Raw genomic sequence first — 57,671 nt, 5'->3', positions numbered from 1 at the left:
CTATTCCGAAGGCCTGCGACCGGCGAACGTCATCGATTTGTTGATCGCCCGGCCCGAACTCCCCCGCAGTCTCGCCGCGTCGGTCGAGGAAGCGGTCGAGATCCTCAATCTGCTTGCCAAGCGCACCGGGCTCCACGGCGAGGCCGACCGCATGGCACGGGCGCGGCAGCAGCGCCTGCAACGGCTGCGCTCGGGCGACGTGATCGCGCAGGGGCTGCACCAGTTTCTGCAAGGCTTCATTGCCGAAAACGACCAATTGCACATGGCGGTCGGCCGCCAGTTCAAGTTCACCTGATGCGGCTGTCGGTCGATCATCGCACGACCTATCGCTTTTCCAGCCCGCAGGCGCGCTTGACGCAGTTGCTCCGCCTGATTCCCGATGGCACGCATGACCAATCCGTCGCGAGCTGGAACCTGCATGTCGATTGCGATGCCCGCCTGCGGCACGGCCGCGACGGCTTCGGCAATCGCACGACGATGCTCTATGTCGAAGGGCCGATCGAAAGCATCGAAATTGCAGTGTCCGGCGAAGTGCTGACCAACCCCTCCAACGGGGTCGTCCATGGCGCGCATGAGCCGTTACCGCCCGCAGTGTTTCTCCGGACCACGCCCCTGACGACGCCTGATGCAGAGATTGTCGCCTTCGCGCGAGCAATTCGGGAGCCAGATCCGGTTGCCCGGCTTCATGCGTTGAACCTTGCCGTCCATCGCCGCTTCGCGCTCGATCGCGGGCGCGCGGTGGCCGGGCGGAGTGCGATTGCAGCCTTTTCGCAAGGGGAGGCCAGTGCTCGCGATATGGCGCAGGTCTTCATCACGGCGGCGCGCACGCTCGACGTCCCGGCCCGCTATGTCTCAGGGTATAGCCCGGCTTGTGTGGTTGGAGCCGGGCGTCCGGCTCCCCACGGCTGGGCGGAGGCGCATGTGGCGGGATTGGGCTGGGTCGCGTTTGACCCATGTACCGGCCTCAGCGCGGACGAAGCCTATGCCCGAGTGGCAGTAGCGCTCGATTCGGCCGGAGCCGCCCCGGTGGCCGGGTCTCGGCTTGGCGAAGGTGAGGAGATGCTGGACGTCGATCTCCACGTCGATCGCAGCGGCCAATAGGATAGCGTCAGCGACCGCCAGGATCAGCGGGCGCTGGCGAGGTGATCCGAGACTGCATGGCGTTCGGCCGGTGGCCGGTAAGTCGCCTCTTCGTCGACCAACAGGGACCAACCACTCGGGCCGAGCGCTTCGATCGGCTGATAGCGGACCTTGTACGCCATGCGCTGCGACCCCTTAACCCAATAGCCAAGGTAGACATAGGGCAAGCCCGCCGCGCGTGCGCGCAGGATGTGGTCCATGATGATGATGGTGCCGAGTCCCGGGCGCTCGGCATGCTCGGGATCGAAGAAGCTGTAGATCATCGAAAGCCCGTCGGCCTGCTGGTCGGTCAGGCACGCACCGATCAGCTTGCCGCGTTCACCATGTATCGATGGCTCGCGATATTCGACGATGAAACTGTTAACGGGCGAATGCTCGACCATGTCGGCATAATCGCCCTCGTCCATATCCGCCATGCCGCCGCCAGGATGCCGGGCGGCGAGATAACGTCGGAGCAACTGATACTGTTCGTCGGTTGCCCATGGGCGGCAGGCGGCGACTTCCAGATCGGCGTTCCGGCGCAGGTGCTTGCGCTGGGTGGCGTTGGGGGCAAAACCGGCGGCCACCACCCGAACCGATACGCAGGCGGAACAGCCCGCGCAGCTCGGTCGATAGGCAACCGATTGACTGCGGCGGAAACCGATGCGGCTCAGCGCATCGTTCAAGTCGCCAGCTTGTTCCCCACGAAGCTCCGTAAAGACCTTCCGTTCCTGCCGGTCGGGCAAATACGGGCACGGCGAAGGGCTGGTGACGAAAAACCTTGGAAAGCGAAATGGCGCTGTCACCGCGTATCGTTCCTTGAACCAGGGAGCGCGCCGTCGCTGTGGCGGCTCGTGGCCCCGTTATGAATCGGATGGAACGTGATGAAAAGCGGCTTTACCAACAATGGTGGTTAACGCGACGCCGAAAACGACGGACCGTGCGCGATCCACCTATAATGCAGTGTTGAGGTCCATTGCGGAAGGCCGGGGCGTGCGGTTGGTCGCACGCCCGATTCCACTCGTCACGCCAGTTCGACGGTGCTCACTTCATAGCCGCCGACGCGGAGCGCGGCGATCAACCGATCGAGATGCGCACGGTCGCGGGTTTCGCATTCCACATCGGTGATCAACCCCTTGGCCGGCAGGGTGGTGAACACGCGCTGGTGATAGATTTCGATGATATTGACGCGCTCGGCATCGAAAATCCGCGCGACGTTGAACAGTGCGCCGGGCTGGTCCTGCAAGCGGATGCGCAGTCGCGCCAGTCGCCCCGACCGCGCTAGGTCGCGGAGCAGGACGTTGGCCAGCAAACGCGTGTCGATATTGCCGCCGCACAGGACGACGCCGACAGTCTTGCCCGCGAAACGTTCGGGGTGCTGCAGCAAGGCGGCAAGGCCTGCGGCTCCGGCACCCTCGACCACGGTCTTTTCGATTTGCAGCAGCAGGCTGACCGCTTGCTCCAGGCTGCGTTCGCTGACCAATACGATGTCATCGACCAAAGCGCGGACCATGTTCGACGTGATCGCGCCCGGTTCCTTGACGGCAATGCCTTCGGCGAGCGTGTCGCCGGCGCACGGCATGTCGGTGCCGTTGATGCGATTATACATGGAGGGGAACAATTCCGCTTCGACCCCGATGACTTCGATGGGATGGTCGGCCGCAGCCGCGACCACCGCCATGCCCGAAATCAGCCCGCCACCGCCGATTGGCGTAAGGAAGGTATCGATGCTGGGCACGTCCTGCAGCATTTCGATCGCGACGGTGCCTTGGCCTGCGATAACGCGCGCATCGTCGAAGGGGTGGACGAAGGTCAGTCCGCGCTCCACCTCCAACTCACGGGCATGGGCATAAGCGGCATCGAAGGTGTCGCCAAATAGCACGACGGTCGCACCGTGGCCTTCGGTCTGCGTCACCTTCACCGTCGGCGTGTTGGTCGGCATCACGATCGTCGCGGGGATACCGAGCCGGTTGGCATGATAAGCCAGGCCCTGCGCGTGGTTGCCAGCCGACGCGGCGATGACGCCGCTGGTTCCCGCCGGCAGTTGCAACAGCGTGTTGAGTGCGCCGCGCTCCTTATAGGCGGCGGTAAACTGGAGGTTCTCGAACTTCAGATACACCGTTGCGCCGGTCAGCTCCGACAGCGTCTTGCTGATGAAGGTCGGGGTTCGCACGATCTGGTCGGCAATGCGCGCGTGAGCCGCCTGAACATCGGGCAGTGTGACGGGGAGGGTTTCGGGCGCGGGGCGGGTGTGCGTGGCCATTCTGTCTTCCGTTATCCCCGGACGTGTCCAAGGGCTGATCTGCTTTGCTCCGCGTCACGCGAATGACAGCGCCGCACTATGCGCGACACCAACGGAGCTGGCAGCGCGCCTAGACCATCTGGCGCGGCGAAGGAACATTGCTTATCGCCTTACCCATGCAAAGCCCATCCTTCGCTCGCCGTGCAGCGCTTCTTCTCGCGGCACTTTCGCTGCCGACCTCGGCGTTTGCCGATGCGTTGGTGGACAATGTCAACGGCATCACGCTCGACCAAAATGGCAAAGTGGTGCGCTTCACCGGCGTTTTGATTTCGCCCGATGGCAAGGTGGTGAAGCTGCTCGCCGATAATGAGAAGCGCCCGGTCAAGCTGGACTGGCGCGCCGACGAACATGGCAAAGTCCTGCTGCCCGGTTTCATCGACGCGCACGGCCATGTGATGGAGCTGGGTTTTCGCGCGCTCGAGCTGGATCTGTCGGCGGCCAAGTCGCTGGACGAGGCAAAGGCGCGGATTGCGGCCTATGCGGCGGCCAATCCCGACAAAAAGTGGATCATTGGCGGTGGCTGGAACCAGGAAGTGTGGGGTCTTGGTCGCTTCCCGACTGCGGCCGATCTGGATGCCGTGGTCAGCGATCGCCCGGTATGGTTGTCGCGCGCCGATGGTCATGCCAGTTGGGGCAATAGCGCGGCGCTGAAGACGGCCGGCATTTCCGCCAAATCGGTATCGCCCCCCGGCGGCCGCATCGAAAAGACCGGCCTGCAGCCCAATGGCGTGTTCGTCGATGCGGCGCAGGCGCTGGTCGAAAAGGTCGTGCCGCAGCCACTGCCCAAGGATCGCGATTTCGCTTTCCTGAAGGCGCAGGACATTTTGCTGAGCTATGGCATCACCGCGACCGCCGATATGGGGACCGGCATGGACGACTGGCTTGCCTATCGTCGTGTGGGCGATGCCGGCAATTTGCGCGTGCGCATCATGAGCTACGCCATGGGCGTGGACACCGCCATCCGTATCGGCGGGGCAGGGCCGACGCCGTGGCTCTATGGCGACAAGCTGCGCATGGGCGGCGTGAAGCTCTATGCCGATGGCGCGCTCGGGTCGCGTGGGGCATGGCTGAAAAAGCCGTATAGCGACGCCCCCGGGCAATCGGGCGCTGGCTTCCTCTCGGACGACGTGCTGCGCAATTACATGAGTCGCGCCGCGCTCGACCATTATCAGGTCGCGGTCCACGCCATTGGTGATCGCGCCAATGCCGAAGTGCTCGATGCGATCGACGACATGGTCGACACCTATAAGGGCGATCGGCGCTGGCGGATCGAACATGCGCAAATCGTCGACCCAGCCGATCTGCCGCGCTTCGGCAAGAACGGCATCGTCGCCTCGATGCAGCCGACGCACCAGACCAGTGATCGCACTATGGCGGAGGCGCGGCTTGGGCCGGATCGGTTGAGCGGTGCCTATGCCTGGGGCTCGATGCTCAAAAATGGCGCGACGCTGGCGTTCGGGTCGGATTATCCGGTCGAAAAGCCCGATCCGTTTGCGGGCTGGGCTGCAGCCTTCACCCGCCAGGACGCCGATGGTCAGCCTTTTGGTGGCTGGCGGCCCGAAGAGCGCGTGACGCGCGAGCAGGCGTGGTGGGCGTTTACGGGCGCGGCGGCCTATGCCGGTTTTGCCGAGGACAAATTCGGGCGGCTGGGCGTCGGGCAGCGCGCCGATTTCATCATCGTCGATCGGGACCCGCTGCTCGCCTCGCCGACCGAACTGCGCGCGACCAAGGTTGAGCAGACCTGGGTCGGCGGTGTGAAGATGTGGGTGCGCCCGTAGCGCAACGCGACCCGCCTGTCGCGCCGTCCCCGCCACCGTCACCGTCACCGCCACCGTCATGCCGGGCCTGTCCCCGCATCCACCGCGCCGCGCTCTCGCTGGCGATCGTAGCGGACACCGGTGGACCCCGGCACAAGGCCGGGGTGACGGGTGGGGCGTAGTGTACGAAGCCGACTGGCCAGGGCGAGCGTGCACACTGCTTCCCGCGTGCCAGCATCGCGCCGAACAGGATCGGCCGCAGGCGAGTCGGGTGCGGAAGTCCACAAAGTCCACGCTACGTCCCCGCTCTTTTGCGCCCCGCCCAAGGGGGCGACAGGTACGGCGGCGCTGTGGCGTGGGCAACGGACGGTGCCTGGCATGCAGCGAGCGTGGCACAATGCGGGGATGTAGGACAGGCTAGGGTTGGGTTGGTGGAAAGCGGTCACTCAAAATCGACGCGCGTTTTTTGGCCGCTAAACGACCGTAAGGGTCGCTGGGTCGGGCCAGAGTTGCTCGCCGGGGCTGTCGGAACCCGGAAATTTGTAGCCAACCATTGTCACGCTATCGAGAATGTCGCAGATGATTTCCCTTAGCGCGGCGCGGGTTTGTTTGAAGAAGGCGACGTCAACCGGCGTTTCGAAAATCTGGAGGCCGCGCCTCACGAACTTGGGCACCGTGCGCCCCTGATCGTCGGGTTTGCCCCACGAACCGTGGCACAGCGCATTTCTAATCTCTTTGGCCTCCTTGAGCTCGGCGATCAGTCTGCTGAAGTCGTGTTCCTTGGTTCGGGGATTTTCAGTCAGCGCTTTGTCGTAGGTCATGATGAGAGCGCCTAGCTGGTCCGTGAGGGCCTTTTCCAGTGTCTTGATCCACGCGTTAAAGGCTTCCGGATCGCCCTTGGGATCAAACTCTTTCACGCCGGTGAGCGCGTAAATGGCCTTCGCCAACTCTCCCTCGATGAATCCAAAGGCAGCGACCGTGCGGCCGAGTTCCTCCCAGAAAGCGGGCTCCTGAAATTGCGTCGGGAAGTCACCGTGAAGCTTGTCGCGATCAATTACGTGGCCGTTTGTTTTTTCCGCATCGTCCATGGCGAGTGCCTTTCAGCGCTTCAGCTAACTATCGATAGCAGCTTTCGTCCCCGCGTGACAGAAGTTGCCTGTCGGCCAAATCCTCGTCATCGTAATATCGGTCTGGGAATGACCGCAACTGGGCGACGCGGGACAAAGAAAGGCCGCGACATCCCCCCCAGATGGCGCGGCCCGGATCCGCCGGAGCGGAAAGCTGTTCGGTTTGACGGAGTGACGCGATCAGGCGACTTCGGCGGAGGCCATCATCTCGTCGGGTTCGCGCAGCACATAGCCGCGGCCCCACACCGTCTCGATATAATTCTCGCCTTCGCAGGCCATCGACAGCTTCTTGCGCAGCTTGCAGATGAACACGTCGATGATCTTGAGTTCGGGCTCGTCCATGCCGCCATACAGGTGGTTCAGGAACATTTCCTTGGTCAGCGTGGTGCCCTTGCGCAAGCTGAGCAGCTCGAGCATCGCATATTCCTTGCCGGTCAGATGCACGCGGGCACCATCGACTTCGACCGTCTTGGCATCCAGGTTGACCGCCAGCTTGCCGGTGCGGATGACCGACTGGCTGTGGCCCTTTGAGCGGCGGACCACGGCGTGGATGCGCGCGGTCAGTTCTTCGCGGTGGAAGGGCTTGGTGACGTAATCGTCGGCACCGAAGCCGAAGCTGCGAACCTTCGAGTCCATTTCGTTGATGCCCGACAGGATCAGCACCGGCGTCTGCACCCGGGCAACCCGCAACCGCTTGAGCACGTCATAGCCGTGCATGTCCGGCAAATTGAGGTCGAGCAGGATGATATCGTAATCATACAGCTTGCCGAGATCGAGGCCTTCTTCGCCCAGATCCGTCTTGTAGACATTGAAACCTTCGGTGGTCAGCATGAGCTCGATCGCCAAGGCGGTCGTCGGCTCGTCCTCGATCAGCAATACGCGCATCTGGGCGTTCCCCCGTTTCTCGTCAGGCGTTCCGGGCCCCCTGCGGTCCGACTTGCCTCACACTCCATTAACCTCATCAGTGATGAAGGCAAAAGGTTAATTTCACATTAAGCGGCCTGAATCCACGAGTCGCGGGCATTCACTTAGGGATTTTTACGGAACAAAGCGTTTTCAGGTGCTCGCTCAGATAGGCGATCAGCACCTCCACCCGCGCTGGCCGCAGCGTGCCGGGCGGGGTCATCAAGTGCAAGGCTCCCCCATAGGGAGTCCAATCCTCGAGGATGGTTTCGAGCCGACCGGTGGCCAAGTCGTCGCCGACAATAAAGTCCGGCAGCATCGCGATGCCCAGGCCTCGGCGGAGCGCCGGCAGCATCGCCTCGCCGCTATTGGTCGCGAGCGGGCCCTGCAGACGCACCGAGACCTCCGTCCCATCCGGCCCGACGAATCGCCACGGCGCGGTAATGTTGGTGTAGGCGAAACAGCGATGTTCGCCGAGTTGGCCCGGATGGGTCGGTCGGCCGTGCCGCGCGAGATATTCGGGTGCCGCCACAAGGTTGATGCGGATGTCGGCGAGCTTGCGCGCGCGCAGCGAACTGTCGGGCAGCGAGGCGATGCGCAATGCGATGTCGAACCCTTCTGCGACGATATCGACGCGCGCATCGGACAGGTGGAGGTCGATCGTGATGCCTGGATGCAGCGCGAGAAAATCTGCGATGACCGGCGCGATGGCGATCAGCCCGAGCGACATCGGCGCGGCGACGCGCACCAGGCCGGTTGGTGCAGTTGCCGCGGCATGGGCAGCCTCTTCGGCGGCATTGGCTTCGGCCAGAATGCGCGCCGCATGTTCTGCCAAGGCCTTGCCATTCTCCGTAAGCGAGAGGCGGCGCGAGGTACGGTGGAACAGCGACTGTCCCAGATGCGTTTCGAGCCGCGTCACCGCTTTCGAAACCGTCGCTTTTGAAACGCCGATCGCATCCGCCGCGCCGCTGAAGGAGCGATGCTCGACCACGCTGGCGAAGATCGCCCAAGCTTCAAGATCGGGCAAGCGCATGGAAAAATCCTCGATAGAAACGTCTCCTCATTTGTAGATGGGGAAACGATAGGTTTCCAGCGTTTCCATTTACCGTGTGATCCAAAGCTCTATCTTGGCGGCAACAGAATTCCTCCGCTGGAGAAACACCGTGATCGAGAAACGCTCGTTCGAGAGCCTGGGCCATGCCGACCATGGCTGGCTCAATGCCCGTCATCATTTTTCCTTTGCCGATTATTATGAGCCCGCCCGGATGGGATGGGGCGCGATCCGGGTATGGAATGATGACGAGATCGCCGCCAATAGCGGCTTTCCGCCGCATCCCCACCGCGACATGGAAATCATCACCTATGTCCGTAAGGGTGCGATCACCCATCAGGATTCGATGGGAAATCAGGGCCGCACCGGCGCAGGGGATGTGCAGGTGATGAGTGCCGGCACCGGCGTGCGCCACGCCGAATACAATCTGGAGCAGGAGCCGACGACGCTGTTCCAGATCTGGATCGAGCCGACGCGGACCGGTGGATCGCCCAGTTGGGGTGCCAAGCCGTTTCCCAAGGACGATCGTTCGGGCAAGTTCGTGACGCTCGCCAGCGGCTTCGCGGAAGATACCGAAGCTCTGCCGATCCGCGCCGATGCGCGGGTGCTCGCCGCGATGGTGCGGGCGGGCGAGAGCATCACGCATGACGTCCTGCCCGGACGCCACGCTTATCTGGTGCCCGCGACCGGATCGATCGAGATCAATGGCGAAACGTTCAAGGCGCGCGACGGTGCCGCGATGGATGGCGGCCAGACCGTGACGATCACCGCGCTGGAAGATGCCGAACTGGTGCTCGTCGATTCAGAATAACCCGTTTTCCTACCCCAACCCCCGCCCGCTCTCGGGAGGGGAGCAATGAAGAAGGACTGTACAATGACCAAGGTTCTCGTTCTCTATTATTCGTCCTATGGCCATATCGAGCAGATGGCGGATGCGGTTGCCGAAGGTGCCCGCTCGGCCGGGGCCGAGGTCGATATCCGCCGCGTGCCGGAAACCGCCCCGCAGGCGGTCATCGAAGCGGCCGGTTTCAAGACCGACACCGCCCATCCGGTGATCGAGGGCCCAGACGCCCTTGCCGATTATGACGCGATCATCGTTGGCGCGCGACTCGCTTCGGCCGTATGCCAAGCCAGATGGCGTCGTTCTGGGATACCACCGGCGGTGTATGGTTTCAGGGCAAGCTCGTCGGCAAGGTCGGCGGCGCGTTCACCTCGACCGCCAGCCAGCATGGCGGCCAGGAAACGACCCTGTTCTCGATCATCACCAACCTGCTGCATCACGGCATGACGATCGTCGGTCTCGATTACGGCTTCCAGGACCAGATGGGCGTCGACAAGCTGCGCGGCGGTTCGCCTTATGGCGCGACCACGATCGCAGGCGGCGACGGCAGCCGTCAGCCCGAAGCGGAGGAACTGGCCGGTGCGCGCTATCAGGGCAAGCGCATCGCCGAAACGGCGGCCAAGCTTAGCGCCTGAGCTCCTGACTCCAGGGCGCTGCCATCGCTCCCAACAGGGGCGGTGGCGGCGTCGTGGCTGCCTTGCTGATCAGCAAGAGCGGCGGTTGCGGTGCAGTGGCGATCAGCCAGGCGTCGCGGTCGCTGGCAACACCCGGCTTTCCGGGGTAGGTTGTGCGGGCGCGGGCGAAGGTCAGCCGCGCGCGTGCCGCGCCCGACACGTTGACGCTCGCGCCGACCCAGCGCCAGTGCCACGGTTCCCACGTCACCCCTTGCGGGTTGCCATTGGGAAAGGACAGTTCGAAGCCATAGTCCGGCGCATGGGCAAGAAGCCAGCGCCCGGCGTTGGTGGCGGCGATACAGGCATCCACGTCCCGGCAATCGGCGGCAGGGCGCACCGCAAAGTCGATCGCATAGCCCGTGGCATGTTCGCTATAGCCGGGTGGCCCGACGAAGCGGGCGCGATTGAAGGGATCGGGGCAAATTCCGGGCCGGGCGTTACGGCAAAAGACCGCACGCTGATGCGCGATCGCGCGAAAGCAGGATACCGCATGGAGGACCCGGCCGACCCCCGGGGTCAGCGCTGCTGCAGTCAGCAGCCGGGCCAGATCCGGTGCCGCGTCGCGGTGGATAAAGCACGGTTGCCCAACCCCGAAACCCGCTGGCGCTTCGACCAGGTCGCCGCGCAGGGCCTCGGCATAGGGCAGATGGCCGAGCATGCGGCCGTCCGGCATAGGGGCGGGAAGATCGCTTTGCGGGGCAGCCGCAGTCAGGGCGAGAACGATGCCCATCGCCCCAAAAACGACCTGCGTTATCGATCTTCCGCATCTGCTCACAGGCACAATCTCTGGCATGTCGGCGCTAGCGGTGGCAAGAGGCCGAAATGCTCGCAAACCATGTTCTTTTTCTCGATGGCGAGGCACTCGTCATCGACAAGCCCGCCGGCCTCCCGGTCGACCGCCCGCGCGATGGCTCGCTTAGCCTCGAAAACCACCTCGACGGGCTGACCTTCGGGTTCAAACGCTGGCCGGTGCCGGTGCATCGGCTCGATCGCGATACGTCTGGTTGTCTCCTGCTGTCGCGCAATCCCAAGGCGCATGCCAGGCTGCAGCAGGCGTTCGAGCAGGGGCTTGTGCGCAAGCGCTATCTCGCCGTGCTCGATGGCGTGGTCGAAGGCGAAAGCGGATTGATCGACCTGGCGTTGGCCAAGGTCAGCACGATCGAGACGGGGTGGCGCATGGTTGGCGATCCCCTTGGCACCAAAGGCAGCAAGCCCTCGCGCACGGCATGGCGCGTGCTCGAGATCAAGGACGGGCGCAGCTTTGTGGAATTCATTCCCGAAACTGGCCGTACGCATCAGATTCGTGTCCATGCTGCCGAAGCGTTGGGCGCGGCGGTGGTGGGCGACCCGATCTATGGCAAGGGCGAGGGTGCGACCCTGCTCCACGCCGCCGAATTGACCGTGCCGCGTGCGGGCAAGGAGCCGATTATCGCCAAAGCACCGTTGCCGGAGCGGTTTGTGGTGGCGGGGTTCAGCGAGGGCTGAGCGCTCGCCGATCGCACTCGGAAGAGTGGGCGAAGTTAAGAGATATTGTTCGCGCATCGGCCGGTCGTCGCGCGGGATATCAGGCTTCTGCCAACCGCCGCCCAAGGCTTTGTACAAGGCTACCGCCCCCAGGACCCGGTTGAGGCGCGCGTCGATATAGCTGCTATGCGCACTTGCGAGGCTTTGCTGGGCCAGCAGGAGCGGGAGAGTGTCGGTGAGGCCGCCTTCGAGACCCTTGCGCGCCATCTCCGCTGCATTGCGCGAAGCGGCCAGCGCTTGGGTGCGTCTGGCCATCTCGATGTCCTCGCCGGAGACTGTCGCCAAGGCATCCTCGGTGTCTCCAAGCGCCTGCTGTACGGCGCGCGCATAGCCGGCAGCGAGCTCGGCGTAACGGCCATTGGCATAGTCGAGCGAACCTCGCAGTCGCCCGCCCGAAAAAATCGGCTGCAGCGTCGACAAACCGAAATTGAAGATCGCGGCAGGTGCACCCACCGCACTTGCCAGCGCGACGCTTTGCGCTCCACCTGTTCCGGTCAAGGCAATGGAGGGAAGGAAGTTCTTGCGGGCCACCGAAATATTGGCATTCGCAGCGGCGAGCAGGCGTTCGGCTTCCTGAACGTCCGGGCGACGCAGGAGCAAGTCGGCAGGAAGACCGCTTTCCACATGCGGGATCTTCACGGTTTCGAGCGAACCTCCCGTGATCGCAATCTCTTCGGGTGTGTGGCCGCTCAGGATCGCCAGCGCGTCGGCAAGATGCGTCCTTTGGATCTCGAGCGGGGCAATCGCCGCTTCGAACTGGGCGACGAGGGCGGTCTGCTGGGCCAGTTGCATACCCGTGACGAGCCCATGCTGTTGCTGGATACGCAGACCCTCCAATATGCGGGTCGCGCTTAGGACGTCATTCTTGGCGTCCGCGATCTTGTCTTGCACCGCGCAGAGCTGGAAATAGGTCGCCGCCACGCTGCTCGTCACGCCGAGACGCACCACCGCAATCGAAAAGCGCGCCGCCTGGCCGTTGGCGATGGCACTGCGTCGCGCGTCGTGAAGCTTGCCCCATAAATCTATTTCGTAGGAAGCGCTCGCGACGCCGAGCAACGGACTGTAGCGCCGCAGCGTGCCGGTGGGGCTGAGGCTGCGGATGGTCGATGCGCCCGGCTGGAGCGCGACCGTCGGCAGCAAGGCCGCACCCGCGATCCGCGCCTGCGCATCGGCTTGAACCAACCGCGCTTGAGCCTGGGCTATGTCCGTATTGAGCGACTGCGCGTCTGTGATCAGGCGTTCCAGTTCGGGGGCGTCAAATGCGCTCCACCAGTCGTCGCTCGGCCACTCTCCCTGGTTGGCGACCGGGTTGTTCCATTGCGCGGGGACGGTCGGGGCGGGCGGGACCGGGCGGGGGCCGAGCGCGCATCCCGCCAGCGTTGCGCTCGCGAGCAGAATACCGATGATCCGGTGCGGGTATGAGCAAGGAGACGACATTGCGGGACCCATCATGGCTGCGGCACCGGCTGAAGCGGCCCTGGTGAGGCCTTGCGGCGGCGGGACAGGCGATTGATTGCGAGAAAGACGGCCGGCGTGGTGAACAGCGTCAGTACCTGCGACAACATCAGTCCGCCGACGATGGCATAGCCGAGCGGCTGGCGGATTTCCGCACCCGCGCCCGTCCCGATCATCAACGGGATGCCGCCAAGCATTGCGCACAGGGTCGTCATCAGGATTGGCCGAAAGCGAGTGAGGCAAGCTTCGCGGATGGCTGCCTCGGGTGCCAAGCCTGCGGCTTCCTGCTCGACCGCGAAATCGACGAGCATGATGCCGTTCTTCTGCACAAGCCCGATCAGCAACACGATGCCGATAATTCCGATAACGTCCAGCGGGCGCCCTACCAGCCATAGCGTGAGCAACGCCCCCAGGCTGGCCGAAGGCAAGGTCGACAGGATCGTCAGGGGCAGGATCCAGCTTTCGTAGAGCATCCCCAAAATGAGATACACGACCACAAGAGCCAGCAGGATCAGGATCCCCTGGCCCGCAAGCGCGGACTGGAACGCCTGTGCATTGCCCGCGAACGATGTCTGCAAGGTGGGCGGCAGATGAAGCTGCGCCTGGACCTTCTGAACTGCGCTTACCGCAGTGCCGATGGACACGCCTGGCGCGAGATTGAAGGAAATGGTCGTCGAGGGGAAGCCACTCTGATGGTTCACCACCAGCGGGGCTGAGTCGGGCTGGATCGTGGCGACCTGCGACAGTGGGATTCGGTCGCCGTTCGACGCGCTGAGATAGATTTGCTGTAGCGAATCCGGTGTCGCCCGTTGTGCCGCAGCGAATTCGAGCACGACGAAATATTGGTTCACCGGAGTGTAGATCTTCGTCGCCGGGCGTTCGCCATAGGCGTCGTACAGCGCGGTATCGATGGTTTCCGGTGTGATGCCGAGGCGTGCAGCGGCGTCGCGGTCGATGGTGATCGCAAGTTGTGGCCCGTTGCTGCCCGCGTCGCTGGTCACATCGGTGACACCGGCGATCTTCTTGAAGGCCGACGCCACGCGCTGCGACCACTCGCTGAGTTCGGCGCTGTCGGCGTCGACCAGCGTGAACTGATATTGGCTCTTGGAGACTCGCGCGCCGATCGTAATGTCCTGCGACGCCTGGAGGTAGAGCTTGATCCCGGCGAGCCCTGCGACGGCCTTGTTCAACCGAGCGATGACCTGCTGTGCGCCGCCATCGGGTCCTCGATGTCCGAACGGCTTGAGCGCGATGAACATACGGCCCTGATTGGGGGCCGGGCTGCTTCCGCCCGGGCCGATATAGCTCGCGACGGTCTGGATTGCGGGGTCTTTTAGCAGGATGTCGACGAGCGCCGTCTGGCGGGCGGCCAGCCCCGTTGTCGAGATGTCGCCGCTGGCTTCGGTAATCCCGGCGATCATGCCGGTATCCTGCTCAGGAAAGAAACCCTTTGGGATCGTTACGAACAAGAGGCCGGTCAATGCGACCGTGCCGCCCATCGCGACGAGCGCGAGCCGCTGGTGGCGCAGTACGACGTCCAGCCCTTTGCCGTAACCCGCAGTCAGCCGCGCGAAGCCGCGCTCGAGCAAGGTATAGAGTCGGCCATGCCGGGCGTCGGCACGGCTTGGCTTGAGCAGAATGCTGCACAACATTGGTGTCAGGGTTAGGGAGACGATCACCGACAGGACGATCGCCGAAGCCACCGTCAGCGCGAACTCCTGGAACATCCGGCCGACCAGACCGCTCATCAGCAACAAGGGGATGAACACTGCAAGCAGCGATGTCGAAATCGCGAGGATGGTGAAACCGATCTCGCCCGCACCCTTCAGTGCCGCCTGGAACGGCGTCAGGCCTTGTTCGACGTAGCGGGTGATGTTCTCGATCATCACAACCGCATCATCGACGACGAAGCCGACTGCGATCGACAGCGCCATCAGCGACAGATTGTCGAGGCTGAATCCGCACAGGCGCATCACGACGAACGTGCCAATGATCGACAGCACGACGGCTATCCCCGGGATCAGGGTGGCGCGTGGCTCGCGGAGGAAAAGAAAGATCGTGCCGATTATGAGCAGGACCGTCAGCAGAAGCGTGGACCGGACGTCGCTTACGGAGGCCTGGATCGTCGTGGTTCGGTCGGACACAATGCGGATCTGCACCGCCTTCGGCAGCGATGCCTGCAGCTTGGGCAGCGCCGCCCGGATTTGCGCGACCGTCTGGATCACGTTCGCTCCGGCTGCCGGAAAGACGTTGAGGATGATGGCCGGCTTCCGGTTGAACCAGCCGGCAAGCTGGGTGTTTGCGGGCCCGATCCGCGCGCTGCCAATGTCAGAGATGCGGATCGGTGCGCCGTTGCGATAGGCGATCACCACATCTGAAAAGCCCTTTTCGGTATCGAGCTGGTCGTTGGTCGACAGGCCCCAGGTCTGGCGGTCGCCGCGGATCGTTCCTTTGGCGGCTTTGAGCGTGCTTTGCTGAAGCGCCGTACGCACGGTGGCCATTGTCAGTCCGTGGCTCGTTAGGGCCGCCGGGTCGACTTCGACCCGCATGGCAGCCTGCTGCTGTCCACCGATCGTGACCAGGCCGACGCCGGGCATCTGCGATAGGCGACCGAACAGGACGCTCTCGGTATAATCGTCGACCGTGGTCAACGGCAGCGCGTCGGACGTGATTCCCAGGATGAGGGCGGGCGGGTCGGCCGGGTTGACGAGGCGAAAGCTTGGCGGCGCGACCAGCGTCGGGGGCAGACTCGCCTGTGCCGCGATCAGCGCTTGCTGCACGCCAAGCGCGGCCTGCTGGGCCGAAACGTTTTGGCGCGAACTGCAATGAAATCTGCACAAAGCTGAGAGCGCTCGAAGATGTCATCTGGGTCAGGCCCGGGATCTGCCCAAGCTGACGCTCCAGCGGGGTTGCGACCGCAGCGGCGTTGGTGGTCGCGTCCGCGCCTGGCAGCTGTGCGGTGACCTGGATTGTCGCGACGCTGACGTTCGGCAACGATTCAACCGGCAGCTGCAGATAGGACAGAATGCCGGCGAGCAGCAGCGCTATCGCAAGCATCATCGTCGCCACCGGGCGCCGGATGAAGGGGCCCGACAGCCCGCCCGATGGAGTCAGCTCCGATGCCTCGGGCGCGCTCATTGAACGATGCCCAGCCGGTGAGGGTCATCCGATCGCACCGGGGCGGAGGCGGGATTGGCCTGGGCCGTCACCACCGCCCCGGGAGTCAGCGCGAACTGGCCGTCGGTAACCACGGTTTCGCCGCCGACCAGGCCGGCGGTTACGATCGTTCGATCACCCGTCGATGCTCCGGCCTTGATCGGCTGCATGCGCGCGTGACCGTTGGACACCAGCCAGACGAACGTCGCTTGCGGGTTCCGCTGAACCGCGCTGGACGGGATTGTTATGACACCGGGCCGGATGCCCAGTTCGAGCTGTGCATGTACCAATTGTCCGGGCCAGAGCTTGCGGTCGGCATTCGGCAGGACCGCTTTGAGAAGCACGGTGCCGGTTGCCGGATCGATTTGGTTGTTGAGAACGACCAATTCGCCGGATTCGAGAACGGGTCGTCCATCGCCTTGCGTCGTGACGGCGACTTTCAGGTTCGTCCGCGAGCCAACCACTGCGCGCTGGATTGCATCGAGATCCTTTTGCGAAACCGAAAACAGCATGGCAATCGGCTGCACCTGCGCGACCGTCACGATTCCGGCGGCGTCCGACGGGCCGACCAACGCTCCGGGATCGGCTTTGCGCAGACCTGCCACGCCCGAAATGGGCGAACGGATTGTGGTGTAGGCGAGCGACAGGCGGTCGCGCGTTAGGACCGCGCGATCACCTGCCACGGTTGCGGCAAGTTGGGCGACCTGGGTTCGGTAGGCAGCGACTTGTTGCGCGGATGCAAGCCCTTGCGAGACGAGCGGCGCGTTACGCTCGAGCAGATCACGCGCCCCGTCCAGCGCCGCGCTGTCGCGCGCGAGTTGCGCCCGATCGGCCTCCAGCGCCGCCTGCAAAGGGCGCGGATCGATCTGTGCAAGCGGCTGACCGGCCTTGACCGTCTGTCCCTCGGCATAGAATAAACGGGTGATCCTGCCACTGGTCTGCGCGCGTGCATCGACAGTGTAATAGCCTTGCAGCTGGCCCGGGGCACCAAGCGTTACGGGCTGATTGCCGCGCTGAACGACGGCGGTCACGACCGGGACGGCGGGCACCCGTTCCGCGGCGGGAGACGCGCTGCAGGCTGCCAAACTCGACGCTATGCCGACGAGCGCCAAATGCGTTAGCTCGCGCCGCTTTCCCCGATGCATCACAGGCCTCCGATGCGCGGCCGGGGCCATGACGTTCGTGACCCCTCAACCGACGACGGTGTTCTTTTTAGGCAGCGATGTGGATTTGTAATTTATACGAAGGTTGGGCGCGGTTTTGGGTTCTTGTCACCGAGACGGCCGGGCCAATGCAGCGGACGTGTTACCCGAATCGCCCACGTTGGAGATGGTGCCGGCTGCAGGGATCGAACCCGCGACATCCAGTTTACAAAACTGGCGCTCTACCAACTGAGCTAAGCCGGCACGTCGCACGCTCAATGCGTCAGGATATGCCGAAGGTCCAGCCCTCCGTGCGTGCGATTTGTGCGGTGAGGGCAGGCGGATGCCAAAATTCCGGGCGTGCGCGATTGGCGCGCAGCCACGCCGCAGTCAAAATCGCGTCGGTGGCATGATCGGTATAGCGCGGGAGAGGAAGGTGCGGTGCGCTGCCGAGCACGCCAAGCGCGACGTCGAGTGCGGCAGGATCGCGCAGTTTGCTGAGGCCCTTGCGCACACCTGCGGCGCGGGCCGCGATGGTGGTGTAGATCTCGACCACGCACGCGCCGGCGGTTGGAGCGGGATCGAACGGCCATATGGGCACGTCCGTGCCGAGATGATGGAGCAGACGCATCCCGGCGAAGCTCGCTTTGGCGACCTGCGCGGCACCGATCGCATCATAGACGGTCGAGGGTTTGCCGAAGCCTGCGGCATTGTGGTGCGCTTCACAGCGGCGGAAGTGGAGGAAGTCGGCCTTGGTCCCGTCGCGCGCACGAGATAGAAATGCGTGCCGCGCCGTGCTTCGAGGAAGGAGGCTGCCCCGAGATCGGCGTCGGGCGCATGCGCGTCGACATAAGCCCAGAAAGCGCGGGCGGTGGTTGGCGTGTCCTCGCCGGGTAGATACGCCCCGCGCATCACATAAGGCGGCGCGAAGCTGAAATCGAAGCCGACCAGCAAGGGCGTATCCGCCTGATCGCGCAACCAGTGCAGGATGTCGGCGCGCGACCAGATGCCGCGCGGCGGCTTGACGAGGGTTGGCGCTGCCGTGCCGGTTTCGCACAGCGCCAGCGCGATGCCGGGGTGGCGCGCGCCTCTGGCTCCCGACCAGTCGATCGCGGCGAAGCGTGAGAAATGCGCCGGTGTCACGCTTTCTTGCGGGGCTTGCTGGCCTTGCGCGCGGCCGCCTGGTCGCGGGCACGGGTGACCATGTCCTGCACCCGATCCGGATCGCTAGTGTCATAGCGGACCAGCACGGCGGGCCAGCCTTCATAATGCGGCGTCTGCCAGAAGGTCGCTGGGTCGGTTTCGAGCAGGATTTCCTTGGTATCCGAGTCGATCGAGAGGACGAACGAACCTGCCTCGCTGCCGATCGAGACGAACGCCCGCCCGTTTGACGCGACCTTGATCGCCGCCCCGCCATAATGCGTCCCGGCCACGGTGTCGGGCAGCGTCAGCGCAAAGGCGGCGAGCGACTCCCAGTCCTTCATTCCTCCCCCTTCAGGCTGGCCCACCACGCCATGCGTTCGGCGATGCGCTTTTCCATGCCGCGTTCGGTCGGCACATAGAAGGTCTGCGGTGCCATTTCGGCCGGCCAGTAATTCGCGCCCGAAAAGCCCTCGGCGGTATCGTGATCATAGGCATAGCCCTTGCCATAGCCGATGTCCTTCATCAGCTTGGTCGGCGCGTTGAGGATATTCTCGGGCGGCATCAGCGACCCCGTCTCGCGTGCCGATTTCCAGGCGGCCTTCTGTGCCTTGTAGGCAGCGTTCGATTTGGGCGCGGTGGCCAGATACAGGCATGCCTGCGCGATCGCCAATTCGCCCTCGGGGCTGCCGAGGAAATCATAGGCGTCCTTGGCGGCAAGGCATTGCGTCAGCGCATTGGAATCGGCGAGGCCAATGTCTTCGACCGCCATCCGCACCATGCGCCGCAGCAGGTACAGCGGCTCCTCGCCGGCGGTCAGCATCCGCGCCAGATAATAGAGTGCGGCTTGCGGGTCCGATCCGCGCACCGCTTTGTGCAGTGCGGAGATGAGGTTGTAATGCCCCTCGCGGTCCTTGTCATACACCGCGACACGGCGCTGCAGAAAGGCGGAGAGCCCGGCGGGATCGAGCGGCTCGGGCAGGTCGACTGCGAACAGCGTCTCGGCCTGGTTGAGCAGGAAGCGGCCGTCGCCATCGGCGCTGGCTATCATCGCATCGCGCGCCTCGGGCGTGAGCGGGAGCGGGCGGCCCTCAATCTGTTCTGCGCGGTCGAGCAACTTGCCGAGCGCGGCAGGATCCAGCCGATGCAGGATAAGCACCTGCGCGCGGCTGAGCACGGCGGCGTTAAGCTCGAAGGACGGGTTCTCGGTGGTCGCGCCGACCAGCGTGACGGTGCCGTCCTCGACATAGGGCAGGAAGCCGTCCTGCTGTGCACGGTTGAAGCGGTGGATTTCGTCGACGAACAGCAACGTGCGCTTGCCGATCTTCGCGTGATCGCGGGCTTCGGCAAAGGCTTTCTTGAGGTCGGCGACGCCCGAGAACACCGCCGAAATCGCCATGAAGCGCAAGCCAACCGCATCGGCCAGCAGCCGTGCGATCGTCGTCTTGCCGGTGCCCGGCGGCCCCCACAAGATCATCGAGGACAGCCGCCCCGCCGCGACCATCCGCCCGATCGCGCCTTCGGGGCCGGTGATATGATCCTGCCCCACCACCTCGGCGAGCGTCGTCGGGCGCAGCCGGTCGGCGAGCGGGGCGGTGGCGCTCGGCTGGTCGGCGGCGGGAGGATCGAAGGTCGCGAACAGGTCGGGCATCATTTTCCTCGGGCGAGTTAGGCCAAGATAGGGTTTCCCCCAAAAAAAATGCACGAACCCCTTGCGTCGATGCAATCAAGATATATCTTAGTGCCATCGTGTTATAGAAAGGAACGATATGTTTGTATTTGTAGAGCGCGGCGGTCGCGGAGACCGTGGCTGTCATCCAGGTCGTAAAGGCATGGCGATGGGCGGGCGCTTTGGTGGCGGCTTCGGCGGCGGGTTCGGACGTGGCCATGGTCATGGGCACGGCCGGGGCGACGGTGACGGGCGCGGTGGTCCGCGTGGCCGACGGATGTTCGATGGCGGCGAATTGCGGTTGGTGCTGCTCAAGCTGATCGCCGACGAGCCACGCCACGGCTATGATCTGATCCGCTCGATCGAGGAACTGACGGGGGGTGCCTATGCGCCGAGCCCGGGCGTCGTCTATCCCACGCTGACCCTGCTCGACGACATGGACTTGATCGAGGCGCGGCAGGCCGATGGGGCGAAGAAGCTCTTCGCGGTCACCGAGACCGGCACCGCGCATCTCGCCGAGAATGCCGAACAGGTCGAGGCGCTGTTCGCGCGCCTTGCCGAGGTCGGCGCAGAACGCGCGCGGACTGACAGCGCCTCGGTGCGCAGGGCGATGGGCAATCTGCGCGAAGTGTTGATCCACAAGTTGCGCAGCGAGGACGTGGCGCAGGAAACGCTGCACGAAGTCGTCGCGCTGATCGACGAAGCCGCGCAGAAGATCGAGCGGCTGTAAGCATGACCCGGCTTCAGCTCCTCCGCCGTCGCCTCGCAAGTGCCGCGGCTGCGGCAGGGGCTGAGCCTCCCCTTCGGAGACGTGATATGAGCCTGAGCACAACCGCGCGCGTGCCGACGGCGCATGCGAGCAAGTATCTTCAGCAAACCTGCAAGCATTGGGAGCACAATCTGGCGGTGGTCTTCACCCCAGAGCACGGCACGATCGTGTTCCCAAAGGATGCGCGCGGGGCCAATTTCCCGGGCGATGCCACCGTCACTTTCGATGCCGAACCCGATGCGCTTGTGGTGCGGATCGAGGCTAGCGCAGTCGAACAGCTCGAAGCGTTGCAAGGCGCGGTCGCGCGCCATGTCGATCGCTTCGCGTTTCGCGAGGCCCCACTCGCTTATGATTGGCGCTGAACGCGCACGTCATGCGGCGCGGCGCGCGAGTACCTTCAAATAGGTGTCGAGCACGGTCTGGTTGATGCGTTCCCATTGATAGGTCGCGGCCTCGGCATGACCGGCGGCCCCGGCGGTGCTGCGGAAGGCATGGTCCTCGCAGAAGCGCTGTAGGGCGTCGGCGTAGCCTTCGATGTCGGTCGGGGGCACGATCAGCCCGGTGACGCCGTCGGCGATCAGGCCGACGGCACCACTGGCGCGGGCCGCGACGACGGGCACGCCCGCCGCCATGGCTTCCAGAGTGACATTGCCGAAGGTCTCGGTCACGCTCGGGTTGAAGAACACGTCCATCGACGCGACCGCCTTGCCCAGATCGTCGCCGGTCAGATAGCCGGCGAACACCGCATCGGGCACTTCCTGCGCGAACCAGTCGCGCGCGGGGCCTTCGCCGATCACCAGCGTCTTGTGCTTGACGCCGCGCGCCTTGAGCGTGCGGAGGGCTGCGGCGAACACGTCCAGCCCCTTTTCTTTGACCAGCCGCCCCAGAAAGCCGACCGCAACCTCGTCATCGCCGATGCCAAGGCTACGTCGCACGCCAGATCGCGCTGCGCGGGGTTGAAGCGATCGTGATTGACCCCGCGCGACCAGCGCGTCACCGGGGTGGGCACGCCCCATTCGCGCAGGATCTCGCCCATGACCTGGCTTGGCGCGAGCACTTCATCGACCCGGCTGTAAAAAACGCTTCTGAATACCGATCATCGGCGGCACCAGAAACCCCAAGCCGTAATAGCTCATATAGGTCTCGAACCGCGTATGGTACGAAGCAACCCGGGCGATGTTATGCTTTTCAGCATAATTGAGCGCTTTGTGCCCCAGACGGTCCGGTGCCGAAACGTGGATCATATTGGGCGCGAAGGCGTCGAGATCGCGCCGGACACGGTTGCCCATGCCGCGCGTCAGCTTGTATTCGCCGCGCAACGGGATCTTGATCGATGGCGCGCTGACCAGGTCGCCGACCGGCGGGAATGCTGGGGTGCGGCTCGTCGGTGCATAGATTCGCACCTTCACGCCGCGACTGAGCAGATAGCCGACCAGGAGGTTGAGGGTCTGGTTGGCACCATCACGGGTATAGTTATAATTGCCGCTGAACAGGGCTACGCGGAGATCGGACGCTTCCATCGTGCCGGGCCATAGCGAAGCTATCGCCGGATGACTATCTCTGGCGTCAAAGGAGTTTTCGCGCCGATGACCGACCTTTCCGCCTTTCCGATCACGCAACGCTGGCCCGCCACCCAGCCCGACCGGCTGCAACTCTATTCGTTGCCCACGCCCAACGGCGTGAAAGTATCGGTCATGCTGGAGGAGACAGGGCTGGCTTACGAGCCGCATCTGGTCGATTTCGCCAAGGACGACCAGCACAGCCCCGCCTTCGAATCGCTCAACCCCAATGGCAAGATCCCCGCGATCCTCGACCCCGATGGGCCGGATGGGAAACCGCTCGCTTTGTTCGAATCCGGCGCGATCCTGCTGTATCTGGCGGAAAAGACCGGCAAGTTCCTGCCCAGCGATCCCGCTGCGCGCTGGCAGGCGATCCAGTGGGTGATGTTCCAGATGGGCGGGGTTGGGCCGATGTTCGGACAGGTCGGCTTCTTCGTGAAGTTTGCTGGCAAGGACTTTGAGGACAAGCGCCCGCGTGACCGCTATGTCGCCGAAGCCAAGCGCATCCTCGGCGTGATGGACGGCGTGCTCGCGGGCAAGAGTTGGTTCCTGGGGGACGATTATACCATCGCCGATATCTCGATGCTCGGCTGGGTACGCGGTCTGGTCGATTTCTACGGGGCAGGCGAGCTGGTCGGCTTCGACCAGTTCACGCACGTAAAGGCATGGCTCGAGCGCGGACTCGCACGGCCAGCGGTGCAGCGCGGTCTGGCGATCCCGGCGCGGGGGTAGTCAGGCCGACGGCGCGTCCGAAAAGCCTTCATACCACACGGCAATTGCGTTGTTGTGGGCGAGCCACGGCGCGGGTGCGGTCTCCTGGATCGCATCCCCGTGCTGCCGCCATCCGCCGAGCGAGCATAGACAAAGCCGCTGCAATCGAGCTTGCCATTGGAAGGGATGGTCGCGGCGGCGAAGGATGGCATGGTGCCGGGGCTCTTATATTCGGTCTTCTTGCCAAGCCCGCTGCGCGCGCGCGTAATCGCCGTTGCCGAATCCATTGTGCTTCCCCTGTTCCCGGCGCGGGGTCGTGCTCGACGGTCAGCCCCGCGACTCGCCCGCTAACAAGGCGGCGTCCCGATTTCGTGAAAAACGCGTGCGCCGGGCGGGTGGACGACACGACCCACAACGAAATTTGTTCCCCTCTCGTTCCGGTGTTGCTACATCGCTGCTTATGGCAAAACTCCAAAAGCGCTATGTCTGTCAGGCCTGCGGATCGGTGTCGCACCGCTGGCAGGGGCAATGCGCCGATTGCGGGGAATGGAACACGCTGGTCGAGGAAGCTCCCGCTACCGTCACGCCGTTCCAGGCGAAGCATAATCTGCAGGGCGGCGGGCGCGCGTTTCAGCTCGTCAGCCTCGATGCCGAGATCACGCTACCCGATCGGCTCGCCACCGGCATTGCCGAGCTTGATCGCGCGCTCGGCGGCGGGTTCGTCGAAGGATCGGCGACGCTGATCGGCGGCGATCCCGGCATCGGCAAATCCACCTTGCTCCTGCAAGCGGCCGCGAAGATGGCGCTGGCCGGGCTGCCAGTCGCCTATGTCTCGGGCGAGGAAGCGGCCGATCAGGTGCGTTTGCGCGCGCGGCGGCTCGGGCTCGGCCATGCGCCGGTGATGCTGGCGGCGGCGTCCTCGACGCGCGACATTCTCACCACGCTCGGCCAGGCGACGCCGCCTGCCTTGCTGGTGATCGATTCGATCCAGACGATGCATAGCGATTTGATCGAGGGGGCGCCGGGCACCGTCAGCCAGGTGCGCGCCTCGGCGCAGGAATTGATCCGCTTCGCCAAGGAACGCGGCACTGCGGTGGTGCTGGTCGGCCATGTCACCAAGGACGGCAGCATCGCCGGCCCGCGCGTGCTCGAACATATGGTCGATACCGTGCTGAGCTTCGAAGGCGAGCGCAGCCACCAATATCGCATCCTGCGCGCGATCAAGAACCGCTTTGGCGGCACCGACGAGATCGGCGTGTTCGCGATGGTGGCGGAAGGCTTGGCCGAAGTGTCCAACCCCAGCGCATTGTTCCTGACGCAGCGCGAGGAAGGCATGACCGGCACCACGGTGTTCCCGGCGCTGGAGGGCACGCGGCCGGTGTTGGTCGAGATTCAGGCGCTGGTCGTGCGCTTGGCGAGCGGCGCGACGCCCCGGCGGGCGGTGGTCGGCTGGGACAGCGGGCGTCTCGCCATGGTGCTGGCGGTGCTGGAGGCGCGCTGCGGGCTCAGTTTCTCCTCGAGCGAAGTCTATCTCAACATTGCGGGTGGCTACCGCGTGCAGGACCCGGCTGCCGATCTGGCGGTGGCGGCGGCACTCATCTCGGCGCTGTCGGAACGCCCGGTGCCCGCCGATGCGGTGGTGTTCGGCGAACTGGCCTTGTCCGGAGAAATCCGCCCGGTCGCGCACGGTCCGCTGCGCTTGAAGGAGGCGGGCAAGCTCGGCTTCGAACGCGCGCTGCTGCCCGCGGCGGTGACGGACGACAAGAGCGGGTTGAAGTTGAGCGGATTCGGCACGCTGGCCAGCTTTGTGGAGCATATGCTGGGGCGGTGAGGGGGCGTTGCGCCCTCCCACAAGCCTTCCACTGGTGGAGCGTAATGACTCTTGGTCGCATCCTCTCCCTGCCCTGTCCGTAGCTCCCTGTCCGTAGCTCTCCGTCCGTTCGTTTCGAGCGTAGTCGAGAAACCTGGCACAGCGCTTGTGGCTCTTTCTCGACTACGCTCGAAACGAGCGGGTTGAGGAAAGCACTCCCCCAAACCCCGTAACCCCCAACACGCCCGCACCCCACTCGACTTCCACCGTCCCACGCTTGTAAGACGCGCGCCATGCATCTTACCGCCCTCGACATATTGGTCCTGCTCGCCGTTGGCGGTGCCGCCACGCTCGGCATCACGCGCGGCTTCGTCACCGAAGTGCTTTCGCTGTTCGCCTGGGTCGGAATCGTGTTTGCGATCAAGCTGTTCCATGTCCCGCTGACTCATGCGTTGACCGGCGTGGTCGGCACGACGACGGGCGCGGCGGTGCTCGCCTTCGCGATTCTGGCGGGCGGCACGTATTATGGCGGGCGCATGGTTGCGCGGGCGATCGGTGCCCGTACCCGCGATTCGGTGCTGGGGCCGGTCGATCGCGCGCTCGGCTTCGGCTTTGGCGCGCTCAAGGGCTTGATCCTCGCGAGCCTGGCTTTCCTGCTGGTGGTGCTGATGACCGACACCGTCAGCGGCGGCCCGGCGCATCGCCCCGAATGGCTGACCTCGGCCAAGGTCTATCCCCTCCTCAACAGCACCAGCGCCAGCATCGCCGATTTCGTCGATCGCCGCCGCAAGGGCGAGCCGGTGTTCGGGCATGGCGCGAACGTCGCCGACTCCGATCGCGCGGGCGAGTAGCGATTTCTCGGTCCCTGGCCGCGCAAAGCGGCGCAGAACATCCCATCGCCGGGGTGACGAATCCCCCGGCATGCCCTACATCCGCTGCATGAACGCGCCGCTCTACAACACCGAAATCCTGCGGCTCGCCGCCACCATTCCGCATCATCAGCGCTTGCCAAGTCCAATGGCGACCTCGGAAAAACGTTCGCCGATCTGCGGCAGCCGCGTGACGGTGGATATCAATGTCGATGCTGAGGGGCGCGTATCCGACCTCGGTCTGCTGGTGCGCGCCTGTGCGCTGGGTCAGGCCTCGTCGTCGCTGATGGGCGCGGCGGTGATCGGCAAATCCGCCGCTGAGATCGCCGCTGCGCGCGATGCGCTGGCCGCGTGGCTGGCGGGGCAGGGGCCGTTGCCCGACTGGCCCGGCTTCGAATTGTTCACGCCTGCACTGCCGCACAGCGCGCGGCACGCGTCGATCCGACTGGCCTTCGAAGCGGCCGCCGAAGCCGCCGCCGCTGCCGCCGCAAAGGCACCGGCATGAACGAATCGCTGCTGCTCGATGGCGTCATCCTCGGTGGCTTTGCGCTCGTTTTCGTTCTGATCTTCCGCCGTTTCGGCCTCGGCGCGACGCTCGGCTATCTCGTCGCGGGCGCGGTCGTCGGGCCGCAAGTGCTGCATCTGGTCGGCAATGCCGAATCCAAGATCGGCGTGGCCGAACTCGGCATCACGCTGCTGTTGTTCATCGTCGGGCTGGAACTCAATCCGTCGCGGCTATGGGCGCTCAAGAAGGAAATCTTCGGGCTCGGGCTATTGCAGGTGGTGCTGTGCGGGCTGGCGGTCACCGGCCTCGTCGCGGCGGTGCATTTCTCCTGGTCGGCGGCGTTGGTGCTAGGGTTGCCGCTCGCACTTTCCTCGACCGCGCAGGTGTTGCCGATGCTGCAATCGGCGGGGCGCCTGCGCACGCCCTTTGGCGAGCGCGCCTTTTCGATCCTGCTGTTCCAGGATCTGTCGATCGTGCCGCTGATCACGCTGGTGACGGTGCTGTCGCGCAATCCGGCGGACGCGCATGGCCCGCCGGGCTGGCAATTGTTCCTGTCGACCGTGCTCGCCGTGGCCGGGCTGGTGCTCGCCGGGCGCTTCCTGCTGCGCCCGCTGTTCCGCATCATCGGTAATCTGGGGGAGCGCGAGATGTTCGTGTTCGCCGCGTTGTTCACGGTGGTGGCAGCGGCGGCGATCATGGAGGCGCTTGGTCTGTCGACCGCACTGGGCGCATTCGTCGCGGGCGTGATGCTGGCGGACAGCCCGTATCGGCATGAGCTGGAGGCCGATGTCGAGCCGTTCCGCTCCATCCTGCTCGGGCTGTTTTTCCTCGCGGTCGGCATGATGCTCGATTTGCACGCGATCGCCGAGCGGCCGTTCTTCGTGATCGCCATGGCGCTCGCGCTGATCGCGACCAAGGCGGTGATCATCTTCGGCATCGGTATGGCCTTTCGCATGAAGTGGCGCGCCGCGCTCGCGCTCGGGCTGCTGCTTAGCCAAGGTGGCGAGTTCGGCTTCGTGCTGTTCGCCCAGGCGCAGCGTGCCTTCCTGATCGCGCCCGAGGCGGCGAGCCTGTTCGGCGCGATCGTCACGCTGTCCATGGCGACGACGCCGTTCCTGATGATGATCACCAAGCGCATTCGCGAAGAGCCGGTCGTCGCGGGCGAGCGTGACGGCCCAAAGGCCGACGGGGCCAATGCGCTGATCGTCGGCTATGGTCGCTTCGGCCAGACGGTGGCGCAAATGCTGATCGCGCAAGGCGTGCCGGTGACGCTGATCGACACCGATATCGAGATGATCGATGTCGCCAGCGATTTCGGAGCCAAGGTCTATTATGGTGACGGAACGCGGCTGGATTTGCTGCGTCAGGCGGGTGCGGGCGAGGCGGAGCTGATCCTGTTCTGCATGGATGGCGACCAGATTTCGCCCGATCTCGTTACCGGGGTCCACAACGCCTTTCCCAAAGCGTCAATCTACGTGCGCGCGTTCGATCGTCGCGCGGTGATCAAGCTGAAGGGCGCCCCGGTCGATGGCGTCGTGCGCGAAGTGCTCGAATCGGCGGTGAAGATGGGGCGCATGGCGCTTGAGAGCATCGGCGTGGACCATGCCGAGATCGATCGTACCGAGGACATTTATCGCCGCAACGACAAGGAACGTCTGCGCGTGCAGTCCGAGCGGGCGACATTCGCGCGGCGCGTGGCATCATGATTACGCAAGATCAACGCGCCGGGCTGAGCGAGGAGCAAGCAGGATGAACTGGATCGCCCTTCTGGCGGCGCTGTCGGGCGCGATTGCGGTCGGCGCGGGCGCGTTCGGCGCGCATGGGGCAAGCGGTCAGGCGGCCGAGTGGCTGAAGACCGGCGCGCACTATCAACTGATCCACGCAGTTGTGGCGTTGGTGGCGTGGCGGATGGAGGTGCGCGGCCCGGCGTGGTTGTTCATCGGTGGCGGCGCGATATTCGCCGGAACGCTGTATCTGATGGCGCTGGGCGCACCCCGCTGGCTGGGTGCGGTGACGCCGATCGGGGGCGTGTTGCTGATTGCCGGGTGGCTGTGGCTGGCCTGGTCGGCGGCGCGGACGGTGTGACGCCGACGCGAGGTGCCTTTTAAGTGGCCCGCACCAAGCTCAGCGTTTGCGCGAGAAAAAGGCGATTCGGGTCCGAGCAAGAGGCGCGGTCGCTGGCACAGGCGAGTGATCTTGTGCTCAGGCCCTATCGGTGCGATCGCTGCGGGGCGTTTCATTTGACCAGCCGGACCAAGGGTAAGCGTGTGCCGCGTCCGGCGGTGTGACGGACGGTTCGACGGGACGGCAACGACGGCAACCTTCCCACGTCATGCCGGGCTTGTGCCGGCATCCACCATACAGGGTCTCTGCGATCGATTGTCTCGTATCGCGGTGGACCCCGGCGCGAGGCCGGGGTGACGGTGCGCTATTCATTCGCCCCTTCGACACGAACAGACAAGCGCGATAGGGAGCGTGGATGACCAGCGCCTCGACCCGCCGCATCCTGCTCGCCAGCCTGATCGGCACCTCGGTCGAATTCTACGATTTTTATATTTACGCGACCGCCGCCGCCTTGGTGTTCGGCCCGCTCTTCTTCCCGGCGGGCGATCCGGCGGTGCAGTTGCTGGCCTCTTACGCGAGCTTCGGCCTCGCCTTCTTCGCCCGGCCGTTGGGGGCGGCGGTGTTTGGGCATTTCGGCGACCGTTTGGGGCGCAAGTCGACGCTGGTCGCCTCGCTGATGCTGATGGGCGGCTCGACCGTCGCGATCGCCTTCCTTCCGACTTATGCGCAAATCGGCTGGGTCGCCCCGTCGCTCTTGTGCCTGTTGCGCTTTGGGCAGGGGCTCGGGCTTGGCGGCGAATGGGGCGGGGCGTCGCTGCTGGCGGTCGAGAATGCGCCCAAGGGCCAGGAAAATCGCTGGGGGATGTTTCCGCCGCTCGGCGCGCCGGTTGGGTTCATCGCCGCCAATGGTTTCTTTCTGCTGCTGGGCGCTGTGCTGACGGACCAGCAATTCCGCGATTGGGGCTGGCGCTTGCCGTTTCTGGCGAGCGCGGTGCTGGTGCTGCTTGGTCTGTGGGTGCGCTTGAAGTTGACCGAGACGCCGGCCTTCCGCGAAGCCGCCGCGCACGATGCGTTGCCCAAAGTGCCGATCGCCGAGCTGTTCCGCCTGCATCTGCGCGCGACAGTCGCGGGCACGGTCGGCGTGGTTGCCTGTTTTGCGCTCTTCTATCTGACGACGGCGTTTGCGCTCAGCTACGGCACTACCGCGCTTGGCCATGGGCGGCAGGCGTTTCTGGGGCTGGAACTCGGTGCGATCCTGTTCCTGGCTGCGGGCGTGATCGTCTCCTGCACCTTGGCCGACCGGTTCGGTGCGACCGCAATGCTGCGCTGGGGGTTTGTCGGCTCCGTCGCCTCGGGCTTGCTGATGGGAACGATGCTGGGGTCTGCGTCCTTGTGGGTGGTGTTCGCGTGGCTGGCGCTGTCGCTGTTCGCGATGGGCTTTGCCTATGGCCCGCTCGGCGGCTGGCTGCCGTCGTTGTTCGACGCCGGGGTACGCTATACCGGCGTGTCGATCACCTTCAATCTCGGCGGAATCCTGGGTGGCGCGCTCGCCCCGATCGCGGCGCAGGCCCTGGCCGCGCGGGGTGGGCTGTGGCTGGTCGGGGCTTATCTGGTGGCGGCGGGCGTGCTGAGCCTTGGCGGCCTGGCCTTGCTCAAGCGGCGCTGATCCGCGCGCGCTTGCAACGTTCGGAGCAGTAAACGACGCTGTCCCAATCGCGCGCCCACTTTTTCCGCCATGCAAACGGGCGCTGACAGACCGGGCAGATCTTTTCAGGCAGGTCGGCCTTGGCGACGCCGTTCGGCACTTAGGCCGCTCGATCCAGAAATGCGCGCACGTCCGCCAGATCGACCGATTTGTCGAGGAAAGTGCCGCCAATCCCGCGTGCGAGCAGGAAAGGCAGCGTGCCCGCGTCCATTTTCTTGTCGTGCAGCATGTGCGCGACCAGTGTTTCGCCATCGGCGGTGATGCCCGCCGCGGCCGCGCCATCGGGCAGCCCGATCGCGCGGAGGTGCGCGGCAACGCGATCGGCATCGATTTGTGGAGCAAGCCCGCGCGCCGCCGAATAGCCGAAGGCGAGCACCATTCCGGCCGCGACGCCTTCGCCGTGGAGCAGCCGGTCGGAAAAGCCCGCTTCGGCTTCCAGCGCATGCCCAAAGGTGTGGCCGAGGTTGAGCAGGCGCGCGCGCCGGTCGTCTCGCGTTCGTCCTCGGCGACGATCCGCGCCTTGGCCGCGACCGAGTGGGCGATGGCGTAGAGCCGCGCGTCGGCATCACCCGCGATCAGCGCGGCGGCATTGGCCTCGCACCAGGCGAAGAAGTCGGGGTCATCGATCAGGCCGTATTTCACGACCTCGGCATAGCCCGCGCGGACATGGCGCTCCGGCAGCGTGTCGAGCACATTGGGGTCGATCAGCACCAACGCCGGCTGATGGAAAGCGCCGATCAGATTCTTGCCGGCCTTGGAATTGATCGCGGTTTTGCCACCCACCGACGAATCGACTTGTGCGAGCAGGGTCGTCGGGATCTGCACGAAGCCGCAACCGCGCTTGAGGATGCTGCACGCAAAACCGACGAGATCGCCAATCACCCCGCCGCCCAGCGCCACGACATGGTCGCCGCGTTCCACGCCAAGATCGAGCAAGCGGTCGGTCAGCTGCTCCAGCATCGCCCAGCTCTTGGTCGATTCGCCCGGCGGCAGCACGATCGCTTCGCTCGCTACGCCCGCCGCGGTCAGCGCGGCCTGCACGGTCGCCAAGTGCGGCAGGACATTCTCATCGGTGACGATCACCATCCGCCGCCCGCGCGACAGCGGCGCGAGCCAGTCGGCAGCGCGGCCGAGCAGCCCGGCCTCGATGATGATATCGTAACTGCGCGCGCCCAGCGAAACGGGAATGGTCGTCATGGTTGGTTGAGCGCTTTCAGGATGGCGTTGACGGTTGCGTCGTGCGGCGCGCGGTGGCTGGAGACGCGGAGATGCGCGGTCGCGTAGAACGGGTTGCGGACGCGCGCCAGTTCTTCGAGCACGGCAAGCGGATCGCGCCCGCGCAGCAGCGGGCGCGTGTCGCGGCGCGAGACGCGCTCGACCAGCACTGAGGGCTTGGCATCGAGCCACACCGCAAAACCCCGGTCGAGGATCGCGGCGCGCGTCTGCGGGTCCACGAACGCGCCGCCGCCGGTGGCGATCACTCGTCGTTCGCCTTCCATCAGCCGCGCGATCACCCGGCGTTCGCCATCGCGAAAATAGGCTTCGCCGAAGCGATCGAAAATATCGGGGATCGACATGCCGGCGGCCGTTTCGATCTCGGTATCGGCGTCGACGAAGGGCAGGCCGAGGCGCATCGCCAGGCGGCGGCCAACGGTGGATTTGCCAGCCCCCATCAGCCCAACCAGCACGATCGGCTGGCCGGTCCATTTCGGCGATTGGGGTGGGGTGGGGGCTGGGCTTTGCAACATCGAAGCGAGGGCTATACAGCGCACGGGCGTCTCGGGCAAAAGGCCTTGCGGGCGCAGCCCAAATTGTTCTGTTACAGGTCTTGGCCCATGTCCCGCTCGCTCGTAATCCTCCTCGTCATCGTGGTCGTATTGGTGGGTGTCCTGTTCGGACTCTCCTCGATCGCGCGCGAAAAGCCGCTGAAGCATGTCGAAAAGGCCGTCCCGCTTGCGAATCTCCAAAAGTAGCGGTGTGTCCGGCGCGACCGCGCGCAAGCTGACCATCGCGCTGCGCGTCGGCACCGCTCTCGCGGCGGTGCTGGCAATACCGGCGCTGGGGCAGCAACGCCCCGAATCGATCCTGCCGCCCGGCTTTGGCGATCCTACGCCCGCGCCTTCTCCGGCGGCGGCGCGGCCCAAGCCGGTCCAGCAGGCCCCCGCGCAACCGAGCCAAGCGGCTACACCGCCGCTCGCACAGACTCCAGCGGCCGCGTCGGCAGGGTTTTCAGCGCCCGACGCGACCCCGACGACTGTGCCGAGCCCCCGCCGCCACGCCTCCCGCGCCGACCGACTTTGCCGCCTTCGTGCGCGCCGACATGCCATCGTTCGCGCGCCGGTCGCTGGCGCGCGTCGGTGTCGCGGGTCCGCCTGAGGGCGCGATGGGGCCGAACGCCTTTGGCCGCGCCGACGGCCGCTTCCTTGAAGTGCTGATGCAACGGTTGAACACCCCGGGTCGCGTCGCGCTGGGTGTCGATTGCGCTGCGCCGCGCGCTGATGGCGCGGGTCGATACCCCGCGCGGCGTGAACGGTGCGGATTTCGCGGCGGAACGATCGTGGTTGCTGACGCGTATGGGCGAATCCGTGGCCGCGCGGGCGATGGCACAAGCCGTCGATACCGAGGATTATACGCCCAAGATGTTCGAGGCGGCGATGCAGGCCGCGCTGGCGACGGGAGACGCGGCAGCGTTATGCCCGGCGGCCGAGGCCGGGGCGGAGCTTGGCCAGGAACGCGGCTGGATCATGGCGCGGGCGATTTGCGCGGGGCTGTCTGGCACGCCCGCGCGGGCGCAACCGTTGCTGGCGCAGGCGCGAAAGGCCGGAATTGCCGGTGGCGTCGACTTTTTGCTGGCGCAAAAGGTCGCGGGTGCCGGTCAAAGCGGACGCCAGGCGGTGACGATCGAGTGGGACAGCGTCGATCACCTGACCGCCTGGCGATACGGCATGGCCACTGCCACCGGGGTCGAGATCCCCGAGTCGCTGCTGGCAACCGCATCGCCTGCCGTGCAGGGCTGGCGGGCTTTGTCCCCGACGCTGGACCCGCGGGTGCGCGCCGCCGTGGCCGAGCTGGCCGCAGCGCGTGGCATTCTGTCGAGCGCGGCGCTGGTCGATCTCTATAGCGCGATCGATGCGGGAGACGATCAGACGGGTGCCGAGGTCGGGATCGCGCGCGATCTGCGCGCGGCCTATGAGGGGCCGGACGCAAGGCGCGCGCCGATGCGCTGGTGCGGTTGTGGGATGAACCCAAGACCGCCGAAGGCCGCTATGCCCGGCTGGTGCTGACTGCCGGGGCTGCCGCGCGCATTCCGACGACACTGGAGCAGCCCGATATCGATCGACTGGTCGCCGCGATGCTGAGCGCCGGGCTGGATGTTCCGGCACTGCGCTGGCGTGATAAAGCGGGACGCGGCAGCAATGCCTGGGCGATGCTGACGCTGGTCGATCCGGCAATGCCCTCGCTGAATTATGGCGACGTCAGCGCCTATTCCGGGGCGAACGATGCCGAGGGGTTGAAGCGCCGGATGTTCTTTGCCGCAATTGCGGGGCTAGGGCGGATGTCGGGTGCCGAAGTCGAGCGTGGCGCGCAAGGGCTGGGGTTGCGAATAACGCAGGAGAATAGCTGGACGCGCTCGATCGCCAAGGCGGCGCGCGATCATGAGCCCGGCACGGTGGTGCTGCTCGCGGCGATCGGTATGCAGACGCGGCAGTGGCATGGCGTCTCGCCCGAGGCGATCTATCACATCACGGCCGCACTGCACGCGGTCGGCATGTCGGGCGAGGCGCGGATGATCGCCGTCGAGGCGATCTCGCGGCTTTGACCGAGCGCCCCAGCGCGCCCGATTCGCCGCGCGAGGATCGCGCGTTGATCGATCGCTTTCTCGAGATGCTGGCGGCGGAAGCCGGGGCGGCAAAGAACACGATCGCCGCCTATCGCAGCGATCTGGCGCTCGCATCGGAGGTGCTTGGCGGGCGGCTGAGCAGCGCCACGCCTGACGACCTTGCCCGGCTGGGTGGCGAATGGCTCGCCCTGTCCAAGGCGAGCGTAGCGCGCAAATCGGCGGCGCTGCGGCGTTTTTCGCGTTTCTGGCGGATGAGGGGTTGCGGGCGGATGATCCCGGCGGTGCCTTGCCGCGTCCGGGTGCATCGCGCGGTTTGCCCAAGGTGCTCGACCATGCCGATATCGACCGCCTGTTCGCCACGATCGCCGAGCGGATCGCGCGCGTCCCCGCCGACCCCAACGACCTGCGCATGGCGGCGTTGGTCGAGCTATTGTACGGATCGGGGCTGCGCGCGACCGAATTGGTATCGCTCTCGCGCCGCGCTATTGCGCCCGACCGGCCTTATCTGATCCTGCGCGGCAAGGGCGACAAGGAGCGGCTGGTGCCGCTGTCGGATCGCGCGCGCGCAGCCGTTGCGGTCTGGCGGCTGCACGTGCCCGAGGACAGCGTGTGGCTGTTCCCTTCCGGCAAGGGGCATTTGAGCCGCATTCGCCTCTACCAGATCCTGAAAGCACTGGCGGCGGAGGCCGGGATTCCGCCCGATCGCGTCAGCCCGCACGTGCTGCGCCATGCCTTTGCCACGCATTTGCTGGCGGGCGGAGCCGATCTCCGCGCGCTGCAGGCGATGCTCGGCCATGCCGATATTGCGACCACCGAAATCTATACGCATGTCGATGCCAGCCGCCTGATCGAGCTGGTCAATGCGCGTCATCCGCTCGCCGAAGCTACGGCACGCGTTGACGCAAGGAAGCGCGGGGCTTAACCGGCCCGACTTATGGCAACTTTCCTCGATTTCGAAAAACCGATCGCCGAGCTGCAAGCGCGGATCGACGAATTGCGCGAGACCGCAGCCGAAGGCACGGTCGACATCGACGCGGAGGTCGCGCGGCTGCAGGCGAAGTCCGACAAGTTGCTGCGCGACACCTATGCCAAATTGACGCCCTGGCAGAAGACCCAGGTCGCGCGCCACGGCGAACGTCCGCACTTCAAACATTATGTAGCGGGGCTATTTCAGGATTTCCTGCCGCTGGCGGGCGACCGTGCGTTTGGCGACGACCAGGCGATCCTCGGCGGTTTTGCTACCCTGCGCGGGCGGCGCGTACTGGTGATCGGCCATGAAAAGGGCGACGATACCGCCAGTCGGCTGCGCCACAATTTCGGCATGGGCAAGCCCGAGGGCTATCGCAAGGCGATTCGCCTGATGCAATTGGCCGACCGTTTCGGCCTGCCGGTGGTAACTTTGGTCGATACCTCGGGCGCGTTTCCGGGTGTGCAGGCCGAGGAACGTGGCCAGGCCGAAGCGATCGCGCGGTCGACCGAAATGTGCCTGTCGCTTGGCGTGCCGATGGTGGCGGCGGTGGTGGGCGAGGGCGGCTCGGGCGGCGCAATCGCGCTGGCGGCTGGCAATACGGTGTTGATGTTCGAACACGCCGTCTATTCGGTAATTTCGCCCGAAGGCTGTGCGTCGATCCTGTGGCGCACGGCGGACAAAGCCGCCGATGCCGCCGAGGCGATGAAAGTCACTGCGCAGGACCTGAAGGGTCTCGGGGTCATCGATACGATCGTGCCCGAGCCGTTGGGCGGTGCGCAACGCAACCCGGGCGCGGCCATCGCGGCGCTGGGCAATGCGATCGACGCGGCCTTGTCGAACCTTGATGGCCAGAGCCCCGCCGAGCTGCGCCGGTCCCGACGTGCAAAATTTCTGGCGATGGGCCGACTTTAACGCGGGCGCGATCGCGGCCGCCAGGGTTGGTATTCGGTCGCGAGGCAAATGAAAGGGCGACGGAACCGTAGTTCCGCCGCCCTGGCATATTAGAGGAGTTCGTAAGAGTCTTACGAAGCCTTCATGTTGGTCGTGACGTTGGTGAAGGTCTTGTTCAGTTGCGTGCCCAGGCCCTGCATCGCGGCAATCGCGGCGACGGCGATGAGCGCTGCGATCAGGCCGTATTCGATGGCGGTCGCGCCCTTGGAATTCTTGATGAAATTGCGGATGGTCTTCATGATTCCGGTCTCCGTTGGTGAAAGCTTCAGTACCCGGTCGGGCCGGAAAAACCGGACCAACGCTGCCGAGTCTAGGGAGGCAGAGTTGAAAAAGGTTTAAGCCCGACGGAACTTTGTCGGGCGGGCGACTCTAAACGCCAGCGGTGGCCGCCGAGACCTTGGTGCTGACGTTGCCCCACATGGTGGTGGTGGAATTGGCGAGCTGGGTTAGCGCGGTGACCATCGCAATCACGATCAGCGCGACAATAAGACCATATTCGACGGCTGTGGCACCGCGGCGATCTCCCAGGAGCTTTTTCAGCGTGTCGAGGATCATAGGAGTTCGAGGCCACCGAAACAGCTGCTGGTTCCCGATCCCTAAAACAGGTGGGTTACGATATGCCTAACAATCTCATTACATCGGAGCGGCGCTCGTGATGCTGGTCGTGGCCGCCGCCTTGGTGGACGGTGCGGGGCGGGTGCTTGTGCAGCGCCGACCACCGGGAAAAGCATTGGCGGGCTTGTGGGAGTTTCCCGGCGGCAAGGTGGAAGCCGGTGAACGCCCGAGGCGGCGTTGGTGCGCGAGCTGGAGGAGGAACTGGGCGTCGTGGTCGCGCCGACCGCGCTCGCGCCGCTGACCTTCGCCAGCGCACCGCTTGCGACCGGCATTTGCTGCTCTTGCTCTACGTGTGTCGGGTTTGGACAGGCGAGCCGCAGGCGCTCGACGCGACGGCGATCGCGTGGCACGCCCCCGCCGACCTGCGGGGGCTGGAGATGCCCCCGGCCGATTTGCCATTTATCCCGGCCCTGGAGGCTGCGTTAGCGCGGGGCTAGGCTTGCCCGCAGTCCAAGCCAGATGGCGGGGCCGGGCATCCATCGCCCCACAACCCTTTCGGCAACCAGCACGGCTATAAGGGTCAGGCCGAACAAGGGCAGGTATAAGGCCAGGGCGAGGATGGCGATGGCCAGTCCCGCCCCAAGGCGCGGGCGGGACAGCGCGATCGGCGCGCCCAGGCCAACATGCCGTCGTCGCCACCACATCACCACGCCCGACACCGCCAGCACCACCAGCAACAGCGCGGTAACGGTGCCAAGTAGTTGATTTGCTAGGCCGAACAGCGCGCCCTCGTGCCCTGCAACACCGTAGCCGATCGTTTGATCGATCCAGTGGCGCTGCGCAAAGCCTTCGCGACTGATGACGGTGCCCGTGCGACCGTCAATCTTCACCGTGCTACGTAATGGTCGGTTCGCCGCGTCGGACGCTGCCGTCCAGGGGTCGCCCGGACGCATCGGCGGCGAGATCAGCACCGGTGGGGCCACCGCGAGCGGTCGCACCACTCCGATGACGCGCGCGAGTTCGCCCGACACGATTGGCGCGCGCGGCATCGCCATGCCGCCATGTCCGGCATGGTCTCCCGACATCGCTTCGGCCTGCGGTGGCTTGCCGCCGATCGTCCAGTCGACCGGCCCGCGCGCGGTGCCGGTAAGTTGTCGGATTTCGGTGAGATAGTTGCCCCAACCCTTGGCCCAGGCAGCCCGGTGAGGATCAGCGCGAGGGCGAACAGCGATACCCAAATGCCCGAGACGGCGTGAAGATCGCGCCAGAACACCCGACGTCCGCCCGCCAGGCGGGGATACAGCACCCCCGCCAAACCCGATCGCCCGCGCGGCCACCACAGATACAAGCCCGTCAGCAACATCACGATCGTCCAGCAGGCGGCGATCTCCACCATGTAACTGCCAAACGCACCCGCCAGCAATTCGCCGTGCAGATGGAAGATCAGCCGCATCGGCCGCTGCTCCTCGCTGACGACGCTGAGGACAGCGAGCGAACGCGGATCGACATAGACGCGTTGGTCCTGACGATCCTTGGTGACGAGGATGCGCACCGCCTCGTCCGGGCGCTCGGGCAGCACATATTTGTGCAGCGTCGATCCCGGCACCGCGCGCAAGGCTGCGGCGACCTGCGCATCGGGCGATGCCGTCGGGCCGGTGGTCGGCAGATGCGTGTAGGGCTGGTCCAGCCACGCCTCAATCTGCGGTTTCCACAGATAGATCGTGCCGGTCAGCGCCAGCCAGATCACGAAGGGCACGCAGAACACGCCGCATAGAAATGCCAGCGCCAGACGGCGTTATAGCTGAGTTGCGGGCGGGCGGGGTTGGCCATCACTTCCTCCTCAGAACCGGCCCTTCAGGCCGACATAGACGGTGCGCGGCTGGCCCGCGTACAAGGATCCGGTGGTGCCCATCAGCACCGAGGCGGGGTTTTGTGCACTCGCAGCGCCCAGACTGTCCGAGATGATCGACGCCGAACCGACATAGGTCTTGTCGGCCAAATTCTGCACCGATGCGTAAAAGGACAAACGCGACCACCAGCCTGCTGCAGCGGGCGGATCGTAATGCAGGTTGAGATTGACCAGCGTGTAGCCCGGAATGCGCAGCAAATTGGCATTGTCGATGAAATAGCGCGAGCGGTAGGTCACCTCGGCAAAGCCGCCCAACCCGGCGAAGGCACCGTGCGGCTGGTCATAGCCCAATCGCCCGTTGGCGAAGGTCGGGATCACGCCCGGAATGCGGTTGTCGGCACGATCGAAGGTGGCCGACACCGCCCCCGAGGTCAGCCGCTCGACATAGCTGGTATAGCGTTGGTCGTTATAGCTGTAGGTCGCCTGGACATAGCCGCCGGGCAGGAGCGCGGGCAGGGGCTTCCAGTTGACGCCGACTTCCACGCCGCGATGGATCGAGCGCGGCACGTTGGTGGTGAAGGACAACAGGTTCACCCCCGCCGACTGGCTAACCTGCTCGTTGCGGAACCACTCATAATAACCCGTCACTTCGGCCTTGAGGGTGTCGCCGAGCGTCAGCTCCGCACCGACGTCCACGCCGGTGCTGGTCTGCGTCTTGAGGTCGATATTGTTGCCGGCGACGCCTGCCGTCGTGACGAAAAGCTGGCCTGACTGCGGAATACCGTAGGCCGTACCGACACGGGCGTGCAGCCGCACTGCGGGCGCGGCCTGCCATACCAGCGACGCCTCGGGCGCGACATTGTCGAAATCGCGGATCGCCGGGATATTGGTCAGCGTCGGATTGGCACCGACAGGGTAGGCGTAGTTCGTCTGGCGCATGTCGATCTTCGAATGCTCATAACCAATGCCAAGAATCAGCTGCAGGTCCTGCGTCAGCGCCAATTCCTCGCGGGCGCGAACCCCCATATTGCGCACACCGCCGAACACCGTCTGGGTCGGCGCGCCAATGCCGTTGCGGCCTGCAGGCGTCTTGTTGAACGAGTAATTCTGCCCGTCGAGATAGTTGTAGAAGATCCCGATAAAGCTCAGCGCATCCATGCCCAATATCTGGCTGTGCGCGGTGACGTCAGAGCTCAGATTGTAACTGTTGAGCGTGCCGCGAAACGGGGTTGCGCTGGTCGGCTGGAACACCACACGGCTGTCGAAGGTCGCTTGCGTGCGCCAGGTCGTGCCTGCGGAAAAGTCATGCTCATAGCGTGCACCGACAATGGTCCGGCGGTCGTTTCGCGCGAGATCGCCCTCGCTCGCGGTCTGGGCGATGCGGGTGCCGTTGATGCCATTTGCCAGCACTGAGATCGTCCCGCAGCCTGCGGCGGCAGTGGCTGCCTGATCGCATCCTTGCTGGTACGGATTGGCGAGATATTGGTTGAACGACAGCCGCGTGGACAGGCGGAACTCGCCTTCATTGTAGATCACCTTGCCGGTGACACGGTCGCGGTCCGACAGGGCAAAGGTCGCCAGCGCGTTGATCGTACCGGTCTGGTAACCGGTATGGCCGGTCGCACCATCGGCGCGGGCGAAGCTGCCGAACACCGCATATTCATAGCCGGGTCCGGCATGACCGAGCGTGGCGTAGGTGTTGAGATAGCCATAGCTGCCGCCATCGACTCCGGCCTCGACGCCTTGCAGGTCGCGTCCACGCCGCGTGCGGAAGTTGATCGCCCCTTCGACGGCATAATTGCCATAGCGCGCCGAGGACGGGCCGCGCACGACGTCGACCGCGCCATAAGCATGCGGGTCGGTCAGATCGAACCGGGCAAGGCCGTCGGGCTGGGTGACGGGAAAATCATCCTCGAACACCTGGATATTGCGCGCGCCGAAGCTGTTGCGCGCGTTCGAGCCGCGGATCGAGACTCCCACATCGCGTGGGCCATTGCCGCCAATGACGGTGACGCCGGGGGAGAGTTTGACGATGTCGGCGATGGTCGTGGCGGGCGTATTGCGGAACGCGGCGTTGGTGATGGTGGTGTCGGTCTGGCCCGCGACCTTGGTCGTCAGCGTCAACGCGCGCCCGGTGACGATGATGTCGTCGGGGGATGTCGATGCGGTGCCCGCTCGATTCGGCTGGCTTTCCGGGGTCTTTGCGGGCGTGTCGAGGCGCTGCAGTTCGGCGTCGATCGCCGCGCGTTGGCGCAGCAATTCCTGGCGTCGCGTGTCGGTGCCTGTCTGAGCGGACGCCGACGCAGCGGCAAGCGCGGCGATCGACGCCGCGAGAAACGTTGATGGAAGGCGCACGAAAAAATCCCCTGTAAACGCTGGTAGCGGGCGCGCGGCGGTGGGCCATGCACGTCCGTCGCGACGGCGCTTGCTCAGCGCGTCGCGGCTCTATCGATCGTCATAGGGTGGCAGGTGGTCCGCGCAGCGGGGGACGGAGATGCAGGCGCAGGCCGACCAGCGGCGGCGCGATCCGGCGCGAGACGAGCGCCATCACAAAAGCGATGGCGAGTGCGAGCAGGATCGGGTCGGTCGCTGCAACCGAATGCGCGTTCAGGCCGGCAAAGGCGCAGGGCTGATCGGCTTTCTCGCCGTCCTTTTGATGCTTTTGCGATACTGAGTGGTCCATGCCGGGCATTGCCATCGCCATCGTCTTCATCGGGCCCATGCCCGAACAGATCGCAATGCGAATCGTACCCTGCGACGTGTCCAGCATGTACCCGCTGGGCACGACGACTTTCAGCAGCAGCGCAAACGCCAGCAGCCAGGCCGCAAGGACGCGATGTTGCTGGATATGATCGCGGAACGGTTGCACGATCGACGCTTTATGGCGCGCTGTTCGCTATGTCACGCGGGCAAAAATGTCTCTATCGCGGCCTGTTGGAAATCCGCTGCACCAGGACCGCTGCGTGCGTCGCTGGAAGCTGTTGTGGAGGCCCGACCGGGAATCGAACCCGGGTGCAAGGATTTGCAGTCCTCTGCGTCACCACTCCGCCATCGGGCCGAAGAGCGGCGCAGATGCAAGCGTCCGCGCCCGCTGTCAACCACGCGCTTGCAAAAATGCCGATACGCGTCGCTTGGCGAACCCGGTTCGCCACGATAGAGGTGAGCACTCTCAACTAGTGTATTGCACAGCTACAACAGTTGTGCAAAACCGGGTGTCCGACAAGGGTGGCACGATGAATTTGAATACGCACGATTCGGATATGCTCGCGATGCGCCATGCAATGGTGGCAAGCCAGCTTCGTACCAATGCCGTCAGCGATGCGCGCGTCGTCGCGGCGATGGACTCGGTCCCGCGCGAGGCATTCCTGCCGAGCGAGGTGGCGGCGCTCGCGTATCGCGATACCGCCGTACCGCTTGGGCACGGCCGCGCGCAGAACGTGCCGATCGCCACCGGGCGCTTGCTGACCCAGGCGGAATTGCTCCCCGCCGACCGCGTGCTGCTGATCGGTGCGGCGGGCGGCTATACCGCTGCGGTGCTTGCAGAATTGGTGGCGTCGGTCGTCGCGGTCGAGTGCGATCCGGCGCTCGCCACCCATGCCCGCGCCGCGCTGGCCGGGATTGCGAATGTCACGCTGGTCGAAGGGCCGCTGGAAAACGGCCATGCCGCTGGCGCGCCCTATGACGTGCTGGTGATCGATGGCGCGGTCGAAGGCGTGTCCGATGCCCTGGTCGAGCAGGTCACAATTGGTGGCCGTGCGGTGGCCGGGATCGTCGATCGCGGTATCACGCGCCTTGCCGCCGGGCGGCGCAGCGCGGGCGGGTTCGGCTTGCTCGCCTTTGCCGACATCGAATGCGTGCCGCTTCCCGGCTTTGCGCAGCCGCGCACTTTCACGTTCTGAGCAGAAAAGACCAGCGACCCATGCGATCGATACACCTACTGGCTGGCGTTGCGCTGCTTGGGCTCGCGGCGACCCCGCTTTCTGCGGAGACGCTGCGCGAGGCGCTGGTTAAGGCGTATAACACCAACCCGACGCTTGCCGCGCAGCGTGCAAACGTGCGCGCAAACGACGAAAAACGTGCCGATCGCGCGGTCGCAGGCGCTGCCTGCCGTCAATCTGCAAAGCGCCTATACCGAGAACGTCGTCAAATCCTCGAACAGCTTCGTGTCGCCCGATCGCAGCGCGACCGCCGGCGCGACGCTGTCGGTGCCGCTTTATGCAGGTGGCGCGGTGCGCAACAGCGTCCGTGCCGCGCAAACCCGCGTCGAAGGCGGCCAGTTGAGCTTGCGCGGGACCGAGTCCGATTTGTTCACCACGGTCGTGGGTGCCTATATGGATGTCATCCGCGATGAGGCGATCGTCGGCCTCAATATTCAGAACGTGAAGGTGCTTGAGGTCAATCTGCAGGCCAGCCGCGACCGGTTTCAGGTGGGGGATCTGACCCGGACCGACGTCGCGCAGTCTGAAGCGCGTCTCGCCGTCGCCCGCGGCCAGCTTGAAACGGCGCAGGCGCGGCTGATTTCCAGCCGGGAAAGTTATATCCGCTATGTCGGCACTGCGCCCGATGCGCTTGAGCCGCCACCGGCGCTCCCCAATCTTCCCGCCGATCCCGATACTGCGGTGGACGTGGCGTTGAAGGACAATCCGACGCTGTTGGCGGCCGCCAAAGCGAGCGAAGCCGCAGGGTATGACATTGGCGTAGCGCGCTCGAATCGCTTGCCCAAGGTCAGCGTCAACGTCGGTGGCAATTATTACAATTATCTCGGATCGCTCGGGTCAGGCACCGGCGTGGCGATTGGCCAGACGGGCACATCCTCGACCGTCGGTCTGGGGCTGACGTTGCCGCTGTACCAGGGCGGGCGTCCGGCCGCGCAGATCCGGCAGGCACAGGATGCGCGGTTGCAGGCGATCGAGCGCGTCACCGAGACCGAGCGCGGCGTGATCTCGCAAGCGCGATCGGCTTATGCGGTCTGGAAATCCTCGCTCGAGGTGATCGCGTCGAGCGAAGTGGCGGTCAACGCCAACAAATTGTCGCTGGAAGGGGTGCGCGCGGAAAACAGCGTCGGCAACCGTACCATTCTGGATATTCTGAATGCCGAGCAGGAATTGCTCAACTCGCAGGTCACCTTGGTGACGGCGCGGCGTGATGCCTATGTCGCGGGCTTTGCACTGCTGGCGGCGATGGGGCGGGCCGAGGCGCGCAGTCTTGGCCTTGACGGCGGCCCGCTCTACGATCCGGTGGCGCATTATAAGAGCGTGCGCGGCCGGATTTCGGACTTTTCGTCGGATCCCGATCCCGCAGTTACCGGCACGCGGACCAACGCGACTCGCCCGCAAGACGCCAAGGTCACCCGCCCGCTCGATCCGATTCTGGACGCGCCAGTTGACAGAAGTGCTCCAATTACCGCAGGTGAAGCAACGAAGAACCGCTAACCGGCGGATCGACGCACTTTTCAGGGGTTGTCGATGGGGGATTTGAGCGCGGAGCCATCGATGGAGGACATCCTCTCATCGATCAAGCGGATCATCGCGGAAGAGAATGACGCGGCCCCGGCGCGTGCCAAGCGACCGGCGCGTGCTTTGCCCGCGCGATCCGAGCCAACCCCTTTTAGTGACGACGAAATTCTCGAGTTGAGCCAACCGGCCCCCGAGCTCGACCGCCGTCCTCAGCCCGAGAATTACCCACAATCGGCGCGGATCGCCCGGGCCGTGACCAGGGAGGAACTCGTGCCGGAGCCAGCCCCCGAACCCGTTCGCGCGCCGCCGCCCGTCGCGGCAAAGCCGGTGCCTGAAACGCCCGCGCCCGAGTCGATTGTTTCACCGCGCACCGCCGAAGCCTCGCGCGGGCCGCTGGATGTGCTGTCGCGGCTGGTGGTCAAGCCCGAGGTCAGCGGATCGGACACGTTGGAAGGCATGGTTCGCGATATGCTGCGCCCGATGTTGCGCGACTGGCTCGATGCCAATCTGCCCGCGATCGTCGAGACGATGGTGGCCAAGGAAATCGACCGCATTACCGGCAAATAAGCCGTCCGGCGGTGATTGCAGCGGCCGCGCGGTTCTGCTGTAACCTGCGTTCATGAAAACACTGCTTGCTGCGACCGCTTTGACGGCCGCTTTCGTTGCCGCGCCTGCGGTCGCCCGCCAACTGACGATCGACGATGTGTCCACGCTGTCGCGCGTCTCCGCTCCAGCCGTTTCGCCCGATGGGCATTGGCTGGTGTGGCAGCAGCGCGAGACCGACCTGACCATCGATGGCGGTCGCTTCGATCTGTGGCGGCTCGATTTGACGCGCAAAGGTGCCGCCCCGGAAAAACTGATCGCCGAGGCCGACGTCAACGAGACTGCGCCGCAATTCTCGCATGACGGCAAGACCGTGTATTTCCAGTCCGACAAGGGCGGCGAGGATGCGGTCTGGTCGATCGGCATCGCGGGTGGCGCGCCGCTGCAGCTGACCCATTTCAAGGGCGGGATGGGCGGCTTCAAGGTCTCGCCGCAGGACGACAAATTGCTGATATGGGCCGATCGCTTGCCGGGCGCGCCCAGCCTCGAACCGGCGATGATCAAGCGGGATGCCAATGCCGGCAATGGTCGCACTTATGACCAGATGTTCGTGCGGCATTGGGCGAGCTGGGCCGATGGCACGCGCTCGCAACTGTTCGTCCTGCCGCTGACGGCAGCGGGCGCGACGGGCAACGGCTTACCGATCGAAGGCAAGCTGGTTGGGGACGCCCCGTCCAAGCCGTTTGGCGGCGGCGAGGAAGTGTCGTGGAGCGCGGATGGCAAGATCGTGTATTTCGCGTTGCGCGAGGCCGGTCGGATCGAGCCGCTGTCGACCAATCTCGATATTTTCGCGGCACCTGCGGATGGGTCGGCTGCGCCGGTCAATCTTACCGATGCCAATGACGGGATGGACAATCTCCCGACCACGTCACCCGACGGCAAGTATCTCGCCTGGTTCGCGATGAAGCGGCCGGGCTATGAGGCTGATCGGCAAGTGCTGATGCTGCGCGACCTGAAGAGCGGCGCAGTGCGCGCGCTGACCGAAGGCTGGGATCGCTCGGTCGCCTCGATCGCGTGGAGCCCCGACAGCAAGACGATTTTCGTTACCGCCGAGGATACGCAGGAAACGCCGATCTGGTCGGTCTCGCCCGTAACCGGCGCGGTCGCGCGGCTGACCGGGGTGGGCAGTGTCTCGGCCGTGGTGCCGACGCCAACCGGCGTGGTGTATGCGATGAATTCGCTGACCGCGCCCGACGATTTCTACCGCCTGACCGGCAAGAGTTCGGTACGGCTGACCTCGGTCAACGCGGCCAAGCTGGCCGATGTCGAGATGCCGAGCGTCACCAAGTTCAGCTTCACCGGGGCCAATAACGATACGGTGTGGGGCTATGCGGTGAAGCCTGCGGGCAGCACCGGCAAGGTGCCGATCGCGTTCATGGTGCACGGCGGCCCGCAAGGGTCGAGCAACAATAGCTGGTCGTATCGCTGGAATCCGGCGGTGTTCGCGGGCGCAGGCTATGGCCTGGTCGCGGTCGATTTCCACGGCTCGACCGGCTACGGGCAGGGCTTCACCGATGCGATCCGCAACAATTGGGGCGGCTGGCCGCTGGAGGATCTGAAAGCCGGGCTGAAGGCCGCGACCGACAAGTTTGCGTGGCTCGACGCGGACAATGCCTGTGCGCTGGGGGCCTCTTATGGCGGCTATATGATGAACTGGATCGAGGGCAACTGGCCCGATCGCTTCAAGTGCATCGTGCAGCATGACGGCGTGTTCGACGCCCGCGCCATGGCCTATGAAACCGAAGAACTGTGGTTCGACGAGTGGGAGCATGGCGGCCATCCTTATTATGAGGATCCCGCCGCTTTCGAGAAGTGGAACCCGGTCAACCATGTGACCGCGTGGAAAAACGCCGCAGCTCGTCATCACCAGCGAAGGCGATTACCGTATTCCCTATACGCAGGGCATCGCCGCTTTTACCGCGCTCCAGCGGCGCGACATCCCATCGCGGCTGGTGGTGTTCCCGGGCGGCAGCCATTGGGTGCTGAAGCCACGCGAGAGCCGCCAATGGTATCGCGAAGTGCTGGGGTGGATGAACAGGTGGACCGCTCCCACTGCGCCGCAACCCCCGATCGTTGGCGCATCAGGCCGCAAGGGCGGCTGACGCCTGCTTTGACGATCCTGTCCCCGGGCTCCCGGGGACAGGAACAGGCGCGCGGTCGTACGCCTTGGCAATGACGGTTAGTCTTGCGGGGCGAGGACCGGGACTTCGGGCACCTGCGCGGCGTGCGATTGCGGCGCGGGCACGGTTCGGTCGAGCACGTCCAGATAGGCCAGCAGGCCCTCTTCGGCATCAGTGAAGCGGCCGTTGCGATTGCTGGGCTGGCCAGCCGAAGCTCCGGCCTTTTCGACGAACCGGCTGCCCCATTTGTCGGCAAGATGCAGAACCTCCCCGATCCGGAACGATGCATCGTTTACCACGATCGAGGGAAAGGGGAGGCGATAGGCAGGCCCACTCCGGATTGCTGCGGCGACGGCCACTTGGCTCATGTCCACTGCGAGCGGCGAGTCGAACACGGCACCGCGAACCGATCGCAGATAGCTGCGCGGCGAAAGTTGTGCCCACCACGCTATGGCCAGGCATGCCACCCCACGCGCGAGGATCACCACTGGTGCATCGCCGCGTGAAAAAGGTCGCGTCGAGCTGCACCGCCCAGCGGCCATTGTGGAATTTCGAAAGGTCCAGCTCGACCCGGGCGATTGGGGTGGAGGACGGCGAATCACCGCGTACCGATACCAGGATCGGCAGCGGAGTGTCGGTCAGCACGTCGGTAACAAAGACCATGACTGCTCTCCCATCAACTTTGGTGGTCGCTTGCGACTCTCCCGGAGGTCGAGTCGGATTTCGCTTCCACGTATCAAAAGCTATTCCTACTACGGTACTAGGCAATAGAGCTGCGCCAGAGCGTATGCCGGTTGCGCCAGATCGATAGTCTGTCCCGAAGTGCGGGCAATTGGACGCAGGGAAATCTATCTGGGCGCTAAGCTCGGCTATATCGCCGCAGCCGGTGCGTCCTTCTCGGTGAAGTGCACGACATGGGAGATGGATGTGAACCGCGTACGCTCGAGGAACGGCAGCAATGGCATCGGCCCCCGGGGGAGGGCGTGATTGCGCATGTGGCGATCGTCGGCGGGGGGTTCTCGGGGTCGCTCGCCGCAATCAACGTGCTGCGCCATGATGGACCGCGTGCGACCCTGATCGACCAGCAAGCGGATGCAGGCGTTGGCCTTGCCTATGGCGCGGCGCACCCATCGCATCTGCTCAACGTGCGAGCGTCCAACATGAGCGCGTTTCCCGACGATCCGGGCCATTTCGTGCGTTGGCTGGCGAGTCGTGGACACGCGGCGGCGGGGCAAAGCTTTGTGCCGCGCTTGGTTTACGGCACCTATCTGCGCGAACTGCTCGATCGCGTCGCCGCGGATTTTCCCGGCCGCTTGCGGATCGTGCGCGGCGAGGCGGTCGACGTGACAGAGCATCGCGGCGTGCGCGTCCTGCTGGCCGATGGTGCCTCGGTCGAGGCCGATGCCGCTGTGCTGGCGGTGGGCAATTTGCCACCGCATACGCCGGTCGAGCTGGTGGCGGAATCGCTTGGACCCGGCTGCTATGTCGGCGATTGCTGGAGTGCGGAGGCGACCGAAGGCTTGCTCGACGATGATACGGTGCTGATCCTCGGCACCGGGCTGACGATGGTCGATGTCGTGTTGCTGCTGGAGGCAAAGGGGTTTGCGGGGCGGATTATCGCGCTGTCGCGGCGAGGATTGTTACCGCACGCCCATGCTGCACCGGCTGGCGCGTGGACTGCGATTGCGGAGCGGCCGTCGACGGTTCTCTCCCATCTGGTGCGAGCCCTCCGCAGGCGCAGCGCGGCCATCGGCTGGCGCAGCGCGATCGACGAGTTGCGCCCATTCACCCAGGATATGTGGCGCGCCGCCACCGCTGCGGAGCGCGCACGGTTCATTCGCCACGCGCGCCGTGGTGGGACATTCACCGCCACCGTTTGGCCCCCGAAGTGGCCGACCGCATCGCCGCCTTGCGGTCAAGCGGGCGGCTTGAAATCGTCGCTGGCAAGATCGGTCTCGCTGCGACATGCGCCGACGGTGTTGCGGTCGAGTGGCGACCTCGCGGAGAGGACGCGCGACGGACCCGCATCGTTCAACGGATCATCAATTGCACGGGCCCGCAAGGCGATCTCGGTCGGACCAGCGCGCCGATGCTCGGCGCTTTGGTGGCGCGGGGCGTCATTCGCCCCGATACCGCGCGGCTCGGGATCGATGTGGATGAGCAGATGCGGGTGATCGGTCGTGATGGCATGGCCAACCGTCGCCTGTTCGCGCTCGGGCCGATGACGCGCGGCGCGTTCTGGGAAATCGTCGCGGTGCCCGACATTCGCGGGCAGGCGTGGACCTTGGCCCGCCGCCTCTCCAACGCGCATTGGGTGGCGGAAGGGCTGTAGCGGTGGAGCGCCGGGGCCGTAGCTATCGTGCGTCTGAGGCGGCGCGCAGCGAAGTGCCGACCACGGAGAAGAAGGCGCGGCTTTCTGGGGAGTGATCGACATCCCATTCGGGATGCCATTGCACCGCCAGCACCTCGGCCCCGCACGGTTGCGCGCGGATCGCCTCGATCAGGCCATCATCGGCGGCGACCGCCTCCACCGTCAGTCCGCTGCCAAGCCGATCGATGCCCTGTTCGTGGACCGAGTTAACCGACATCCGCTGACGCCCGGTCGCGAAAGCGAGCAGACCGCCGTCGTTCAGCTCGACATCGTGGCGGTGGCCGAACAGCGTGTCGAAGCACCCGTCCCAGGACCCGCGATGATGCCGTCCCCTGCACGAATCGGTCGACAGCGTGCCGCCGAACAGAACGTTGATCTCCTGCAAACCACGACAAATGCCGAACACGGGCTTGCCGGCTTCGATCATCCGTCCGGCCAAGGCGAGCGCGACCTCGTCGCGTTCGCGGTCGATCTGCTGGCCTTCGGGAAGTGCGGCACCGCCATAGCGTTCCGGCGCGACGTTGGAGCGCGATCCCGTCAACAATACGCCGTCGAGCAGGCTGGTGAGCACGGCGATATCGACGGCATCGCGCACCGCCGGCACCAGCATCACCGTGCTGTCCGAAAAGCGCGCAAGGGGGGCGACAAAGCGGGTGGCGACGGTCTGCACCGGCCGCCCCAGTGTTTCGTTGCAGCACAGCACGCCGATGACGGGGCGTTTCGCCACCGTCATGCCGATTGCCCGAGCAACGTCTCGCGCAAGTCCAGCCCCGCTTTGCGATCCAGCCGGAGCGCCTCCGGCTGAACGAGCACGCTGTCCTCGGGCACATCCGAAAGTAGCCAGACATTGCCGCCAATGGTCGATCGCGCGCCGATCGTCACCCGGCCCAAAATGGTGGCACCGGCGTAGATGACGACATCGTCCCCGATGATCGGGTGGCGGGCATGGCGGTGGCGCACGTCGTCGCGGGTCGCCCCGACCGGGCTGCGCGCGCCGAGCGTGACATGCTGATACAGCCGCACCCGCGCGCCGATGATCGCCGTCTCGCCGATCACGACGCCGGTGCCGTGATCGATGAAGAAGCGCGGGCCGATCTGCGCACCAGGGTGGATATCGATGCCGGTGCGTTCGTTGGCGATTTCCGAAATGAGCCGCGCAACGATGGGGGCACCCAGATTGTTCAGTTCGTGTGCGATGCGGTGGTGCAGGCTGGCGATCGCGCCGGGATAGCAGACCAGGATCTCGTCCACGCTGCGCGCTGCCGGATCGCCGAGAAACGCCGCCTCGACATCGCTGTCGATCAAGCGCCGGATGTCGCCGAGCGTGGCCGTGAACAGCCGCACGATGGTGGTGGCATGGTCGGCCTCGAAGGCCCCGGCCTCGCACTGCCAATAGCCGAGTTCATGGCCGATCTCACGCTCGAGATCGGTTATCGCGGCCAGCAGCTTGGCGACAACGAAAGTGTCCTCCTCCGCTACGGGGCCGCGGAAATGGCCGAGGCGACGCGGATACAACGCTGCGGCAAGCAGGGACAGCACCCGCTCCAGCGCCGCGCGCGACGGGAAACTTTCCACATCGCGTGCCTCGTCCTGCCGTGACCGCCATTCCTCGCGCGCCTCGCGCAGATCGGCGATTGCGTCGCCAACGGTGCGCGGGGGAATCGGTGCGATATCGTTGTCGGTGCGTAAATCGGTCACGGGGCCTCCTTTGTGGAGGATATCCTATCGATCCAGTCGGAAATAATAGAAATGCTTCTGGCCGCGCAAGCGCGGGTTTGCGCGCGACATTGCCGTCCGTGTTGAGATTGTACAATCCGCCGATGACTAACCGTATTACGCCATATATCCAGCGCGACCTTCGCCTCCCCAGGGACGGAGCCGCGCTCGACTTTATTGCATGGCCGAAAGGCCATGCCGATCAGATGCATGCGAGTCTCCTTTCTGAACGGTATTGGATTGATATGACCTCAGCCGATCCCTGGAGCCCGTCCAGCTTTACGCCGCCAAACCGCGATATTGCGGAGCCCGCCAGTGACGGTCCGTCGGATACCACGTTCACACGCCGTTTGTTCGGCCGTATCGCCGAGAGCGCTGCCCTCGCAGACGCGCTGGCGCGGGTTTGCGGCAGCGGCACAGCAGAAGGGATTTTGCTTTCGGGGGTGTCCGGCGTCGGAAAGTCGGCGTTGGTACGCCGCTTCCGGATGCTCATGGCGGCATCGCCACATCGTTTCACCACCGGAAAATGCGACCAGTTACATCACAACGCGCCGTTTGCGCCCATTGCCCAGGCTTTGCATGGCCTGACGCATGCGTTGCTCGGCGAAAGCGACGCGACGTTGCAGAACCTACGCGCGCGCTCCTTCCGCAATTGGGGAACGACACGCGATTGGTGGTCGATCTTGTTCCGGATATGGAGATCGTTCTCGGGACGGCGGGTGCGAGAACAGATATGTCGCCCGCGCTTGCGAAAATTCGGCTGCATCAGGCGCTGCTGGCAACCATCGGTGCGCTCGCCACGCGAGAGGCACCGTTGATTCTGTTCCTGGACGATATTCAGTGGGCGGACCCGTTCTCGCTGGAAATGTTGGTCAGCCTCGCCAGGACGCCACCGCAAAACACCCTCGTCATTCTAGCCTATCGCGAAGACGAAGCGCATTTGCATCTGAAGCCGTCCGGGTTTCTGGACGCCATCAAATCGCATGCGCTCCCGGTTACTGAAATCGCGTTGGCACCGCTGCACGCCGCAGCCATCGTGGAAATGCTCGAATCCACCTTTGGCGGAACCACGCGCGATGTCGACGCGCTCGGGCGCGCCGTCCATGCGCGAACCGGAGGCAATCCGTTCTTCGTCCAGCAAGTGTTAAGTGCCCTGCGCGATGCGGGCGTCATCCGATACGATGCTGCCCGGCGCTGTTGGACCTGGACGGGGGAAGGCCTCGAATCCTCGGTGCAGACAGGCAATGTCGTCGACTTTACCGGAAGCCGCGTCGAGCGCTTGCCCGAGGAACAGCGCGCGGTGCTCCAGGCGCTTGCTTTGATCGGCACTCGCGCCGATGGCAGCTTGCTTGCCGCGTTTCTCCGCGTGGATCTTGACCGCCTTACGCACCGGGCGCAGCCGCTCGTCGAAGGCGGTTTTCTCCATCGGGATGCGACACGATATGCGTTCGCGCATGACCGCATCATGGAGGTCGCGATTGCGTTGACGCCAGAAGCCGAGCGACCGGTACGTCATGTCGAGCTCGCCCGGCTGCTGCTGCGTTTGCGTGGCACCGCCTCAGTCAGCGACTTTGACATTGCCGACCATGTGGTTGCGGCGATGGCAAGCGAGATTCCGTCCACCGACAGACCGCTCTTCGCGCGGACCCTGCTCGACGCGGCGGCGCGCGCTCTCCAAACGGCAGCCGTGGACCAGGTCACACGGTATATTGAAGGGGCAAATGCCCTGTTTTCCGAAGCGTGGTGGGAAAGCCATTATCGGTTGGCGTTCGAAATCAACTTTCGCAGAGCCGAGAACCTTTTGCAGATTGGTGCTGTAGAGCGGGCCGAGCACGGGATCGACGCGTTACTGATCCATGCGGCAGAACCTATCGACAGGGCCCAGGCCTACCGCCTGAAGGCCGTTACCCGGACGCTGCATTCCGATTATGACGGTGCGATCGCAGCGGGGCTGGCAGGGCTCGCTCTGCTCGGCGTCGATCTCCATCGTTTTCCCTCACGCGAGGAATGCGACGCCGCCTATGAGCGAGTCCGCGCGGCTTTGGGCGATACCCCGATCGCGAGCCTGGCGGATCTGCCCAAAACCGATGACCCCGCGATCGAGGCGATCATGGGGCTGTTGTCGACGATGGTGGCGGCAATTTTTTCAGATGACGGCCTGCGCTTCATCCACCTTGCCAAGATTGCCGAACTGACGCTGGCGCATGGTGCGACTGCGGGATCGTCCTATGGACTCGCCTGGTTCGGGGTGTTCGTTTGCGATTTCTACGGGCAATATGCCGATGGCCTGGAATATGCCCTGGCCGCGCTCGCGCTGGTCGATCGGCATGGCTTCGAGACGCAGCGGACGGGTACTCTCGTCGCGCTGGATCAGCTCAGCCCGTGGACGCAGCCCTTCTCTTGCGCGATCCTCCGCATTCGCGAAGCGATTGCGGCTGGGTATGCCGCGGGCGATCTTGGCATGACATGTTACGCGCGCAACCACCTTGTGTCGGACCTGTTGATGATGGGGGCACCGCTTTCCCTGGTCGACGAGGAGGCGGAGCGCGGCCTGGATTTGACTCGCCGTATCGCATTTCGCGACATCGAGCTGCTGATCGGCGCGCAACAGGGGCTGGTGCGTGAGCTTAGCAACGGTCACGCGATGGTACCTTTCGAATCCGCGGGCGAGATCACTTCGGCGTCGACTCGCTTCTGGGTTCGCCTGTACGCCGGTATCGCCGCCTATCTTTTCGAAGATTACGCGCGTGCCGAATGGGTGCTCAAGGACGCAGAGCCGCTGGCTTGGGCGCTGCCGGCCAATATCGACCTGACCTATTTCGCGTTATTCTCGGCCCTGAGCATCGCACAGCGCGCCGAAGATGGAGCCGAAGATGGAGATGCGTTGGGTCAGATGGCGATCCACCGCGCCAAGCTGGAGACATGGGCCCGGCTCAACCCGCAGAATTTCGAGAACAAGCTCCTCATGGTCGACGCGGAGATGGCGCGATTGCGCGGCGAGGATCTTCAGGCGCTGCAGCTTTATGATCGCGCGGTCAAAGCGAGCGATGGCTTTGGTCATGAAAGAGCGATGGCGCATGAACTGGCGGCGCGACACTGTACGGCGATCGGGCTTGGCGTGACCGCTGCGTATCATGGCCGGGCGGCACGCACCGGCTATCTCGATTGGGGCGCTACCGCGAAAGCGGCACGCCTCGAAACCGATCACCCGGAATGGTTTGATCGGCAGCGGGTCGATCAGGATCGCGATCTGGATACGATCCTGGATCTCGCCGAGGCCTTTGCCCAGGAGCTTGCTTCCGATCGATTGAACGCGATGGTCACGCGGACAATGATGGAACGCGCAGGCGCGCAGCGCGGCCTGCTGATGATCCTGCGGGATGGCGAACCCGTCATTGAATCGATGGGCGTTGCCACGCGCAATGGCATCGAGCTTGGCAGCGCCGTCGCGATTCCGACTGCCGAGCGCGTGGATCCGACCGTCCTGCAGGCCGTGATGCGCACGCAAAAGCCCGCGATGACGGGGGATCGGGAAAAGGGGTATATTCTGTCGATCCCGTTGCTACAGCGCAATCGGCTCTTGGGAATCGTGCATTTAGAGACATGCGCGGCGGAGATCTGCGCGCCGTCGGGCGTCGCGCTGATCGAGCGCATCGGCGCGGTGGCCAGTATTGCGCTCGACACCGCACACCGGCACGCGGAACTGATGGAGGAGGATGCGCGCCGATCGCAGACCGAAAATGCGTTGCGGGCCGCGCGGGCCGAATTGGCGCAGACATCGCATCTTTCGCTGATGGGTGGGCTTGCCGCATCGATTGCTCATGAGATTGGCCAACCGCTTGCTTCGATCGTTTCGCATGCGGGCGCGAGCATCCGATGGTTGCGGCGGCCGGAGCCCAATATTCCGGAAGCGGTATCCGGGCTGGAGCAGATCAAGGACGGCGGGCTGCGCGCGGCCGACATCGTTCGCGGGCTTCGCGCGCTCGCCAAACAGGAGCCGGCTTCGCGCGAACCTGTAATCCTGAACGCCGTCGTGCGCGATGTCCTTGAGCTGACGGCGGCCGAAATCGACCAGCGCGGTGTCGCGCTCATCGCGCACCTGGACGGAATGGAAACGGTCGTGACCGGCGATTATGTCCAGTTGCAGCAAGTCGTGCTCAACCTGGTCATGAACGCGATCGACGCGATGGTTTCGATCCCCGAGGCCGACCGGATCCTGACGGTAACGACCGAGCGGAGCGAGGGCAAAGCGGTCGTTCGGATTGAGGATTCAGGCACCGGGATCTCCGCCGAGCATCTGACCCGGATTTTCACGCCGCTGTTCACCACCAAGGAGAAGGGGATGGGCATGGGGCTGGCGATTTGCAAATCCATTGTCGACGCCCATGGCGGTGGACTGGTGGCGACCCCTGCCGAAGAGCGCGGCACGGTCTTCACCTTCGGCTTGCCGATCGCCGAGACCGGCAGCGGGAGGTAGTCCCCGATTTTCTGGCCGAGGCGATTACGGTGCGGTCGCCTCGGGCCGCGGCCGACTTTACCTTACCGGCGTAGCGCACGAGGGTCGACGAGTGCGCCGACGAATGACCCTTGGGAGACCACGGGCGAGCGAGTGAAGAGCAACTGCGTGCGAGGTTTTCTTGTGGTGGCGAGCGCGCCGCCCCGTCATTCTGCGCCGACCATCGAACCGCTTCTGTAACCATTGTCGATGGAGCGGCGAAATAGCGGTTCGGAGGATGTGATGAACGAACCCGAATTCCATACAATGCTAACGACACTCAGCGTTGCGGTGCAGAGCTTTCGTGAATTGTCGTTGAGGTGCGGCCATGCGCTGGCGGGCAATCGCAGCGATGGCATCGAGGTGTATTACATACTTGCCGGGACAATGCGGCTGAAGATTCCCCGTCAGTCCGATCGGCTGTGCGGCGAGGGGACGCTGATCTTGCTGCCGCCCGGGCTGGAGCGCACGATCATACCCGCCGAAGGGATGGACGCCGATTGCGTTGCCAGCGAGCTCCGGATCGCGATGGGGGTGGTGACCGCACGCGTCAGTGGCACGTTCGAGTTGCTGGCTTCGGCGAGCGATCCCATCGTCTCGGTCCTGGCTGAACCGCAATTGATCCAGCAGATGTGTGGCCTGATGACTCGTCAGGCAGCCGCACCGGGGCAGGGATCCCGTGCGCTGGTCGATGCTTTGATGAAAGTGTGCATCGTGATGGCGTTGCGGGACGCGGTTGCGCGGTCTGAAGGCGATGCTGGCCTGTTCGGCGCGCTGCGTGACCCGCGTCTGGGCAAGGCGATCGTGGCGGTCATCGAAAATCCGGCGGCCCCGCATACGGTATCCAGCCTGGCGTTCGCGGCGTCGATGAGTCGCTCCGCCTTCGCGCGAGAATTTGCCGCAAAGCTCGCAATGACGCCGATGGCGTTTGTTGCTCGAACGCGGCTTCGGCAGGGTGCCGATCTGCTCAACGGGACGCGACTGCCGGTCAAGATGATCGCGTCGAATATCGGCTTTGCCAGTCGCAGCCATTTCAGTCGGGCGTTTTCGGCAGCCTATGGTGCCGACCCCAGCAGCTTTCGCCGCATGGCCGCGTCCGAATCGTCCTTTCCCACTTATTCCAACGCCGGAGATCGATCATGACGGGAGTATCTGCTCGAATTGTTCTGGGGGCGGGGCTTGCAAGCGGACTCGCCGCGACGCTGGCCATGGTATCGCTCCTTCCCGCAACGGCGAACGCGGCGGGTGCTGCAGGCCCAACGGTCGTCGAACTGTTCGAGAGCCAGGGCTGTTCGAGCTGCCCTCCGGCAAACGCCAACCTCAATGCGATTGCCGACCGGCCCGACGTCCTCGCGTTGAATTTCGCGGTGACCTACTGGGATAACCTTGGCTGGAAGGATACGTTCGCGCAACCGACGTTCACTGCGCGGCAATGGGATTACGCGCACGCTGCCGGGCGCGGGCAAGTGGCGACACCGCAAGTGATTATCGATGGGCACGACACCGTCGTCGGCAATGATGCGCACCAGCTCGCCGCGGCAATCCGGGCCAGCCACCGCGCCGCATCGGCACCTGCCATCGTGCGCAACGCGGGGGGCGTGACGGTGGCCGAAGGCAGCGTCGCGACCCCAGCAACGGTGTGGCTGGTACGTTACGACCCCCGCACGCAATTGGTGCCGATCCGCGCCGGCGAGAATGGCGGGCGCACCTTGCCACACCGAAATGTTGTCAGGTCGCTCGTCGCGATCGGCACCTGGACCGGGCGCGCGCAATCCTATCGCATTGCGCAGCCCGCCGGGCCCGGCTTGCGCGAGGCCATTTTGGTTCAAGCGGGCAAGGGCGGCCGCATTCTGGCCGCGCAGCGGCTATAGCGAGGCGCTGGTGCCAGATCGGCGAGCGTGCGGGACGCCTGAAAGCGCATCGACGATCGCCGTCCGCATCGGCTTGGCGGTGAAGTCGCGGTTATAGGGGCAGGGTCGCCGGAGGGCCTTATCCGGGCGGGGCTCGAACCCCTCGATCCAGCTGTACCGGTCGGTCATGCCCCACACCAAAATATCGCGAAGTTGCGGATAATCGAGCATGACGTCGAGATAGGCGTGCGTGAAATCCGCAACAGCGCGGTCGCGGGGTGCCGGGTCGGCGGGCAGGGCGTTGTCGCGTACGTCGAGTTCGGTGATGACGAGGCGATAGCCCATTACGGTCACCGCATCGAGGAACCGTGACCAATCCGGCTGCAACTGCCCGACGATGCGCGCGGTGTCCGGGCCCTGCGTTATGATGTGGGATTGGACGCCCAGCGCATCGACCGGCACGCCGCGCGCCCGGAATCCTTCGAGCAGCCGCAGCACCCCTGCGCGATGGGCGGCATTGCCGGGCTCCCAGCTCATATAGTCGTTATAGACCAGTTGGGCGTGCGGCGCGCTGGCGCGCGCGGTGTGAAAGGCGTGGTCGAGTGTCGTCGTCGCACCGCCCAGCGCGCGGGACAAAGCGGTCTCATAGAGGGTGCCGTCCGCGGGGTTTACCGCTTCGTTGACCACATCGTAGCTTTCGATGCGGCTGCCGTATCGCGTGCAGACCGTATCGATATGCTGCGAGAGAAGGCGCGCAGCCTCAGATGCAGGACGGGCCCCGAAATCGTGGCTTTCTTCCCAGCGCGGCATCCATTTCGGTTGATGCCACAACAGATTGTGCCCGCGCACGGCAAAGCCCTTGGCCTGCGCATAGGCCATCATCGCGTCGAACCGACCAAAGTCGAACCCGTCCGGCGTCGGGCGCAGCGCCTGCCATTTCATTTCATTTTCGGGAACGAGGATGGTGCATTGGGATTCGAGCAACGCAGCATAAGGCGGGTTGGCGAACGTCCCGCCGTCGTGCCCCGGCGGGCCCAGGCCC

44 protein-coding genes, 2 tRNA genes and 13 pseudogenes (1 of these 59 running past the window's edge) are annotated in these 57,671 nt (G+C 64.9%); 31 read left to right on the top strand and 28 right to left on the bottom strand.

Annotation, left to right across the window (positions count from 1 at the left end; translation table 11 throughout):
• Positions 1-295 carry the final stretch of an alpha-E domain-containing protein gene (locus NW75_RS04210; RefSeq protein ID WP_033963965.1) on the top strand. 656 nt of this gene lie to the left of the window's left edge, so only the last 295 of its 951 coding nucleotides appear in the window; its start codon lies beyond the left edge, outside the window; it ends in the stop codon at positions 293-295.
• Positions 295-1,101 (top strand): transglutaminase family protein, encoded by an 807-nt coding sequence (locus NW75_RS04205; protein WP_033963964.1) that lies wholly within the window; start codon positions 295-297, stop codon positions 1,099-1,101. The genes NW75_RS04210 and NW75_RS04205 overlap by 1 nt, the downstream gene beginning before the upstream one ends.
• A gap of 23 nt (positions 1,102-1,124) precedes the next feature.
• Here NW75_RS04205 and NW75_RS04200 read toward each other — a convergent pair whose 3' ends face one another.
• Positions 1,125-1,925, bottom strand: a complete 801-nt coding sequence (locus tag NW75_RS04200; RefSeq protein WP_033963963.1) for an arginyltransferase — start codon at positions 1,923-1,925, stop codon at positions 1,125-1,127.
• A gap of 218 nt (positions 1,926-2,143) precedes the next feature.
• A complete protein-coding gene (locus tag NW75_RS04195; protein WP_033963962.1) occupies positions 2,144-3,382 on the bottom strand; it encodes a threonine ammonia-lyase in 1,239 nt (412 codons plus the stop codon).
• A gap of 155 nt (positions 3,383-3,537) precedes the next feature.
• On the opposite strand from NW75_RS04195, the gene NW75_RS04190 reads away from it, so the two are divergent.
• Complete coding sequence (locus NW75_RS04190; protein WP_033963961.1) at positions 3,538-5,199, top strand: amidohydrolase; 1,662 nt, start codon at positions 3,538-3,540, stop codon at positions 5,197-5,199.
• Positions 5,200-5,651: 452 nt separating this feature from the next.
• Here the strand turns inward: NW75_RS04190 and NW75_RS04185 are convergent, their stop codons facing one another.
• From NW75_RS04185 to NW75_RS04175, 3 genes are all read right to left on the bottom strand, one after another.
• Complete coding sequence (locus NW75_RS04185) at positions 5,652-6,266, bottom strand: hypothetical protein (protein WP_033963960.1); 615 nt, start codon at positions 6,264-6,266, stop codon at positions 5,652-5,654.
• 219 nt (positions 6,267-6,485) lie between these two features.
• Positions 6,486-7,190, bottom strand: coding sequence for a response regulator transcription factor CtrA (gene ctrA / locus NW75_RS04180; RefSeq protein WP_033963959.1), 705 nt, complete (start codon positions 7,188-7,190; stop codon positions 6,486-6,488).
• Positions 7,191-7,329: 139 nt separating this feature from the next.
• The gene (locus NW75_RS04175; protein ID WP_033963958.1) at positions 7,330-8,241 is read right to left on the bottom strand and encodes a LysR family transcriptional regulator; all 912 of its coding nucleotides are present in this window, start codon (positions 8,239-8,241) and stop codon (positions 7,330-7,332) included.
• A 130-nt stretch (positions 8,242-8,371) separates the two neighbouring features.
• Between NW75_RS04175 and NW75_RS04170 the strand changes: the two genes are divergently transcribed.
• Entirely contained in the window at positions 8,372-9,070 is a 699-nt protein-coding gene (locus NW75_RS04170; protein WP_033963954.1) for a pirin family protein, read from the top strand.
• 63 nt (positions 9,071-9,133) lie between these two features.
• Positions 9,134-9,735 (top strand): annotated as a pseudogene (gene wrbA / locus NW75_RS04165) (NAD(P)H:quinone oxidoreductase).
• Here the strand turns inward: wrbA and NW75_RS04160 are convergent.
• Positions 9,725-10,504, bottom strand: a complete 780-nt coding sequence (locus tag NW75_RS04160; protein ID WP_033963953.1) for a M15 family metallopeptidase — start codon at positions 10,502-10,504, stop codon at positions 9,725-9,727. The pseudogene wrbA and the gene NW75_RS04160 sit on opposite strands and share 11 nt — an antisense overlap.
• A gap of 92 nt (positions 10,505-10,596) precedes the next feature.
• On the opposite strand from NW75_RS04160, the gene NW75_RS24925 reads away from it, so the two are divergent.
• Positions 10,597-11,259 (top strand): RluA family pseudouridine synthase, encoded by a 663-nt coding sequence (locus tag NW75_RS24925; protein WP_126849116.1) that lies wholly within the window; start codon positions 10,597-10,599, stop codon positions 11,257-11,259.
• A gap of 105 nt (positions 11,260-11,364) precedes the next feature.
• Here NW75_RS24925 and NW75_RS25855 read toward each other — a convergent pair.
• The 8 genes and pseudogenes from NW75_RS25855 to NW75_RS04125 all read right to left on the bottom strand — a co-directional run.
• Positions 11,365-12,735 (bottom strand): annotated as a pseudogene (locus NW75_RS25855) (efflux transporter outer membrane subunit); the annotation flags it as partial.
• A gap of 11 nt (positions 12,736-12,746) precedes the next feature.
• On the bottom strand, positions 12,747-15,593 hold the full coding sequence (locus NW75_RS04150; protein WP_269430269.1) for an efflux RND transporter permease subunit: 2,847 nt from the start codon (positions 15,591-15,593) through the stop codon (positions 12,747-12,749).
• Positions 15,577-15,891: pseudogene (locus NW75_RS28100) on the bottom strand (efflux RND transporter permease subunit); the annotation flags it as partial. The pseudogene NW75_RS28100 and the gene NW75_RS04150, both read right to left, overlap by 17 nt.
• Positions 15,888-16,940: an efflux RND transporter periplasmic adaptor subunit gene (locus NW75_RS04145; RefSeq protein ID WP_171010472.1), complete on the bottom strand. Its 1,053-nt coding sequence runs from the start codon at positions 16,938-16,940 to the stop codon at positions 15,888-15,890. The gene NW75_RS04145 and the pseudogene NW75_RS28100, both read right to left, overlap by 4 nt.
• Positions 16,941-17,239: 299 nt before the next feature.
• A tRNA-Thr gene (locus NW75_RS04140) sits at positions 17,240-17,315 on the bottom strand.
• Between the two features lie 19 nt (positions 17,316-17,334).
• A pseudogene (locus NW75_RS04135) lies at positions 17,335-18,194 on the bottom strand (hypothetical protein).
• Positions 18,191-18,535, bottom strand: coding sequence for an MmcQ/YjbR family DNA-binding protein (locus NW75_RS04130; protein WP_033963951.1), 345 nt, complete (start codon positions 18,533-18,535; stop codon positions 18,191-18,193). The pseudogene NW75_RS04135 and the gene NW75_RS04130 overlap by 4 nt, the downstream one beginning before the upstream one ends.
• Positions 18,532-19,842: a replication-associated recombination protein A gene (locus tag NW75_RS04125; protein ID WP_033963976.1), complete on the bottom strand. Its 1,311-nt coding sequence runs from the start codon at positions 19,840-19,842 to the stop codon at positions 18,532-18,534. Before NW75_RS04125 ends, NW75_RS04130 begins: the two co-directional genes overlap by 4 nt.
• 181 nt (positions 19,843-20,023) lie before the next feature.
• Between NW75_RS04125 and NW75_RS04120 the strand changes: the two genes are divergently transcribed.
• Positions 20,024-20,590 carry a PadR family transcriptional regulator gene (locus NW75_RS04120; protein WP_033963950.1) on the top strand — a complete coding sequence of 189 codons (567 nt, stop codon included), beginning with the start codon at positions 20,024-20,026 and terminating at the stop codon, positions 20,588-20,590.
• 86 nt (positions 20,591-20,676) lie between these two features.
• Positions 20,677-20,991: a DUF2218 domain-containing protein gene (locus tag NW75_RS04115; RefSeq protein WP_033963949.1), complete on the top strand. Its 315-nt coding sequence runs from the start codon at positions 20,677-20,679 to the stop codon at positions 20,989-20,991.
• A gap of 9 nt (positions 20,992-21,000) precedes the next feature.
• Here NW75_RS04115 and NW75_RS04110 read toward each other — a convergent pair.
• A pseudogene (locus NW75_RS04110) lies at positions 21,001-22,149 on the bottom strand (glycosyltransferase family 4 protein).
• Between the two features lie 66 nt (positions 22,150-22,215).
• On the opposite strand from NW75_RS04110, the gene NW75_RS04105 reads away from it, so the two are divergent.
• From NW75_RS04105 to NW75_RS04075, 7 genes and pseudogenes are all read left to right on the top strand, one after another.
• Positions 22,216-22,920, top strand: a complete 705-nt coding sequence (locus NW75_RS04105) for a glutathione binding-like protein (RefSeq protein ID WP_033963946.1) — start codon at positions 22,216-22,218, stop codon at positions 22,918-22,920.
• A 439-nt stretch (positions 22,921-23,359) separates the two neighbouring features.
• Positions 23,360-24,730: a DNA repair protein RadA gene (gene radA / locus NW75_RS04100; RefSeq protein WP_033963944.1), complete on the top strand. Its 1,371-nt coding sequence runs from the start codon at positions 23,360-23,362 to the stop codon at positions 24,728-24,730.
• A 272-nt stretch (positions 24,731-25,002) separates the two neighbouring features.
• Positions 25,003-25,560 (top strand): CvpA family protein, encoded by a 558-nt coding sequence (locus tag NW75_RS04095; protein ID WP_033963942.1) that lies wholly within the window; start codon positions 25,003-25,005, stop codon positions 25,558-25,560.
• A gap of 88 nt (positions 25,561-25,648) precedes the next feature.
• Positions 25,649-26,083: an iron-sulfur cluster assembly scaffold protein gene (locus tag NW75_RS04090; protein WP_033963975.1), complete on the top strand. Its 435-nt coding sequence runs from the start codon at positions 25,649-25,651 to the stop codon at positions 26,081-26,083.
• Positions 26,080-27,836: pseudogene (locus NW75_RS04085) on the top strand (cation:proton antiporter domain-containing protein). Before NW75_RS04090 ends, NW75_RS04085 begins: the two are co-directional and overlap by 4 nt.
• Positions 27,833-28,168 carry a DUF423 domain-containing protein gene (locus tag NW75_RS04080; protein WP_033963941.1) on the top strand — a complete coding sequence of 112 codons (336 nt, stop codon included), beginning with the start codon at positions 27,833-27,835 and terminating at the stop codon, positions 28,166-28,168. Before NW75_RS04085 ends, NW75_RS04080 begins: the two are co-directional and overlap by 4 nt.
• A 394-nt stretch (positions 28,169-28,562) precedes the next feature.
• Positions 28,563-29,813, top strand: a complete 1,251-nt coding sequence (locus NW75_RS04075; RefSeq protein ID WP_033963939.1) for an MFS transporter — start codon at positions 28,563-28,565, stop codon at positions 29,811-29,813.
• On the opposite strand, the gene NW75_RS23455 is transcribed toward NW75_RS04075, so the two are convergent.
• The 3 genes and pseudogenes from NW75_RS23455 to NW75_RS04065 form a co-directional block, all read right to left on the bottom strand.
• Complete coding sequence (locus tag NW75_RS23455; protein WP_081988617.1) at positions 29,800-29,952, bottom strand: DUF2256 domain-containing protein; 153 nt, start codon at positions 29,950-29,952, stop codon at positions 29,800-29,802. The genes NW75_RS04075 and NW75_RS23455 overlap by 14 nt on opposite strands.
• Positions 29,953-31,049, bottom strand: a pseudogene (gene aroB / locus NW75_RS04070) (3-dehydroquinate synthase).
• Positions 31,046-31,600: a shikimate kinase gene (locus tag NW75_RS04065; RefSeq protein ID WP_052192154.1), complete on the bottom strand. Its 555-nt coding sequence runs from the start codon at positions 31,598-31,600 to the stop codon at positions 31,046-31,048. Before NW75_RS04065 ends, aroB begins: the two are co-directional and overlap by 4 nt.
• Before the next feature lie 87 nt (positions 31,601-31,687).
• Here NW75_RS04065 and NW75_RS24920 point away from each other — a divergent pair, with 87 nt between their 5' ends.
• The 6 genes and pseudogenes from NW75_RS24920 (at position 31,688) to NW75_RS04050 (ending at position 35,575) form a co-directional block, all read left to right on the top strand.
• Positions 31,688-31,825 (top strand): hypothetical protein, encoded by a 138-nt coding sequence (locus NW75_RS24920; protein WP_171010473.1) that lies wholly within the window; start codon positions 31,688-31,690, stop codon positions 31,823-31,825.
• Positions 31,826-31,829: 4 nt separating this feature from the next.
• Positions 31,830-32,228 carry a hypothetical protein gene (locus tag NW75_RS25845; protein WP_231564937.1) on the top strand — a complete coding sequence of 133 codons (399 nt, stop codon included), beginning with the start codon at positions 31,830-31,832 and terminating at the stop codon, positions 32,226-32,228.
• 95 nt (positions 32,229-32,323) lie between these two features.
• The gene (locus NW75_RS25840; RefSeq protein ID WP_231564936.1) at positions 32,324-33,136 is read left to right on the top strand and encodes a hypothetical protein; all 813 of its coding nucleotides are present in this window, start codon (positions 32,324-32,326) and stop codon (positions 33,134-33,136) included.
• Positions 33,085-33,672 (top strand): hypothetical protein, encoded by a 588-nt coding sequence (locus NW75_RS25835; RefSeq protein ID WP_231564935.1) that lies wholly within the window; start codon positions 33,085-33,087, stop codon positions 33,670-33,672. The genes NW75_RS25840 and NW75_RS25835 overlap by 52 nt, the downstream gene beginning before the upstream one ends.
• 65 nt (positions 33,673-33,737) lie before the next feature.
• Positions 33,738-34,615 (top strand): annotated as a pseudogene (locus tag NW75_RS04055) (tyrosine-type recombinase/integrase).
• Between the two features lie 12 nt (positions 34,616-34,627).
• Entirely contained in the window at positions 34,628-35,575 is a 948-nt protein-coding gene (locus tag NW75_RS04050; RefSeq protein ID WP_033963936.1) for an acetyl-CoA carboxylase carboxyltransferase subunit alpha, read from the top strand.
• A gap of 110 nt (positions 35,576-35,685) precedes the next feature.
• On the opposite strand, the gene NW75_RS04045 is transcribed toward NW75_RS04050, so the two are convergent.
• Together NW75_RS04045 and NW75_RS04040 are read right to left on the bottom strand one after the other, a co-directional pair.
• Positions 35,686-35,853: a Flp family type IVb pilin gene (locus tag NW75_RS04045; protein ID WP_010403444.1), complete on the bottom strand. Its 168-nt coding sequence runs from the start codon at positions 35,851-35,853 to the stop codon at positions 35,686-35,688.
• 130 nt (positions 35,854-35,983) lie between these two features.
• A complete protein-coding gene (locus tag NW75_RS04040) occupies positions 35,984-36,169 on the bottom strand; it encodes a Flp family type IVb pilin (protein WP_033963935.1) in 186 nt (61 codons plus the stop codon).
• 100 nt (positions 36,170-36,269) lie between these two features.
• On the opposite strand from NW75_RS04040, the pseudogene NW75_RS04035 reads away from it, so the two are divergent.
• Positions 36,270-36,666, top strand: a pseudogene (locus NW75_RS04035) ((deoxy)nucleoside triphosphate pyrophosphohydrolase).
• Here the strand turns inward: NW75_RS04035 and NW75_RS28095 are convergent.
• The 4 genes and pseudogenes from NW75_RS28095 to NW75_RS04015 all read right to left on the bottom strand — a co-directional run bounded on the left by NW75_RS28095 (position 36,652) and on the right by NW75_RS04015 (position 41,076).
• Positions 36,652-37,999, bottom strand: a pseudogene (locus NW75_RS28095) (PepSY-associated TM helix domain-containing protein). The pseudogenes NW75_RS04035 and NW75_RS28095 overlap by 15 nt on opposite strands.
• 10 nt (positions 38,000-38,009) lie before the next feature.
• A complete protein-coding gene (locus NW75_RS04025; protein WP_033963933.1) occupies positions 38,010-40,373 on the bottom strand; it encodes a TonB-dependent receptor family protein in 2,364 nt (787 codons plus the stop codon).
• A gap of 100 nt (positions 40,374-40,473) precedes the next feature.
• Positions 40,474-40,887 (bottom strand): DUF2946 family protein, encoded by a 414-nt coding sequence (locus NW75_RS04020; protein ID WP_033963932.1) that lies wholly within the window; start codon positions 40,885-40,887, stop codon positions 40,474-40,476.
• A 115-nt stretch (positions 40,888-41,002) separates the two neighbouring features.
• Positions 41,003-41,076: transfer RNA gene (locus NW75_RS04015), tRNA-Cys, on the bottom strand.
• A 175-nt stretch (positions 41,077-41,251) separates the two neighbouring features.
• Here NW75_RS04015 and NW75_RS04010 point away from each other — a divergent pair.
• The 4 genes and pseudogenes from NW75_RS04010 to NW75_RS03995 all read left to right on the top strand — a co-directional run bounded on the left by NW75_RS04010 (position 41,252) and on the right by NW75_RS03995 (position 46,179).
• Positions 41,252-41,917: a protein-L-isoaspartate O-methyltransferase family protein gene (locus NW75_RS04010; protein ID WP_231564934.1), complete on the top strand. Its 666-nt coding sequence runs from the start codon at positions 41,252-41,254 to the stop codon at positions 41,915-41,917.
• A 20-nt stretch (positions 41,918-41,937) separates the two neighbouring features.
• A pseudogene (locus tag NW75_RS04005) lies at positions 41,938-43,450 on the top strand (TolC family outer membrane protein).
• Between the two features lie 60 nt (positions 43,451-43,510).
• A complete protein-coding gene (locus tag NW75_RS04000; protein WP_033963930.1) occupies positions 43,511-44,041 on the top strand; it encodes a DUF2497 domain-containing protein in 531 nt (176 codons plus the stop codon).
• Positions 44,042-44,093: 52 nt separating this feature from the next.
• Positions 44,094-46,179, top strand: a pseudogene (locus NW75_RS03995) (prolyl oligopeptidase family serine peptidase).
• Positions 46,180-46,256: 77 nt separating this feature from the next.
• Here NW75_RS03995 and NW75_RS03990 read toward each other — a convergent pair.
• Positions 46,257-46,682, bottom strand: coding sequence for an alpha/beta hydrolase (locus NW75_RS03990; protein ID WP_197057703.1), 426 nt, complete (start codon positions 46,680-46,682; stop codon positions 46,257-46,259).
• Positions 46,683-47,180: 498 nt separating this feature from the next.
• On the opposite strand from NW75_RS03990, the pseudogene NW75_RS03985 reads away from it, so the two are divergent.
• Positions 47,181-48,529 (top strand): annotated as a pseudogene (locus NW75_RS03985) (FAD/NAD(P)-binding protein).
• A gap of 22 nt (positions 48,530-48,551) precedes the next feature.
• Here NW75_RS03985 and NW75_RS03980 read toward each other — a convergent pair.
• Together NW75_RS03980 and epsC are read right to left on the bottom strand one after the other, a co-directional pair.
• Complete coding sequence (locus tag NW75_RS03980) at positions 48,552-49,301, bottom strand: gamma-glutamyl-gamma-aminobutyrate hydrolase family protein (protein ID WP_171010474.1); 750 nt, start codon at positions 49,299-49,301, stop codon at positions 48,552-48,554.
• On the bottom strand, positions 49,298-50,266 hold the full coding sequence (epsC, locus tag NW75_RS03975) for a serine O-acetyltransferase EpsC (protein WP_033963928.1): 969 nt from the start codon (positions 50,264-50,266) through the stop codon (positions 49,298-49,300). Before epsC ends, NW75_RS03980 begins: the two co-directional genes overlap by 4 nt.
• A 122-nt stretch (positions 50,267-50,388) precedes the next feature.
• On the opposite strand from epsC, the gene NW75_RS25830 reads away from it, so the two are divergent.
• The 4 genes from NW75_RS25830 to NW75_RS03960 all read left to right on the top strand — a co-directional run bounded on the left by NW75_RS25830 (position 50,389) and on the right by NW75_RS03960 (position 56,650).
• Positions 50,389-51,102: an AAA family ATPase gene (locus tag NW75_RS25830; protein ID WP_156142959.1), complete on the top strand. Its 714-nt coding sequence runs from the start codon at positions 50,389-50,391 to the stop codon at positions 51,100-51,102.
• Positions 51,018-54,761: an ATP-binding protein gene (locus tag NW75_RS27215; protein WP_269430268.1), complete on the top strand. Its 3,744-nt coding sequence runs from the start codon at positions 51,018-51,020 to the stop codon at positions 54,759-54,761. The genes NW75_RS25830 and NW75_RS27215 overlap by 85 nt, the downstream gene beginning before the upstream one ends.
• Positions 54,762-55,022: 261 nt before the next feature.
• Positions 55,023-55,922: a helix-turn-helix domain-containing protein gene (locus NW75_RS22685; protein ID WP_171010476.1), complete on the top strand. Its 900-nt coding sequence runs from the start codon at positions 55,023-55,025 to the stop codon at positions 55,920-55,922.
• Positions 55,919-56,650: a DUF1223 domain-containing protein gene (locus NW75_RS03960; protein WP_033963927.1), complete on the top strand. Its 732-nt coding sequence runs from the start codon at positions 55,919-55,921 to the stop codon at positions 56,648-56,650. Before NW75_RS22685 ends, NW75_RS03960 begins: the two co-directional genes overlap by 4 nt.
• Here NW75_RS03960 and NW75_RS03955 read toward each other — a convergent pair.
• The coding region (locus NW75_RS03955) for an endo-1,4-beta-xylanase (protein ID WP_033963925.1) at positions 56,645-57,671 on the bottom strand (1,027 nt) is incomplete at its 5' end. The genes NW75_RS03960 and NW75_RS03955 overlap by 6 nt on opposite strands.

The organism is Sphingomonas sp. Ant H11 (genome assembly GCF_000797515.1).
Lineage (GTDB): Bacteria > Pseudomonadota > Alphaproteobacteria > Sphingomonadales > Sphingomonadaceae > Sphingomonas.
Note: the sequence above shows the minus strand (reverse complement) of the source record. Positions and strands in the feature narration are given on the sequence as shown.

Bases quoted from the DNA above. Each gene is read 5' to 3' on its own strand.
- NW75_RS04205 (WP_033963964.1), top strand. From the start codon at position 295: ATGCGGCTGTCGGTCGATCATCGCACGACCTATCGCTTTTCCAGCCCG.
- NW75_RS04195 (WP_033963962.1), bottom strand. From the start codon at position 3,382: ATGGCCACGCACACCCGCCCCGCGCCCGAAACCCTCCCCGTCACACTG.
- NW75_RS04190 (WP_033963961.1), top strand. From the start codon at position 3,538: ATGCAAAGCCCATCCTTCGCTCGCCGTGCAGCGCTTCTTCTCGCGGCA.
- NW75_RS04185 (WP_033963960.1), bottom strand. From the start codon at position 6,266: ATGGACGATGCGGAAAAAACAAACGGCCACGTAATTGATCGCGACAAG.
- ctrA (WP_033963959.1), bottom strand. From the start codon at position 7,190: ATGCGCGTATTGCTGATCGAGGACGAGCCGACGACCGCCTTGGCGATC.
- NW75_RS04175 (WP_033963958.1), bottom strand. From the start codon at position 8,241: ATGCGCTTGCCCGATCTTGAAGCTTGGGCGATCTTCGCCAGCGTGGTC.
- NW75_RS04160 (WP_033963953.1), bottom strand. From the start codon at position 10,504: ATGGGCATCGTTCTCGCCCTGACTGCGGCTGCCCCGCAAAGCGATCTT.
- NW75_RS24925 (WP_126849116.1), top strand. From the start codon at position 10,597: ATGCTCGCAAACCATGTTCTTTTTCTCGATGGCGAGGCACTCGTCATC.
- NW75_RS04130 (WP_033963951.1), bottom strand. From the start codon at position 18,535: ATGAAGGACTGGGAGTCGCTCGCCGCCTTTGCGCTGACGCTGCCCGAC.
- NW75_RS04125 (WP_033963976.1), bottom strand. From the start codon at position 19,842: ATGCCCGACCTGTTCGCGACCTTCGATCCTCCCGCCGCCGACCAGCCG.
- NW75_RS04120 (WP_033963950.1), top strand. From the start codon at position 20,024: ATGGCGATGGGCGGGCGCTTTGGTGGCGGCTTCGGCGGCGGGTTCGGA.
- NW75_RS04115 (WP_033963949.1), top strand. From the start codon at position 20,677: ATGAGCCTGAGCACAACCGCGCGCGTGCCGACGGCGCATGCGAGCAAG.
- NW75_RS04105 (WP_033963946.1), top strand. From the start codon at position 22,216: ATGACCGACCTTTCCGCCTTTCCGATCACGCAACGCTGGCCCGCCACC.
- radA (WP_033963944.1), top strand. From the start codon at position 23,360: ATGGCAAAACTCCAAAAGCGCTATGTCTGTCAGGCCTGCGGATCGGTG.
- NW75_RS04095 (WP_033963942.1), top strand. From the start codon at position 25,003: ATGCATCTTACCGCCCTCGACATATTGGTCCTGCTCGCCGTTGGCGGT.
- NW75_RS04090 (WP_033963975.1), top strand. From the start codon at position 25,649: ATGAACGCGCCGCTCTACAACACCGAAATCCTGCGGCTCGCCGCCACC.
- NW75_RS04080 (WP_033963941.1), top strand. From the start codon at position 27,833: ATGAACTGGATCGCCCTTCTGGCGGCGCTGTCGGGCGCGATTGCGGTC.
- NW75_RS04075 (WP_033963939.1), top strand. From the start codon at position 28,563: ATGACCAGCGCCTCGACCCGCCGCATCCTGCTCGCCAGCCTGATCGGC.
- NW75_RS04065 (WP_052192154.1), bottom strand. From the start codon at position 31,600: ATGTTGCAAAGCCCAGCCCCCACCCCACCCCAATCGCCGAAATGGACC.
- NW75_RS24920 (WP_171010473.1), top strand. From the start codon at position 31,688: ATGTCCCGCTCGCTCGTAATCCTCCTCGTCATCGTGGTCGTATTGGTG.
- NW75_RS04050 (WP_033963936.1), top strand. From the start codon at position 34,628: ATGGCAACTTTCCTCGATTTCGAAAAACCGATCGCCGAGCTGCAAGCG.
- NW75_RS04045 (WP_010403444.1), bottom strand. From the start codon at position 35,853: ATGAAGACCATCCGCAATTTCATCAAGAATTCCAAGGGCGCGACCGCC.
- NW75_RS04040 (WP_033963935.1), bottom strand. From the start codon at position 36,169: ATGATCCTCGACACGCTGAAAAAGCTCCTGGGAGATCGCCGCGGTGCC.
- NW75_RS04010 (WP_231564934.1), top strand. From the start codon at position 41,252: ATGAATTTGAATACGCACGATTCGGATATGCTCGCGATGCGCCATGCA.
- NW75_RS04000 (WP_033963930.1), top strand. From the start codon at position 43,511: ATGGAGGACATCCTCTCATCGATCAAGCGGATCATCGCGGAAGAGAAT.
- NW75_RS03980 (WP_171010474.1), bottom strand. From the start codon at position 49,301: ATGACGGTGGCGAAACGCCCCGTCATCGGCGTGCTGTGCTGCAACGAA.
- NW75_RS25830 (WP_156142959.1), top strand. From the start codon at position 50,389: ATGACTAACCGTATTACGCCATATATCCAGCGCGACCTTCGCCTCCCC.
- NW75_RS27215 (WP_269430268.1), top strand. From the start codon at position 51,018: ATGTCGCCCGCGCTTGCGAAAATTCGGCTGCATCAGGCGCTGCTGGCA.
- NW75_RS22685 (WP_171010476.1), top strand. From the start codon at position 55,023: ATGAACGAACCCGAATTCCATACAATGCTAACGACACTCAGCGTTGCG.
- NW75_RS03960 (WP_033963927.1), top strand. From the start codon at position 55,919: ATGACGGGAGTATCTGCTCGAATTGTTCTGGGGGCGGGGCTTGCAAGC.